The sequence below is a fragment of the Mangrovimonas futianensis genome (assembly GCF_021245805.1).
Classification (GTDB): Bacteria; Bacteroidota; Bacteroidia; order Flavobacteriales; family Flavobacteriaceae; genus Mangrovimonas; species Mangrovimonas futianensis.
Map to the genome: position 1 here is coordinate 576714 of NZ_JAJJNF010000001.1, position 57105 is coordinate 633818.

Sequence of the window (57105 nt, forward strand, 5' to 3'; positions counted from 1 at the left end):
CTTTTAGCAAACCTTTTTTCATTTACCTTGGAGCTTTCATAAGCCACATTACCATTCAATAAGGTATGAGTAATCCGCGACTTAAAAGTGACCCCTTCAAAAGGTGACCAACCACATTTGTATAAAATATTAGATTTATTGACGGTCCATGGATTGGCAGGATTTACCACCACCAAATCAGCATAGTATCCTTCTCTAATAAAACCTCTTTTTTCAACTTCAAACAGAATCGCTGGATTGTGGCACATTTTTTCTACCAATTTCTCCAGAGATATTTTACCGCGATGATGCATCTCAAACATGGCTACCAAAGCATGTTGAACCAAAGGCCCGCCTGATGGTGCTTGCGTGTACACATTATTTTTTTCCTCCCAAGTATGTGGAGCATGATCTGTTGCAATAACATCTATTCGATCATCCAATAATGCCTTCCAAAGTTCATCCCTATCCTTTGCGGTTTTAACGGCCGGATTCCATTTAATTAATGTCCCCTTCTTCTCATAGTCTTCATCAGTAAACCAAAGATGGTGAATACAAACCTCGGCCGTAATTTTTTTCTCCTTTAATGGCAATTTGTTTGAGAATAATTTGGTTTCCCTTCCTGTTGACAAATGGAATACATGAAGTCGAGCACCTGTTTTCTTCGCCAATTCAATAGCCTTTGAAGAAGACAAATAACAAGCTTCCTCGCTCCTGATTTTGGGATGCATCTCCATTGGAATGTCATCGCCATACTCTTTAAGATAGGCTTCAAGATTATTCTTAATAGTTTGCTCATCTTCACAATGCACAGAAATAACCATATCGGTGCTTGAAAATATTTTCTCTAAAACCTCAGGATTATCGACCAACATATTCCCTGTAGAAGACCCTAAAAACAACTTTAATCCAGCTACATCTTTGGGATCTACCTTTAAAATTTCATCAAGATTATCATTGGTTCCTCCAAACATAAAAGAGTAATTGGCATAAGAACTTTTTGAGGCAATTCTGAATTTTTCTTCCATCGCCTCAAGATTTACAGTTTGTGGATTGGTATTAGGCATTTCCACAAATGAAGTAATACCACCCGCAATGGCGGCTTTAGACTCTGTTTCTATTGTAGCTTTATGGGTCAACCCAGGCTCCCTAAAATGGACTTGGTCATCAATAACTCCAGGCATAACATAATTACCTTCCACATCTATCACTTTAACCTGCGCAGATTTGGCACTGATACTGCTATCTATTTCCTTTATGAAGGCATCCTCAATTAAAATATCACCATCAAAAATTTTCCCTTCATTTATGATTCGAGCATTCTTTAAAAGAATAGTGTTCTTTGCCATGTTTTTTTATGATTGAAAATACTTTTTAATTTCATTTTTATTACTCCAAAAATAGCTTCAGAAATAATTCCTTTACTCATTTTTGATTTCCCTTTGGTTCTATCTGTAAAAATAACAGGAACCTCAACAATTTCATACCCTAATAAATGGGTTTTAAACTTCATCTCAATTTGAAAGGCATACCCAACAAATTCTATCTTATCCAAATTTATAGATTCCAAAACTTCCCTTCTATAACAAACAAACCCAGCAGTTGTGTCGTGTATTTCCATACCGGTAACAAAGCGCACATACTTGGAGGCAAAATAAGACAGTAGAATTCTACTCATAGGCCAATTCACCACATTTACGCCAACTACATATCGCGACCCGATTGATAAATCGGCTCCTTTTGAACTACATGCCTCATAGAGCCTCACCAAATCGTTTGGATTATGCGAAAAATCGGCATCCATTTCAAAAATATAATGATAGTCCTTCTGGAGTGCCCATTTAAATCCTTCAATATAAGCGGTACCTAACCCGGTTTTACCTTCCCGTTCCAATAAGAACAGCTGATTATGAAACTCTTCTTGAAGTTCCTTTACCTTGTAACCAGTCATATCAGGTGAGTTATCATCAACTACCAAAATATGAAACTCCTTAGGCTGCGAAAAAACAGCACGGATAATGGCTTCAATATTTTCAATTTCGTTAAAGGTAGGTATGATCACTAAGGCGTCCGCCATTGACAAGGAATTTTCAGCAAATGTAAGTTAATTATTATTGATGACTTTTTAAATATTACTTAAATTAAAAAGACCGGTATCAAAATTTTGTAATAATTTTAAACCATGCTAAGAGATTATGACACGCATGACTTATTTACCATCCTTATGGTAACAGGAATTATTTTGGTAGCTGCCTCCAAATTGTTTTTTGAAAGGCGGTTTAACCAATTTATAGGGATTTTTGTAAGCTCAACTTACCTCAAGGTCTATGAAAAAAATCAAAAGTTTTTTGATTACTTCGACAGCTTGTTATTTGTCAATCTCATTTTCTCCCTAGCTATTTTTATTTGGATCACACTTAATACAGTTTTTGAACCCATTGAAATATCTGCAAATAATCTTCTTAGACTTATATTGGCAATCAGTGTCTTTATACTGGTAAAGGTGCTTATAGAAAGGTTGGTGGCAAGTATATTCAACATCGACAAACTGATCGACGAATACCTTTTTCAAAAAATTTCCTACAAAAACTTTTTGGGTATTCTATTAGTCCCCATAAATGCCGTTTTATTATACAGTTTGACACCCAATAAAACCATCATTCTTATTGTTATTGCCCTCCTGTTTTTAGTCAATTTAGTAGGTCTAATCACCTCTTACAAATCACATCAAAGTTTAATTAAAAAGGAATTCTTTTATTTTATTTTGTATCTTTGCGCACTTGAAATCGGACCTTATCTGATTTTATACAAGTTGTTTATTGAAACTGCAAAAGCATAAAACTGACTTATCCTATGAAAGTGAAAACAATTTTAGTGTCTCAACCCGAACCTAAAATAGAAAATTCGCCCTATTTTGATCTACAAGAGAAACAAAAAGTTAAAATTGATTTTAGACCCTTTATTCATGTCGAAGGTGTAGAAGCCAAAGAAATTAGACATCAAAAGGTCGACCTTAACAATTACTCGGCTATTATTCTTACGAGTAGAAATGCTGTGGACCATTTCTTCAGAGTAGCAGAAGAAATGCGCTTTAAGGTTCCTGATACCATGAAATATTTTTGTCAGTCTGAGGCTGTTGCTTACTATTTGCAAAAATATGTGGTTTACAGAAAACGTAAAATTTATGTAGGTAAGAGAACGTTTGCTGAATTATCTCCTTTAATCAAAAAATATAAGGACGAAAAATTCTTACTTCCTACCACCGACAAATTGAAGCCTGAAGTTCCTGAAATTCTAAACAATTTGGGAATTGATTGGAAAGAAGCTATTTTTTATAGAACCGTGATCAGTGATTTATCTGATCTAGCTAATGTTTATTACGATATCCTAGTTTTCTTTAGTCCTTCAGGAATTGAATCCCTTTTTCACAATTTCCCTGATTTCAAACAAAATAACACGCGTTTAGCTGTTTTTGGGAACACCACTCTTAAAGCAGTTGAAGAGAAAGGATTAAGGGTTGATATTCAAGCACCCACTCCAGAGACGCCTTCTATGACAATGGCGCTTGAGAAATACATTAATGAAGTAAACAAAAAGAAGTAAGTTTTTGACTTATTCAAAATAAAAAGCGACTACTTAAAGTAGTCGCTTTTTTTATGACGTATGATTTTCCTTATTGAATGACCAGCTTCTTAATTTCTATATGGTCATCAACAAACAATTTGGCCATGTAGATCCCACCAGAAAGATGAGACATATTTATGGCATTACTCCCTTCTAACAATTCACTAGAATGCACCATTTTCCCTGTAACACTATAAATTTCAAGTTGAGCAGTTTGGTTTCCATTTAAACGAACATTTAGATTATTACTAACCGGATTGGGATACACTTGGAATCCTATTTCATTATCTACCTCTGATACAGATAGAGTGCATTCAGAGGATTCACTCATTAAAGTTGTTTGTGCATCTATGGTCCATCCAGACAAATATGCCGCACTAGGGTCATCAACAAACAAGCAGCTTAAGTTTCCATTAAAATCAGTATCAAATGAGGTGATATTAGCATTGTTTCCATTCCTTAAATCTATCAAAATTAAACTCGATCCGCCACCATTATTATAAGCATCCAGAGTAACTAAATTGATATTTAAGCTCAAGTCAAGGGTAATTAAATTATTAGCTCTAACATTTAAATTTTGCAACGCAAAATTAGAACTCAAATCCAGGCTATTTATAGCGGCATCTGGCATGTATAAATCTGTCAAATCAAACAAGCCAGCCACATCAATGCTTTCCAAAGAAGAACAGCTCTCACATGAAATAGATTCCAATTGGGGTAAGACCGAAAAATCAGCAAATTCCAAATTAGCATTATAACCTAAAATAATACCCGTAATGTTATCAAATGCCTCAATACCTGATAAATCTGTAATATCAAAGTTCTCAATATTCAAAACCTCAGTAAAGGCCGAAGCCGTTGCGGTTGGTATTTGGTTGTCATTGGGGATGTCGTCAAAAAAAGCCAAGGCTAATTCTAAATTAGAATCTGGTATTGCTGTATACTGGCAAACACCAGAAAAACCAAAGCTTAATAAAGCAATAAATAATAGTAGTTTTTGTTTCATAGGATAAATTGGTTAATAGTTTGTCTTCTTAAACTTACCAATTTTTTAACATAAACAAAAAAAAATCAGATGAACAACATCTGATTTTTAGGTATTTGTATTTTAAAAGCTATATCGCTGTGGTCCTCCCCGTCTGATTTCTTCACTGGCAAAAGATTCAAATTTTTTGAAATTTTCCCTAAAAGCATTTGAAAGTTTAAAAGCTGTTGTATAATACGCTTTGTCATTATTCCAAGTAGTTCTTGGACTTAAAACTTCAGATGGTACTCCTGGACAATGTCTAGGTTGTGCCACCCCAAATACAGAATGAATATGGTAATCGTCATAATTGTATAATCCCAAATCACCATTTAAAACGGCATTGATCATAGCTCTTGTATACTTTAATTTCATTCGGGTTCCTACACCATAAGGTCCACCAGTCCAACCAGTATTGACCAACCAAACGTTAACCCCAGCTTCCTTCATTTTTTTGCTCAACATTTCAGCGTACTTTGTTGGATGCAATGGCATAAAAGGCGCACCAAAACAAGCCGAGAAAGAGGGCTGCGGTTCTACAACACCCGCCTCTGTTCCCGCCACTTTAGCGGTATATCCCGAAATAAAATGGTAAGCAGCCTGAGCAGGAGTAAGCTTTGAAATTGGAGGTAAAACTCCAAAAGCATCAGCAGTAAGGAAAAAGATATTTTTTGGATTTTCACCAATTGACGGCTTTTTAATATTGTCTATGTGGTAAATAGGATAACTCACCCTTGTATTTTGAGTTATCGAGGTATCTTCATAATCAACTTCACCATTTGAATCCAAAATGACATTTTCTAGGATGGCTCCTTTTTTAATCGCTTGAAAGATTTCAGGTTCATTTTCCTGTGACAGATTGATGACTTTAGCATAGCAACCGCCTTCAAAATTAAATACTGTATTCTCGTTAGTCCAACCATGCTCATCATCACCAATCAAACTTCTGTTTGGGTCAGTTGACAAGGTAGTTTTCCCTGTACCAGATAGACCAAAGAAAATAGCAGTATCGCCATCTTTCCCAACATTGGCACTACAGTGCATAGGAAGGGTATTTTTGAAAACAGGTAAAATAAAATTAAGTGCAGAGAAAATACCTTTTTTTATTTCCCCGGTATAACCAGTTCCTCCAATCAATGCTATCTTTCTTGTAAAATCCAAAATAGCAAAATTATGTTGGCGTGTCCCGTCCACTTCAGGGTTAGCCATAAAACCGGGAGCATTGACCACAGTCCATTCTGGTGAGAAGTCTTCTAATTCTGTTTCATCAGGTCTTATGAACATATTATAAGCAAACATATTGCTCCATGGATATTCATTGATGACGCGAATGTTCAATTTATAGTTAGGGTCTGCACAAGCATAGGCATCTCTTACGAAAATTTCCTTTCCTGAAAGGTAATCTACAACTTTGTCATATAGTTTTTGAAATTGATCAGAATCAAAAGGAATATTGATATTTCCCCACCAAACCTTGTCTTCTGTGATAGCATCCTTTACAATAAAACGATCTTTGGGAGACCTTCCCGTAAATTCACCTGTGTTAACTGCCAAAGTTCCATTTGCAGTTTCTACACCTTGTCCATTTTCAATAGTTACTTCTTGAAGTTCTTCTGGAGATAGTTGGTAATTTACCTGAGCATTCTTAATGCCATAGGGCTCTAACGAAATCGTTTTCGTTGTTTGGGTGTAATTAGCCATGAGTTTTTGTTTTGAATTGTTGGTACAAAGCTAAAACTTTATTTTTATTTAGCTCTTTTTAATGATTTAAACCTGTGACTTTTTTATAAAACCAACCAACATAACCACCCAAGCGGCTATTAATGCTGAACCTCCAACTGGTGTGATAAGAGCAATGGTTTTGAAATTAAAGGCAGACATCTCATTAGTAGCCAAACCATAAATAGATCCAGAAAAAAAGATAATACCGACAAGTATTAAAATAAAAATGGTTTTCTTAGTCTTAGCTTCTAAAATATTGGTCCCACCAACAAATAAAAGCAATATCGCGTGATACATTTGGTAGCGCACACCTGTTTCAAATGTAGTTAGTTGCTCGGGACTTAATACAGCTTTCAATCCATGGGCACCAAAAGCACCTAAAGCCACACTTAAGATTCCAAAAAGGGCTCCAGTTATTAAAATTTTCTGATTCATCTAAAAAAGTATTTTAGGTTTTTATTGCTCATTCAATTCACTAAATTCGTGAACACAAAATTACTCAACTTAACTAATTATGCGAAAAATATTGGTCATTGGTTCAGGCAAATCATCGTCTTACTTGATAAAATATCTGCTTGACAAATCCGAGGAAGAAAATCTACTCATCATTGTTGGCGACAAAAATTTCAGTCATGCCCAAAAATTAGTACACAACCACAAAAACGGACAAGCCATTGTCTTTGATGTTTTTGATAAACAAGTTCGTGAAAATGCCATTGAAAATGCAGATATCGTGGTCTCCATGTTACCAGCTAGATTTCACATTGAAGCCGCAAAAGATTGTATCAAATTCAACAAGAACATGGTTACCGCATCCTATGTAAGCGATGACATGCAAAATCTGGATAAAGCAGCAAAGGATAAGGGTCTTGTTTTCATGAATGAAATTGGTGTGGATCCAGGAATTGATCACATGAGCGCCATGAAAGTGATTGACACCATTCGTGCTAAAGGCGGAAAAATGATTTTATTCGAATCCTTCACTGGGGGGCTGGTTGCGCCAGAAAGCGACAATAACCTATGGAATTATAAATTCACTTGGAACCCGAGAAACGTGGTCGTTGCAGGTCAAGGTGGCGCTGCTAAATTTCTGCAAGAAGGAACCTACAAGTACATACCTTATAACCGTTTATTTAGAAGAACCGAATTTTTAGATGTTGAAGGCTACGGAAGATTTGAGGCCTATGCCAATAGAGACTCCCTAAAATACCAATCGGCCTATGGTCTTGATCAAGTTAAAACCTTATACCGCGGTACCATGAGACGGGTTGGTTTTTCTAGAGCCTGGAATATGTTTGTGCAACTAGGCATGACAGATGATAGTTACACCATAGAGGATAGTGAGAACATGACTTACAGAGATTTCGTAAATGCCTTTCTGCCATACAGTCCAACAGATTCTGTAGAACTCAAATTCAGACATCAATTGAAAATTGACCAAGACGATATTGTTTGGGATAAATTGGAAGAACTAGATATTTTTAGCCATTCCAAAAAAGTGGAACTCAGAGAAGCCACTCCGGCGCAAATACTTCAAAAGATTTTAATGGACAGCTGGGACTTAGCTCCAGATGACAAAGATATGATTGTCATGTACCACAAATTTGGCTATGAACTTAACGGGAAAAAGCATCAAATAGACGCCACCATGGTTACCACAGGTGAAGATCAAACGTACACCGCTATGTCTAAAACGGTAGGCTTGCCAGTAGCCATTGCTACCCTCGCCATTTTGAACAAAAAGATAACCACTCCAGGTGTTCAAATCCCCATAACCAAAGAAGTATACGACCCTATTTTAAAGGAATTGGAAACCTTTGATATTCGGTTCCATGAGTATGAAGTTCCTTATTTTGGCTATAATCCTTTAAACCTTTAGTGATAGATAGATGCCAATCTCATTCATTTTTTAAACAATTATTGTAAAACATTGATTTTAAGCTTTCATTTTAAAACTCAATGCTTACATTTACATTCCTAAAATTATACTATAGTGAAAGTTACAAATCAAAACCATATTGAAATCGATGGAATAGATAAACAAATCCTGCGCGCCCTTATGGAAGACGCAAGAACCCCTATCCTGGAAATAGCTCGACAAGTGGGCATTTCTGGAGCTGCTATTCATCAAAGATTGAGAAAATTAGAGAAGTCTGGTTTGCTTTCAGGATCTAAATTTATTATCAACCCCAAAGTATTAGGTTACACCACCATGGCTTTTATTGGTGTTTATTTAGATAAGGCCATGAACAACCCTGAGGCGGTGAAACAATTAAAAAAAGTACCTGAAGTTATTGAATGTCATTACACCACTGGTAACTGGAGTATTTTTATCAAAATATTATGTAAGGACAATGAACATTTAATGCATTTGTTGAATAAAGAAATTCAATCCATCCCGGGAGTTTCTCGAACGGAAACCTTTATTTCACTGCAGCAGCAAATTGACCGTCAAATCCAAGTATAAAAAAAAGCCCTTTTTGAAAGGGCTTTTTTAATTCTATAGATTTCTTTTTAGTCTCTACTCATAAAGATCTGAAGTATATACCAAAATAACAGCATTAAAGAAGCAAACAATCCCAAAGCAGCCGGAATATAATCATCCGTCGAGTATTTATTCACCAAGTTAGAGGTTTGATACAAGATACTCCCTCCTGCCAGTAAACACATCGCAACAGAGAACCATAAACCTAAGTCAAACCCAAAGATGGCTCCTGCGGCAATTAATCCTAAAGCAATAAAAAAACCAATGGTTAAACCGGTTCTTAAAAAGGAAAAGTCCTTTTTGGTCACAAAAACAACAGCAGACAGACCGGTGAACAATGATAAGGTTACAATAGCTGCTTGATTTAGTACTTTAGTCCCTTCAGGTAATAAATTGATTACAATATATAGGAGTGGAACAAAAATAAAAGCCTCAGCTAAAATATACAGACCATAAGCCAAGTACTGTTTATTTTTATCTTCACTTTTCATCGCCATATTTTCTGCATAATTGGTAATGAACATAAACCCTCCCAACATCAATAACCAACGCCAACCTTGGGTCATAGACAAAGCGAAATTAATAATTGCATCACTTTGCAACAGTAAGTACTCAAAAAGAATAAAAACCAATACCCCTCCAGCCACATGGGCGTAGGTCTTTTTGTAAAATGCTACCCTATCGACAGCTGACAAATCACTTAATAACAATTTGTTTTCCATTTGATTTTCCATAAATAAGATTTAGTTAATTGAGGAGGTAATTTAGCAAAAAAAAAGTCGGAAAGAAAAATCCGACTTTCAATTTTTATATGTGACTTTTTAATCCCGTCTTCCAAATACCTGAAATGCCCAATACAATAAAGAAGCTAAGGCACCTATTGCCGCCACCAAATAGGTTCTGGCAGCCCATTTTAAAGCATCTTCAGCTCCAGCATATTCCTCTTGTGACAACATATTCTTGTTCTTTAACCAAGCCAAAGCTCGGTTACTCGCATCATATTCTACAGGAAGAGTTATAAAACTAAATAAGGTTGCAAATCCCATAAATGCCAATCCGGCAACGGCTATCCAGTAACCCAAGCCCATTCCGGCTCCTGCACCTAACACCAATCCACCAATGACCAACCATTGAGACATTCCAGAAGTAACACTTACAATAGGCACCAATGCAGAACGCATTCCTAATGCACTATATGCTTGCGCATGCTGAACCGCATGTCCACATTCGTGGGCAGCAACGGCAGCTGCCGCAGCATTCCTTTGCGAGTAAACCGATTCACTCAAATTAACCGTCTTATTTTTTGGGTTATAATGATCTGTCAATTGACCTGGTGTAGAAATAACTTGCACATCACGAATGCCATTATCCGCTAACATTTTTTCAGCAATCTCGCGTCCGCTCATTCCATTCCGAAGATGTACTTGCGAATATTTATGGAATTTTTGCTTCAGTTGATTACTCACCAACCAACTGACGAGCGCAATCGCTCCTAATAATATATAATAGCCTAACATACTCTCAATTTTTAAATATTAAAATTAGAGCAATTACAGCAAATAATGCGCCAAATTCTTGTTAAGAAATTTTGTCAGATTAAGCTGTCTTGGACTCCCATCCAAAGGCTTCAGCAATTTCATTGTAAACAACCTTTCCATGCACCACGTTCAAACCTTTTTGCAAAGACTCATCGGCTTCACACGCCTTTTCCCATCCCATATTTGCCAATTTTAAAATGTAAGGCAGAGTGACGTGGGTGAGGGCCAAGGTAGAAGTATAGGGAACCGCTCCGGGCATGTTAGCCACACAATAATGTACAATATCATCAATAATATAGGTCGGGTTTTCGTGGGTTGTGGGCTTAGTTGTTTCCATACAACCTCCTTGATCTACTGCCACATCCACCAAGACGGTCCCAGGACGCATCAGTTTCAGCATCTCCCTAGTGATTAATTTAGGAGCTTTAGCGCCTTTTATCAAAACCCCACCAATAATCAAATCATGGGTTTGAATGTGCTTTTTAATATTGAATTTACTGGAATATTCAGTAACCACATGGGGAGGCATGATATCATTGATATATCTGAGACGTTTCATATTCACATCCATAATGGTCACATGAGCCCCTAGACCAGCCGCCATTTTTGCTGCTTGAACACCCACAACACCAGCACCTAAAATGAGAACCTTCCCAGGTGTCACCCCAGGTACACCTCCTAACAAAACGCCTCGTCCTTTAATGGGCTTTTCCAAATATTTGGCCCCTTGCTGAATAGCCATTCTACCTGCCACTTCAGACATGGGTGTCAATAAGGGCAACGTACCCTCCTCATCCTCTACCGTTTCATAGGCAATACAAACGGCATTACTTTTTAACATGGCTAAGGTTAGGGCTTCACTGGAAGCAAAATGAAAATAAGTAAACACAATTTGTTTTGGTTTCACCAAAGAATATTCGGAAGCAATGGGTTCTTTAACCTTCACAATCATATCAGCAATATCATAGACCTCCTCGATACTTTGCAGAATTTCTGCTCCTACTTCCTGATAATCTTCATCAAAAAATCCACTACCTTCTCCTGCAGTGGACTGAATATAAACCGAATGACCGCTATTGATTAATTCGAAAACCCCAGCGGGAGTCATCCCTACCCGATTTTCATTGTTTTTGATCTCCTTTGGAACACCTATTTTCATGATTTCAAGATTTTTATATTCCAAAATTGGGTTTTTTATTTCACACCCCCAAACAAAAAAGGAGTCAGATTTCCTTTTTAACAATTTCTTGAAAATGACCCCTATAAATTATAGGGTATTTTGTTTTTAAAGCTAAATTTATTGATTTTTTTGTTCCTCATACGAGCTAGGGATGACACGGATTGAACTTCAAAGATTCCTGCTTTCACAGGGATGACAACTGTGCTCTGAATGATAAAAATAGGTTTATTTGTGCGAAGTTAAAATCTGATACACCAGAGCCTTGGTTGGTTTTTGATCCCCAATGGCTTTCCTTACGACATCAAAATCCACCTTAAAATCACAGCCCGATTTATAGGCGCTACAACCATAGGCTGTTTTACCTTTTATGACAGTTCCTTTTTGGCACTTTGGGCACGCCAAAACATCTGCATCTGTTGAAGTCTCCTTTTTGACCGCGCCTTTCTTAGGCTCCAATTTCAATTTAAAGTTTTCATCAAACCGAAGTAGGCCTTCCACGGTCCCTCCGCCTGCATTAAAACCTTTTAAATTGACCGTAGACCCTTTTTGAAGCAATCGAATCCACTGTTTTTCGGATATCTTCTTGCCCATAAAACTAAAGGGCAATACAAAATCGCAACCAGACTTATAACCACTACAGCCATAAGCGGTTTTCCCTTTCAGTAATTTGGCCTTTTGACATTTAGGGCAGTCCTCATTTAGAATCCCTGCTGCCTTTACTTTTTCAGCTTTGACCGCTCTATTTTTAACCACCATGGCTTGCGAAATATTAGCACGGGTGGTTTCACTACGCACCTCATACACCAAAGCATCTACCATGCGCTTCATGTTTTTTATAAAAGCAGCGGCACTATACTCCCCTTTTTCAATGTCCTTTAATTGCTTTTCCCAAGAACCTGTCAACTCGGCCGATTTCAACAAATCATTCTGAATAGTATCAATCAACTGAATACCGGTCACCGTGGGCAATACCTGTTTTTTATTTCGCTTGATATATTTTCTCTTGAATAGGGTCTCAATAATATTGGCGCGGGTAGATGGCCTTCCAATACCATTTTCTTTCATGAGATCCCGTAGCTCTTCATCATCTACTTGTTTGCCTGCAGTTTCCATGGCACGCAATAGGGAAGCTTCGGTGAATTGTCTTGGGGGTTTGGTTTCCTTTTCTAAAAACGAAGGCTCATGAGGCCCTTTTTCACCCTTTTCAAAAGCTGGTAAAATATCTGGTTCCTTTTCCTTGGTGTCCTGATTTTCAAACACCACGCGCCAGCCTTTTTTTAAGATTTCCTTGCCCGTAGCCTTAAACAAAATTTTAGCAGCATTTCCTGTAACCGTGGTACTAGAGACCGTACAATCCTCATAAAACACAGCAATAAAACGTCGGGTAATGATGTTGTAAACTTGCTGTTGGTTATATGGCAAACTGGCCTCCATACCCGTGGGAATTATAGCATGGTGATCGGTTACCTTTTTATCGTTGAATACCTTTGTGGACTTTTTGATTTTCTTTCCCAGCAAGGGTTGCGTCAATGCTGAGTACTGCGTTAGTTTCCTTAGAATGCCTTCCACTTTGGGATAGATATCGCTTGGTAAAAAAGTGGTATCTACCCTAGGATAGGTCACCACTTTTCGTTCATATAAGGTTTGAACAATTTTCAAGGTTTCATCGGCTGAAAAACCAAATTTAGTATTGCAGTACACTTGCAAGCCAGTCAAATCAAAGAGCTTGGGTGCATATTCTTTCCCCTTTTTCTTTGAAACATCCTCAATTTCAAACTCACTTTCTTTGACTTGGTTTGCCAAAGCCTCTCCATCTTCCTTTTTTAAGAACCGGCCTTCCTCATAACTAAAAAGGGTATCGCGATACAGGGTCTGCAACTCCCAATATGGCTGTGGCTTAAAATTTTCAATCTCCTTAAAACGATTGACCACCATGGCCAGGGTTGGGGTTTGCACCCGACCTATAGACAGCACTTGTTTATATCCCCCATGTTTAAGGGTGTATAATCTGGTGGCATTCATTCCCAACAACCAATCTCCAATAGCTCTAGAAAAACCAGCATAATAGAGGTTATCGTAATCGGTAGCAGGTTTGAGATTATCAAAACCTTCTTTGATAGCCTCGGTGGTTAAAGACGAAATCCACAAGCGCTTTACCTCACCTTGATAATTAGCTTCATTCATCACCCAACGCTGAATCAATTCTCCCTCTTGGCCGGCATCCCCGCAGTTGATAATCACCTCAGCTTTCTGAAATAATGACTTGACAATTTTAAACTGTTTTTGAATGCCCGAATTGGCTACCACCTTGGTTTCAAACTTTTCGGGGAGCATGGGTAAATTGTTCAAGTCCCAACTTTTCCAATGGGGTTTGTAATCATTGGGTTCTTTGAGGGTACAAAGGTGACCAAACGTATAGGTCACTGCATACCCATTGCCTTCAAAATAGCCATCACGCTTGGTATTAGCTCCCAATACAGAGGCTATTTCACGTGCGACACTTGGTTTCTCGGCAATACAAACTTTCATGAAAATGATTTACAAAGTGGGATGCAAAATAGGACTTTTAAAGAGTTTTCAAAAGATAGAACTCAAAAAATAAGGGCTATGTTAACAGCCCTTATTCTTAAAATATGTTTAAGGATTTTATCCTACAATATTGACAATTTTACCAGGAACTACAATCACTTTTTTAGGGGTACGACCTTGTAACTGCTCTTGGGTTTTATCATATTCCAATACCGCCTTTTCTATGTCTTCCTTGCTCATATCCATAGGAAGTTCCATGGTGAAACGCATTTTACCATTAAAGGAAATGGGATAGTTCTTGCTGCTCTCCACCAAATGGGATTCGTCAAATTGAGGAAATGCTACCGTAGAGATACTGCCTTCATGACCCAATTGGCTCCACAATTCTTCGGTGATATGGGGTGCATATGGCGAAATCAATACCAACAAAGACTCTAAAATCGCTCTACTAGTACATTTTTGAGCTGTCAACTCATTCACAGCAATCATAAAGGTCGAAACCGAGGTATTAAAAGAGAAGTTCTCGATGTCCTCTTCTACCTTTTTAATGGTTTTATGCAAGGTCTTTAAACTGTCTTTAGATGGTTCAGCATCGGTGACTTTGATGCCGTTATCATCTACATACAACTTCCAAAGTTTCTTCAAGAATCCATGAACCCCTGTGATACCAGCCGTATTCCAAGGCTTGTATTGCTCTAAAGGCCCCAAGAACATTTCGTACAATCTTAAACTGTCTGCCCCATATTCTTGACAGATGTTGTCTGGATTAACAACGTTGTATTTAGACTTGGACATTTTTTCAACTTCGCGACCGACTTTAAAAGTTCCGTCTTCCTCGGTTATAAATTGAGCATCTTTAAATTCTGGACGCCAATTTTTAAAAGCCTCCACATCTAACTCATCTGAAGCGTTTACAAAGGAAACATCAGCATGTATTTTAGATGTATTAAAATCTACATTCGCGTAAGACTCTGGAAATTCCGCTAATAATTTAGATTCAATTGATTTTTTAACATCAGAAAGCAATTCGGAAGCATCCTTTTGTTCAAATAAAGGCTCACTGATAAAAACAATATTTTCTAAAATCAAATTAGAGCAAAAATCTTTAATTTCCTTTGAATCATATATTTCGTCTCCCATTAAAATCTCAGGAATTGCTCTATTAACAAAAGCACTTGTTCCCAAAATCATTCCTTGGTTAATAAGTTTTTTGGCAAACTCATCTACTTGCACATAACCACGATCTTTTAAAAACTTGGTCCAGAAACGGGCATACAATAAGTGGCCGGTAGCATGCTCGCTACCACCAATATATAAATCCACATTTTGCCAATAGTCCAAAGCTTCTTTGCTAGCAAAAGCCTCATCATTATGCGCATCCATATATCTAAAGAAATACCACGAACTTCCAGCCCAACCCGGCATGGTGTTCAATTCCAATGGAAATATGGTTTTGTTATCGATCAACTCATTGCTAACCACCTCAGCAGTTTCGGTATTCCAAGCCCATACATCGGCACGACCTAATGGCGGCTCTCCTTCTTCGGTTGGCAAATACTTTTCAACCTCTGGTAAAGTAATGGGCAAATGTTTGGCCTCAATCATTTGAGGCATTCCGTTCACATAATACACTGGGAAAGGTTCTCCCCAATAACGCTGACGGCTAAATACCGCATCACGCAAACGGTAATTGGTTTTTCCTTGCCCCTGACCTAGTTTTTCAAGTTCCTCAATGGCTTTTTTGGTAGCTTGCTTGTAGTTTAATCCGTTAAGGAAATCACTATTCCCAATGACGGTGTTTTCTTTATCAGCAAACGCTTCTTCAGAAATATCAACCCCTTCAAAAATATTAGGAATGGCGATATTAAAATGCTTCGCAAAATCGTAATCACGTTGATCGCCACATGGAACTGCCATGACAGCCCCTGTTCCATAACTCGCCAACACGTAGTCACCAATCCAAATCGGAACCGGCTCTTTTGTAAATGGATGTTCGGCATAGGCACCTGTAAACACCCCTGAAATGGTTTTAACATCAGCCATACGCTCACGTTCGCTGCGTTTGGCTGTTTTTTCTATATAGGCTTCTACCTCCGCCTGTTGTTCTGGCGTGGTAATTTTTGATACTAAATCGTGCTCTGGGGCCAAGGTCATAAAACTCACCCCGAAAATGGTATCAGGGCGCGTGGTGAATACTTCAATCGTATCTTCATGATCCTTGACATTGAAAACCACTGAAGCCCCTACCGATTTCCCGATCCAATTACGCTGACTTTCTTTAAGAGAATCGGTCCAATCGATGGTTTCCAATCCTTGCAACAAACGTTCTGCATAAGCCGAAATACGCATGCTCCATTGTGTCATTTTCTTTCTGACCACAGGATGACCACCTCTTTCAGAAACTCCGTTGACTATTTCGTCATTAGCTAACACGGTTCCCAAAGCCGGACACCAGTTAACTTCGGTTTCCGCTAAGTAAGTCAATCTATATTTTAATAAGATTTCTTGTTGCTTTTCTGAAGACCAGCTGTTCCAATCTTCAGCAGAGAAACTAGGCGTATCCTCATCACAAACAGCATCTACTTTAGCATTTCCAGCACGCTCAAACTCTTTGATCAATTCTGAAATGTCTTCGGCCTTGTTATCGATGTTGCAGTAATAGGAATTAAACAACTGAATGAAAATCCACTGCGTCCATTTGTAATAATCCGGATTGCTGGTACGCACTTCGCGTGACCAATCAAATGAAAATCCAATTTGATCCAACTGACGTCGATAGGTCGCAATGTTTTCCTCGGTAGTCACCGCAGGGTGTTGCCCAGTCTGTATAGCATATTGCTCTGCCGGCAAACCAAAGCTATCATACCCTTGAGGATGTAAGACATTAAAGCCTTTATGGCGTTTGTAACGCGCATAAATATCAGAAGCGATATACCCTAGGGGATGCCCCACATGCAATCCCGCTCCAGAAGGATAAGGAAACATGTCCAAGACATAATACTTAGGTTTATCACTATGGTTTTCGGCTTTAAAGGTTTGGTTCTCGGCCCAGTATGCTTGCCATTTGGCTTCGATGTCGTTGAAATTGTATTTCATCGTTGAGTTTCTGCTTTTTAAAAGCGCAAATTTACGGTTAATATAACAATGTTGAAAGTTTAAACGTTGTAAAGGTTAGGTTAAGAGATTTCTTTATATTTTTACAGAGTTAACCCTACATATTCTATGAGTTCATCGTTTGAAAGGTATCAAAAACGCCGATTGATTTCTTCTTATTTTTCTGTAGTACTAAGCATCGCCCTTGTGTTGTTTCTATTGGGTCTTTTGGGGCTTTTGGTTTTGAATGCTAAAAAAGTTTCAGACCATTTTAAAGAACAAGTGGTTTTGACCATCTACTTGAAAGACACAGCCAAAGAGGTTGAAGTGAAGCAAATGGAGAAAAGTCTTGCCATGGCAGATTATGTAAAATCCACAGAATATGTTTCCAAAGAGCAGGCTGCCGAATCTATGAAAGCCGAAAACGGGGAAGATTTTATGGAATTCCTTGGTTTTAATCCGCTTTTAAACTCGATTGATGTACACATCAAAGCCGATTATGTGACCGAAGAACAACTGAAACTCATAGCCGATGAAACCACTTCAAAAAGCTTTGTAGATGAAGTGCGTTATGACAATGATCTGGTTACCCTTATGAACAACAACGTCAAGAAAATAAGCTTTTGGATTTTAGTGATCAGCGGTCTGTTTACCGTGATTGCCGTGTTATTGATTAACAGCTCCATCAGACTTTCGGTATATTCCAAACGGTTTACTATCAAAACTATGCAAATGGTGGGAGCCACCAAAAAATTCATTAGACGTCCGTTTGTTTGGAAGAGTGTACGTTTAGGTATTATTGGGGCCGTTGTTGCACTTATTGGAATGGCTGTTGTGTTGTACTACATTGACAAAACGTTCCCCGAATTGGAATTTTTGAAAAACCAAATACTGATTGCTTCGTTATTTTTAGGTGTTTTTGCCATGGGGATTGTCATCACCTGGATCAGTACCTTTATTGCCACACAACGATTCTTGAATTTAAAAACAGATCAGTTGTATTACTAATTTGAGTCATGAAAAAAATATTCTACATCTTTCTTTTATTGTTTGCGGTGTTTATTTTTTTCATTGCCAAATCAAACATCATCTCAGATCCAAAACCTGAGGAATGTGCTAGTCAAACGGTACAGATTGTTGAGATTTATGAAGGTTCCTCTCATGATATTGTCTTTAAGGATGGCAGCGGGGATTTATACTACATTAACCGGGGTCTGGAAAGAGGCCTAAATTTAGATAGCCTTAACAAGCAAATTTTAAATAAATCCGTTACTTTGCAACTGCCAAAGCTGTTTTGGGGCACTTCTGAACATATTGCCCAAATACAGCTAGGAAACCAGATTATTTTTACCGAATTCAATTGATTATGGGAGAGAAAAAACGTAGAGAAGAAGCCAAAGGGCAATTCCTTTTTGGGAAAAAGAACTACAAATTCATGCTTATTGGTTTAGCCTTTATTGCCGTTGGTTTTATTTTGATGTCTGGTGGCGGAAGCGACGATCCCAATGTCTTCAATCCTGATATTTTTAGTTTTAGACGTATTCGATTGGCCCCTACTCTTGTTTTGATTGGGTTTGCCATTGAAGTTTATGCCATCTTGGTCAACCCAGACAAAGACTAACTGGCTTCTCATTACTTAAACTGCAACCATACCAATTTTCATGGACATCATTGATTCAATCATTTTAGGTATTATACAAGGACTTACCGAGTTTTTACCTGTATCTTCCAGCGGCCATTTGGAACTGGGAAAAGCCATTCTAGGGGATAATTCCGTACCTAAGGAAAGTCTGTTGTTTACCGTTGTATTACACTTTGCAACAGCATTGAGCACCTTGGTTATTTTCAGAAAAGACATTTACAACATTATCAAAGGAATTTTAAAATTCCAATGGAATGACGATTTACAATTTGCGGTTAAAATCGGTATTTCCATGATTCCAGCAGTCATTATAGGCTTATTGTTCCAAGAAGAATTGGAAAGTCTGTTCAGTGGAAACATTCTGTTGGTAGGCTTGATGCTATTGGTTACAGCAGCCCTTTTATTCTTGGCAGATCGTGCCAAAGACACACAAAAACCAGTAAGTTTTGCCAATGCCTTTGTGATTGGAATATCACAAGCTATTGCTATGTTGCCCGGTATTTCCAGATCTGGAGCGACCATTTCTACATCTGTATTGCTAGGAAACGACAAAACCAAAGCCGCTAGATTTTCTTTCTTAATGGTGGTCCCTTTAATATTAGGGAAAATTGCAAAAGATATTTTAGGGGGCGAATTAACTTATGAAGCTACCAACTTTATGCCTTTGACCATAGGTTTTATTGCTGCCTTTGTATCAGGGTTATTTGCTTGCACCTGGATGATTTCTTTGGTAAGAAAAAGCAAACTCACCTATTTTGCAGTCTATTGTGCCATCGTTGGTTTAATTGCCATCATTTATTCATTCACAAGCTAATGATAACGGGAGAAGATTTTAAAAACGGACAGGTGCTGCTCATTGACAAGCCTTTGGATTGGACTTCCTTTCAAGTGGTGAACAAGCTTCGTTGGGCAATTAGAAAAAAACACAACCTTAAAAAAATAAAAGTGGGTCACGCAGGAACCCTAGATCCTTTGGCTACTGGGTTATTGGTCATCTGTACAGGAAAAAAAACCAAGGAAATACAAACCTTCCAAGGTCAGGAAAAAGAATACACCGGAACCATCGTATTGGGAAGCACGACACCCTCTTATGATTTGGAAACTGAAATTGATCAAACCTTTCCTACCGAGCATATTTCCGAAACCTTGATTCACGAAACCACCAAACAGTTTATTGGTGACATCCAGCAATTTCCACCTGTATTTTCTGCCATTAAAAAGGAAGGAAAGCGCCTTTACGAATTTGCCAGAGAAGGCAAAGAAGTAGAAATTCAATCCAGAATCATTAACATATCAGAATTCGAAATCACCCAAATAAATGGGTTGCATGTAGATTTTAGAGTGGTTTGCAGCAAAGGAACTTACATCCGCTCTTTGGCCCATGATTTTGGAAAAGCATTGAATTCTGGAGGACATCTTTCAGCTCTCAGACGTACTAGAATTGGCGATTTCTCCATTGAGAATAGCCAGTCCATTGATAGCTTTTTGGACAACTTATGAACTAAAAACGTGAATTTTACGTATATTTCGTGAAAACTAACGGCATCCAACCCAAATTGTGACGTTTGAATTTATCTGATAAACATAAGGCCATTCTCATAACAGCACTCATTTCTGGTACTGTTTTGCTCACCGTTTTCAATATGCATTTAAAAAGGCAAAAAGAGGTGCTTGCAGAAAGCTACTACGAAATGGAGCCTCAAGAAATGCTTGAAGAGCTTAAAAAACTGGAAGAATTGGAAGCCGAGGCAGAAGACAATGCCGCCAATAGCACCAATAAGGCCATAAACGAAACCAGCACTTACAAACGTTTCGCTCAAGCATACCAACCCATTGAGCCACCTCAAGACTACGAATTAAAAAACACCGAAACCACAGATGTATCAGAAGAGCCTATGGAAGATTCCAGTGCTGACAGCGATGCAGGTATCGATGAGGAGACCATGAGTTCTTTCAATGAGGTTAATGCCCTATTAAAAAAACAACGCAGTAGTGCAGCTCCAGGAGAACAATCGGTTAACAAAAATACAACCATCAGATACTCCCTTAAGGACCGAACTCATGAATACCTTCCCATTCCTATTTACCTCTGTGAAGATGGCGGAAAAGTGGTCATTAATATAACAGTTAACGAACAGGGCATGGTCACCAAGGCTAACGTGAACGGATCTACAAATACCTCAAACGAGTGTTTGGAAGAAAGTGCTTTGGAATATGCCAAAAAGGCCAGATTTAATCCCGATCGGGCTAAAAAAAACCAATTAGGAACCATTACATTTTTGTTTAAATCCAAACATTAGGTTCCGTTTCTTTCTTATCTTAGTGTCTTAATTTGGCACAAAATGGCGAAACATAAATGTGGCTGGTGTGTAGGCGACGACCTCTATGAAGCTTACCATGATCAAGAATGGGGCGTTCCTGTTTATGACGACGAAACCCTTTTTGAATTCCTTGTTTTAGAAACCTTTCAAGCAGGTTTAAGTTGGATTACCATCCTAAGAAAACGCGACAACTTTAGAAAAGCCTTTGATGATTTTGACTATCATAAAATAGCACACTATTCAGAAGAAAAAATATTGGATCTCCTTCAAGATGCGGGCATCATTAGAAACAAACTGAAAGTACGCGCCACTGTGACCAATGCCCAGGCATTCATGAAAGTCCAGGAAGAATTCGGGTCGTTTTCCAAATACATTTGGGGATTTGTAGATGGCAAACCCATTAAAAACAAATTGGATCATTACAAGTCAGCACCTGCTACCACACCACTCAGCGATGCCATAAGTAAAGATTTAAAGAAACGCGGGTTTAAGTTTGTTGGCTCTACCGTTATTTACGCTCATATGCAGGCTACAGGTATGGTCAATGACCATGAAGTGAATTGCTTTAGGTATCAAGAAGTTTAGTATGCAACAGGCTAGCAACAATAACGAGCATTTAAACGATCTAGGAGACCTCCTTCTCGAGGTGGGGACCTTATTGATGAGTGCTGGGGCCAACACAAACAGGATTCGGGTGACCATGAAACGGATTGCCCAAAGCTATCACAACCAAGCCGAATTTCTCATAACCCATAGGGCCATCATGTTGACTATCTATGACGAAAAAGGCAAAACCTTTTTCAATCAAGTAAAGCAAACGTATGCCCAGGTCCCCGATTTCACTATGGTAAGCGGCATCAGTCGTTTAAGCTGGCACATAGTTGAAGAACAATTACCCATGGCCGAAGTTAGGAAAGAAATCGAGCGTTTAAAATCCAAACCCAAATATCCAAGATGGGTGGTTTTGGCAGCTGTGGCATTCGCCTGTAGTTCCTTTTGCAGGTTAGCGGGAGGCGATCCCCTTGAAATGGGAGCCGTCTTTATTGCAGCCATTACAGGTCTCTTTCTTAGACAGGAATTAACCAAGAAGAGCTTCAACCCTTATTTCACCGTATTTTTAGCGGCGTTCCTATCCACAATAATCTCTGGAAGTCTTGGCTATTTTGGGCTTTATGAGCACGATAACATCACCTTAGTAACTTCCATTTTATATTTGATTCCTGGGATTCCATTAATTAATTCCATTTCTGATTTCTTGGATGGCTATTCCCTAAACGGATTGGTAAGAGCTGTAAACGGGTTTGTTATTTCCTTTGCCATTGCATCGGGATTATTGATAGCCTTATTAATCTATAATTTCGTATAACGGATGGACTGGATGCACTTTATAGAAAGTTGGTTTTGGTTTGGTTTTGCTGCCTTGGGGTTTGCCATCTTGTTTAACGTTCCCAAAAGAACCCTAACTGCCATTTTTATGATGGGGGGATTTGGTGGTCTTGTCAAACTGTTATTCTTAGAATGGAATAACGGTGTTATTTTAGGCACTTTAATTGCCTCTATCTTTATTGGCTTTGTAAGTATCGCTGCTGCCCATTCCAAGCATTCCCCGCCTTTTGTTTTTGCCATTCCGGCTGTCATTCCTATGGTTCCCGGGTCTTTTGCCTACCATACCATGAAAGGGATTATCAAACTGGCTTACAACCAAACTCCTGAAGATTTTTTACCGTTGCTCAACGAGACTGTGACCAATGGCTTCAAGACCATGTTCATTCTTTTGGCCATTGCTGTAGGGGTGTTTGCCCCTATGTTATTGACCGCAAGGGAATCAGCCAAACAAATAAAAATACCTTTGTTTAACCATGACAAAAATCAAGACTAAGGAAGCTTTTTTAACATTCATTTTTTTCGTATCTTAGAGATACTTCACAAACTAATTTATTTAAAAATGAGAACATTAATCTCCAGTCTGCTATTGGGTTTATTAGTCATTTTTTCGTGTAACAACGATGACGATAGCAGCTCAAACAACACCCAAAATGAAATTGAAAATAATGTCACCGCTAGCACTTGGAGGATTACTAAGTTTATTGACTCGGGGGATAACGAAACTGCCAATTTCTCTGGTTACAATTTCAACTTTATGAGCAATGGTACCGTGAGTGCCTCCAATGGTAGCAACACCTACGAAGGCACTTGGAGCATCACAGATAGTAATAGCAATGATGATAGCCAAGATGACTTGCATTTCAATCTGCACTTTAACCTCACCAATAATTTTGAAGATTTAAATGACGACTGGGATTTTATTTCGCAAACGGCTACAAAAATTGAATTGATTGATGTAAGTGGCGGCAATGGTGGTACGGATTATTTGACATTTGAGAAGAATTAAGACTTAACCCACTTAATGACCTGTCGATATCTGCTTTCCAATATTGCGGATTTGCAATCCGTGATTCTGACTTAAATAACAAGAATATCTTATCCCCTTGCACTGATTAAACATTATCGAATTTGTTTTTGTCTATCTGGATGTTGTATTTTAAGGGAGCTAAAAAAATCATTTTTCCTATCCTCATCAAATTTTTTAACCATTGCATAAATCCCGTAATACTGTACACCATTAAGCTGCAATATTAAACACTCAGCTGTTTTAATTTCGCTTTCCCTATCAATAAAAATCATCTTATATGCTTCAAAATCATCAATAAAAATCTGAATAGAATTGGAATAATCAAACTTTTTACCCTTTAGCATTTCTATCACCTGATTAGATATAAGTTTATAATTGGATCTCAGCTTAAATAAGCTACTGCTACAATCTTTTATTTCAATACCTCCCAAATCTACAGGTACTGACCTTACAAAAACAAAGGAATCGTTTTCATTTTGGAAATGATAGCCAACTGCCTTGGCTCCGCTTTCAAGTTGTTCATATTTTTTTACCGAACCAGGAAATTCTACTGAAATAACTTCATCAATTTTAGTTTGGCTATTAACTGTTAAAGCAAACAACAGTAAAAACAATGTAATTCTCATTTATTTTTAGTAATCTTTTTATTTTATCTCATCAATCTAACCTTAAGTTTAAAGTAATTTGCCTTCTCAAGATAGTCCATTTTGCTGTGAATCAAGTTATAATCTTATAAATCACCAGAAAAATACTTCCAATAATTACACCTAAACTTCTCACAAAAACACTAAAGCGTATTATACTTCCCGACTCTTTGTATTTTTTATAATCACTTTTGATATGGATTGCACAATAAAATCCAAACATTATAAACAAAAATATAATTGAGTCTATATCCTTCATCTCTTTAATAAACCGGTTCCCCCCGCTACCGCACGATTGTATCGTGTGGTCCATCTAACTGATTCCAACAAAACTTTAGCCAAGATATTGAAAAACTACAATACCATCAAGCAATCCTTTCTCCCCTGCATAATCCCTCGCACTACTATAAACATAGTCTTTTGCCTTATACACCAAACCCGCCTCTACAGGATTATTATGCACATAAGTTATTTTTTCCTGTATCACCCTACTACTCCAAAGTTCTATGGGCTTATTGTCATGACGCCAAAATTGGTAGCCATTAACATTTGACGAATTGTCTGCGGCTTTCCTGAACCGTTCCAACAGAAACACCTTCCTACTTTCGATTGGGTTTTCAATTATAGCCTTCACTACCGCTTTGCTCGTAAACCGTTTAAAATCCCCCAATAGAAGAGCAGGATCCCGACCTTGAACACTTCTGAAAACCAAATGAACATGATTGGTCATAATGCACCATGCCGCTATCTCCATCCCTTTCTCATTTTGACAATAGGACAAACTTTCTAAAACAATATCTTTGTATTGATTCCGGGTAAAAACGTCTAACCATTCCACCACGGCAAAACTCACAAAGTATAGCCCCTCTGGATTATAGAACTTGTAATTGCGACTCATAAGCCTAAAAGTACAAAAATCACAAATGAAAAATTCAATTCTGATAGGACTTCAATCAGTCTTTAAAAGGATTAGGAACGCGATACAATCGCGCACCAGCTGGGAAAAGAATTAAGATTTCACCCACTTAATAACCTGTTTAGTATCGGTTTGTAAAAAGTAAAGCCCCGATTTCAACGGATTTACATAAAGGCTATTGGTTCCTTCTTTAAGTTGGAACTGAAGCACTTTGTTTCCATAGATATCATAAACCGTGACACCTTGCACATGCGTGGATTTTAGTAAAAGATGCTCATTCACGGGATTCTGTTCAAGTCGTAAGCTTTCACGGCTAGCAGACACCTCAACAATTGATAATGTTGCACAAGCATCTTCTATCTCCTCCAGAGTATTACAACCCTCCACATTGGTGTCTATAGTAATAACCGCACCTTCAGGTGGGCTTGCCAAATAGTTACAAATAGAGGGCACCGCACAAAGAGATAAACTGCCATTAAGCAGTAAATCCAGATTGCCCCCAATGCTGGTATCACCAGTACCTAGTCCTTCCAACGAAGCCAAACTAGCATTGTCTTCTATAAAAACACCGCCTTCAGGGCCCCCAACAATGGTTTCCACATTGGCCAACGCACTAATATCAGTCAGCAATGGGTTTTCAACAAGCTCCAAAGTCTCGCCAATATAGATCAGGCTATCAAAGCCCAACAAACTAACTAGCATCCCATTATCCCGAACAATCACCGATCCCTCTACCGAAGTTAATCCTTCAAAGCCTTCCAAATCTTCAAGACTCCCACAGGTTCTGATGGTAAATTCTCCCACAATAGCTTCCAAATTGCTCAAGGCAGAAACAGAGCTTAGGGCGTCTAAATCCCTTAAAATAAAACCATCCAAGGCATCATTCCCTATGGTTGTAAAATTCTCCATCCCTGCCAAAGTTGTCAGGTTGGGACAATCTCTAATCTCAAATGCTCCAAAGCTTCCCGTCAATTGTGAAAGCACACTTAAATCCACAATATCGTCACCAGAAATTTCAACATCTACCCCATCTGGTAAAAACGTACAGCTCGGGTAATCTACTGCAAAGGCATCCAACTCGGCTTGGGAATTAAAAGCGATGGGAGCAACAGGACATTGAGCTCTCAAAAAAGGGCTGAAAAACACAAAAAGCAAGACAAAGAAAAACCGATAGTTGGCCATATTTCGAAAGAATAAAAAGAGTTAATAGCCTAATAAATATACGTGTTTTTCTATTAAGAATTGAAACAGATAACACGTATAAACCTCCCTTTATAATGATGATCTCCTCCTATTCTTCCTTTTTCGATTGCAATGCTTTTCTTGTAAAACGTCTGGCCAACCAATTCCTAACAGGCTCATCATATTTCTTTAATACAATGTAAGACAACAACAAGGTGCCCACTAACAATGCTAATCCAGCCAAAATTCCTTGACCTAACGGAATTTCATTATTGACAACCCAAGCATAGAAAACATAGGTAAACGGGAAGTGAATAATATAAATAGGGTATGATATATCACCTAAAAAGGTGCAAAGCCTCTCTGTAAAACCGCTTTTTACTTTACCTATAGCCCCCAAATAAATAATTACAGGAAATATCAAAATCACAGATAAGGAATCATAAATGCCGTTTGCCCATAAATGGTCATATCCCCCTACTCTAGGGAATGATAACACCACCACTAGCAACAGACTGGTCAATAAAAAAGTTCTTTTCCCGTCTACCACTTTTACCACACGCCTTAGCAGCATCCCCGCCATATATGGAAACAACAGACGGGTAAACCCAATCCTTAATTGGTTAGGCTCCACAGACCAACCTCCAATGATATCACCGTTTGGACTCGTTACGGCTAGGTGTATTAAAGCAATGGCAGCAATAAAAACCAGTACCGATAGTATGGTTTTTGATAATTTTCGCAGTACTAGGGCATGCAATATATTGGCTATGTATTCCAAAAACAAGGACCAAGCCGGACCATTAAGCGGATGCATTTCATGCCATCCCCTGATATCCATAGACGGTGGAACCGGAATTAAAGTATAGCCAATTAGTGTTATCAAAATTAATTGCCAAAAAGAAGTGTCCGCTATGTTTGGAAAATAAGGAGACTCTCCAAAATAAAAGCAAATAGCACCCATGGTCATCCCAAAAATAATCATGGGGTGTAGTCGAATAAGTCGGCGCTTAAAAAAATCTTTTAGGGTCATTTGATCCCAACGATCGTCATAAGCATGAGCCATCACATAACCCGATAGCATAAAAAAGAAATCTACAGCCAAATAACCATGATTGATAAGCTGTTTTACATGGTCACCTCCCGAGTACACTTCAAGAACATGAAACAAAACCACTACTATGGCTGCAACACCCCTCAACGCATCGAGAATTAGAAAGTGCTTTTTAGAATCCGAAAATGTTGAACTTGCCTTTATCATAAATGTATATCTCAATTATTATTTGCACACCTTATAACAAGGTATGGACTCCTGTCAAAAATAGAATGATGTCAAACTAAGTTATTGTCCTATTTTAGATTTTTGTTGTCTTATATTTGCAATTATCATAGTATTTAAACATGGAAGCCATAGAAAACATAAAATATAGTCATGTAGATATTGATACAGATAAGTCTTTCTTTTTTGACCATGTTCATATTGTTTGGGATGAACAAATTTCGTTTCACCAAAGTGACGAATGGGAATTGTCATATATCATAACTGGCAGCGGAACACGCGTGATTGGTGATGTGATGGAAACATTCTCAAAAGGTGAAATCATATTACTTCCTCCCAAGCTCCCGCATGTCTGGTATTTTGATGAACACGTTCATGACAAATATGGCAAGATTGAAAACATAACCATCATTTTTCCGGACTCTTTTTTAAAAAGATGCGCCGAGGTATTCCCAGAAGCAAAAAAGACTATTGAGTACATTAAAAACCTGAATAAAGGAATGAGTCTTGAAGGTGAAATTTTACCTTATGTACAAACTTTAATGACATCTATGACTTCCCAAAATAACCTGGAGCAGTTAGGATCCCTCCTCCATATACTTTCACATATAGCATCCAGCAAAGAAATGAGGGTGGTAGGCTATAGTGAGAAGAAAAGAAACAATGCCCAAAAAATGCAAAAGATATACCGCTATATATTGGTTAATTATAGTACTAAAATAACGCTTGATGACATTGCAAAACATGTAGGGATGAACCGTTCATCTTTTTGCACCTTTTTTAAAAGAGAAAGTGGTAAATCCTTTTTTTCGGCCATTAGAGATTACAGAATAAATTGCGCCTGCTTAATGCTCAAGGAAACCGAGATATCTATTGCCGATATTTGCTTTGCAGTGGGCTTCAATGACATCCCATATTTCAATCGTTCTTTCAAAAAACAAATGGGTTGCTCTCCCAACGATTATAGAGTTCAAAGGCATATAAATCCCACACCTTAAGCAAACCATTATAGCTCGAAACTTTTTAAAGCATTTTTTAGGTAGGTTTCCTTCGGGTCTTCTCCGGGTTTCCTTCGGGTCTCCTTCGGGTTTGGTTCGGGTGAGTTCGGGTGGGTTCGGGTCATCTGGACCAGCCCTGTCAATTCAAAAGTAAAAAGAAGCTTCCCCAATAGTAGCCCTATGGCAAAGGTATGGATACAGTATGGATAATGTATGGAAGATGCATTTCGGCAAAAAGTACAATTTTCGGCAAAATCGGCAAAAAACGGTAGAAACGGCAAAAAGAAGAAAACTAATAAGAAGAGGAGCCTCCCTTACAAATAACTCAAAAACACCTCCCGATCCATATCCTCGGCGCCCAAACTGGCCAAATGATGGGTGTACACTTGGCAATCAATAAGCCGATAATTGGTCTCCTGAACAAACTGGATAAAACCCACCTTACTGGCATTACTTACTTTAGAAAACATGCTCTCCCCACAAAACATCCCCTGCCCCAAATCCACACCGTACAAACCACCCACCAATTCATCTTCCAGCCAAACCTCAACCGATTTGGCATACCCCAGGCGGTGCAGTTCCTCATAGGCAGCAATCATATCCCTGGTTATCCAAGTCCCATCCTGCCCTTTCCGCTCCATGTGGGAGCAAGCGTCTATCACCTTCTTAAAATCTTGATTGTAAGTAACCTTAAATTTCCCGCTTTTTAAAACCTGCTTCATACTTTTGGAAACCTTCAACTTCTCTGGAAACAAAACAAACCGTGGGTCGGGGCACCACCATAAAATGGGCTGATCATCTTCAAACCAAGGAAAAATGCCTTTGCCATAAGCATCCAGCAAGCGACTTACAGACAAATCGCCCCCAATGGCCAATAAGCCTTCTAGGGAGGCTTGGTCTAAAGGTGGAAACGGATCATCGGCTCGTAAAAATATCATATAAAAAAACCTGCTAACATGGGGTCAGCAGGTCTAATGTAATTGTTTCTTATGATTTATTAAAACGGTAAATCATCGTGATCTTCATCATTTAAATCATTGGCTGGTTCAAAAGCCTCAGCTGGCGGCATAGGTGGCATATTTCCATTTGAAGCATCCGCTTGTAGCGCTTCAATTCTCCATCCTTGAATCGAGTTAAAATATTTAGTCTCTCCTTGTGGATTCACCCATTCTCTTCCTCTTAAATTGATGCTAACTTTCACCTGTTGTCCTACTTGAAATGTATTTAACAAATCCGTTTTATCTTGAACAAACTCAATCATGATGTGCTGCGGATATTGCTCTTCTGTAGTTACAACTACCTCACGCTTTCTAAAACCATTACTTCCAAACGATTGCGTGTCTCCAATCAATTTAATTCTTCCTTGTACTTCCATTTTCTAATTCAATTTACTAATTACGATAATAATATTTTCCAGGCGCTTTCTACATCGCCATAACTTAAATAATTTTGTGCCAACTTATGTTTCTCCCTGTTGGTAGCGGTCTTCAAATAAGGGTGTTTCTCAGATAGTTGAGACACAAAGGTCTTCACCTCATCTTGAGACGGCAAGGTTTCTACATTGCCTAACATTCCCAAATCATTACCCGTTAGCACCATGCTATTCCTAATGGCTTCAGGCATGCTATCCACTCCTATGCCCAAGGTAGTCAAAGGTTTTGGAATTTCAAAAAACCCACTCTTGGCTCTACTGTAATAACTGCCACCTGCACGAGAAACCAAATCTAATTTTTCCTGAACAATCATGCCATGATCATCTAGCACATCGCCGTCCAAATGCAGCTTGATCACCTCACAGATAATTAAATTTCCAGCACCACCTTCAGTCCCCAATTTGATAATATCATTGACCTTGCACTCAAATTGCACAGGCGATTCTGCTACTCTATAAGGTTTCACCAAATCAGATGGAACCATGGTCAATCCGGCCTTGTCAAATTCATTGACCCCATCAGGGTATTCTGTACTGCTCAATGACATTTGGTGTACCAAATCATAGTTCACCACATTGATAACCACCTCTCTCGTTGCTTCAGCATTCTCCAAAGTGTGCTTAGTGGTATTATCCCTAACTCTTCGAGCCGGCGAAAATACCAAAATTGGCGGATTCGAGCTAAACACATTAAAGAAACTAAACGGAGACAAGTTTGGATTTCCGCTTTCATCCACGGTACTTGCAAAAGCTATAGGCCTAGGCGCAACAGCACTCTGTAAATAAGCCTGCAATTTGGCTGTAGGCAATTCCTGAGGTTCGTATGAGGTCATTAAGTTTCCAATTTGTACAAATGTAACCAATTAGCATTTCAACAAAAAATGATTTGAAGTAGGACTTGTACAATATTATTAACAGAATTACATTATATTTCAAGAACAAAATAAGTCGCATGCTTTTTTCAAAATACCCCAATGTCATGAGATGGGTCATGGTGTTCCTCTCTTTTGTCATTATATCCCTCATTTTGTGGAATACCTATGTATTTTTTCAAAACTTCAAGGAAGAAGAGCGCACCAAAATGGAAAACTGGTCCTTTGCCCAAAAGGAGTATTTGAGGATTTTAGACAACCTTTCCATAGATAACGACTTCAATCCAAAGGATCTAGACCTTATCTTGAAAATACTAGGAAGCAATACCACCACACCCATGATTGTGGCCGACCAAGATTTGAATGTGGTAACTTTTAGTAACATTGGAGAAAGCAAAGTGACCGACTCCACCTTTGTAAGCAAGAAAGACTCGTTGTTTGTGATGAACAATGCCAAACAACTCATTGAGCAATTCAGCAATGAAAACAAACCCATTGCCATTATCAATGAAAACCAAACACTCTACTACGGAAATTCACCATTACTCAATAAACTCAAATATTATCCGCTTGCGCTTATTTTGATTATCGTCCTGTTTAGCGCTGTGGTTTATTTCTTTTATAGAAGCTCCAAGATAGCGACCCAGAACAAACTCTGGTCTGGTATGGCCAAGGAAACAGCACATCAAATAGGAACGCCTTTGTCCTCATTGATTGGTTGGACCGAAATATTAAAATCTGAAAACACCAACCCCGAGTACATCGTAGAAATTGAGAAAGACATTAGCAGGCTGCAAACCATTACCGAACGCTTCAGCAAAATAGGCTCTGTGCCCACCTTGCAAAAAGCCGATATTGTGAAGGAAACTATTGAGTCTTATGACTATCTGAAGGCACGTTCCTCAAGTCTAGTGGAATTTGAACTTGAGACCCCTCAAGAAGAAATTTTTGTGCTTTTAAACCAGCAACTTTATAGTTGGACCATAGAAAACTTAGTAAAAAATGCCATTGACGCCATGAAGGGAAAAGGAAAACTATCGGTACGCATTACGCATTTGGAAGACGAAGTGAAAATTCAAGTAAAAGATACCGGAAAAGGTCTCCATAAAAACCAATTTAAAAGTATATTTGAACCTGGTTTCACCACCAAAAAAAGAGGCTGGGGACTGGGTCTTTCTTTGGCAAAGCGCATTATTGAAGACTTTCACAGTGGCAAGATTAAAGTTTTACATTCTGAAATAGGAAAAGGAACCACCATGCAAATCATCTTAAAAACCATCTAAATATGGACGTTAAGTACATTACGGTTAAGGAAGCTGCCCTGAACAACAATTGTCCGGAATGCTTCAACAATCAAGGACTCAACTTGACTTTCAAACAGAAGTTTGTAGAGAATAAGTTTTATAAGTCTTTAACCGAAGAGACCATTCAAGAAATTGAATGCCGGGTGTGCAACACCATGATTTACCCCGTAAGATGGACAGAAGATATTGAGCGTGTTTTTAAGTACCATCAAAAAGCTTTTATCCCAAAAACCAAATCAATGAAGTTAAAGAAACTGTCTTGGGTTCTAATAATTTCCTCGATCATTCTACTGGCGCTCCTTATTACAGCTGCGCTCTTATTGCTTTAGCAACAGCTTCAAAGTCCTCAGGCGTGTGAGCCGACTTTGTAATAAAACGGGCATCATCCATAGAAGTCAACGGAATGAGATGCACATGAACATGCGGCACTTCCAACCCAATTACAGTCATACCCACCCGTTTACAAGGCACAGCCTTTTCTATGGCCAAAGCCACAGTTCTTGAAAAAGCCATCAAACCCATATAGGTTACCTCATCCAAGTCAAAGAGTTTATCCACTTCCTTTTTAGGAATACAAAGGGTATGTCCCTTGGCATTGGGATTAATATCCAGAAACGCCAAAAAGTCATCGGTTTCTGCAATTTTGTAACATGGGATTTCTCCGTTGATAATTTTAGTAAAAATGGATGCCATGGGTATGTGTTTTGAGTACTAAAGATAAAAAGAAAATTCCTGCCTAAAGTCATCTAAGCAGGAATCTTTATAGGTTGTAAAATCTTATCGGCTGATTTCTAAGATGTCAAATTTCATGATCCCATTAGGCACCTGTATCTCGGCTACATCACCAACAGATTTACCAAGCAAGCCTTTTCCAATAGGCGAATTCACAGAAATTTTTCCAGTTTTTAAATCGGCTTCACTTTCTGCCACCAACGTATAGGTCATTTCCATTCCATTGGTCTGGTTTTTTAATTTCACCTTAGACAACACCAATACTTTAGAAGTATCCAATTGTGATTCGTCAATCAGTCTCGCATTGGCCAACGTCTCTTCCATTTTGGATATTTTCATTTCCAAAAGCCCTTGCGCTTCCTTGGCGGCATCATATTCGGCATTCTCACTTAAGTCTCCCTTATCTCTTGCGTCTGCAATAGCTTGGGAGGCCTTTGGACGTTCTATATCTTTTAATTGGTTTAACTCGTCTCGTAACTTTTTTAATCCTTCTGCCGTGTAATAAGATACTTTACTCATAACTTCATCGTTTTTAAATTATAATTAGCGCTTGTTTGTGTACAAAAAGCCCGTCCAAAAAATTCCTGAAGACGGGACATAAACGCAAAAAATCCCGTTCTCACGAGATTGTCCTACAAATATACAAAATATTTATGTCTCTGTGCTTTTTGTTGTAAATTGTGCCTAAAAATTGAAGAAAAAATGAAATCCTTTAAACTCCTCATAATCTTGGCGGTTACCGTGCTGTTTTCATGTAATAAGGATGATGATGACAACAACAGAAACCCTTATTTACCCAACGTGTCTTTTGACACTGGAAATATGATCAACACCAATTTACCCCAGTATAGTGATTTGAATTTTACTGGCAACCACAAGGTGGTTCCTGGAGAAGGTGTGGGTATAAGAGGTATCGTTGTATATAATACGGGTAGTGGCTATACCGCTTTTGAAATTGCAGATCCCAATCATACCCTTCAAACTTGCTCTACACTTACTGTAGATGGCATTATTGCCACTTGCAACTGTGATGATGGCAACTCCTATGACATTGTTACGGGCAGCCCTCAAGAAGGTACCAACGGTCCCTATGCGCTTTTAAATTACCGGGTACAAGTTTCTGGCAGCATCATTAGGGTTTATAACTAATTGCACTTATCATAAACCTTAATTCTTAGATGGTTTTTAGGAAACCGAACGGGCTTCATTTTTACTTCATCTTCTTGTGAAATTGACATAGCACGCTCATCAAAACGAAACTTGGGGCGCTCCCTCAGGAATAATAAGTAGTTAGACGTAGCAGTTTCAAAATTGGCTTGTGATGACAACACAAAACCGTTAAGTATGATTTGCTTTTTGGATTTAACAGGACTGAACATTCCCAATGAGCTATCTTTTGCCTCTAGGCCTAATAGGGAATAGCCTGAGATATCGGTTTGGGCATTTAAACTGAAAAGAGATAGAATAAAAAGAATACTTAAATGATTTCCCATAATTCACAACTATAAAAACCTAAGATAGCATTATTCTATTGAAGCTTCCTCTTCTGGCCAAGAATCCAACATGTCTATGTTCAAATAGTAGATTTGAATGTTTTTATTTGAATCTTTTAATTGTTGATTTGAGGTCTTTAAAATTTTCCTATTTTTTTTACTCCCCATGAATTTAGCCCAAAGAACTATTGCTATATTTTGATTCTCAGGAAAACGAACTGAATCTCCATGCTGATCAATTATAAAACCCTCTAATTGCGATATGCTTTTTTCATTAAATTGAAGCTCCTGATCTTCTAAAATCATATCGTAATAGTTCGCTTCTAAATCATCCTCTTTTTTCTTAACCAAACACATTTGGGTTTCTTCTACGAAACCGCCTTTTTTATTAAACAGATAGGTGTCTGGCAGTCGGAATAATGAATCCCTAAATACGGCTAAATCTTGATAGGTAGTGTAAGCAGACAAATAAAAGTTATGGGCTAGATCAACGGGTAAGGATTCCTCTTAGATGTATTTTTTAAGAGAATGGATACTTTCCACTTGTGGTTTCTTTATACCTGCAACGGTTCTCAAAACCGGTTGGCAACTCAAAAAAACTAAAACCATTACCAGAATACTAAATTTTCTTATCATAACATTTCAATATATTCCTAACTAATCCAGCCTTCGAAATAAATGCAAGACTCGAAACTTTCTAAATTAGGCCAACCTATGGAAATTAAAACCCAACAAAAAATGTAATAATTTTTAAATCTATTTTATTGAATTAAAAAAGCCAAGGAAATCCTTGGCTTTTTTTAAGACTAATAGATTCTGAAACAAGTTCACAATGACAATTCCCTTTAAAAGTTCAGTGTCACTCCCACTAAAAAGTTAGCCGTAGCTTGTGGGTAATATCCCGCACCTTCAATGGTTGTAATTTGATTGGGATTACTCCAAGTATCATCATAGGTATAGTAATACCCATTTGAGATGTATTTCTTATTGAAAATATTATTTGCTAGCCCTGAAATAACAATACTATCAAATACCGAATTGGTTTTAATCTCATAAGTAACACTAAAATCGTTTACAAAATAGCTATCCAACTTCGATCTTTCAGCACCTGTATTTCCCATATATTGCTCACCAACATATTTACTCAACAAGGTCATTTGTAGATTCTTCAAAGGTGTCACGATGATAGCATTTCCAACAATCAGCTCAGGCGAAAACGAAATGTTTGTTTTTCCTAAGTTCACCAATTCACCATCCAAAGATGTGACGAACTCCTTATTTTTATTGGTGCTTAACGTCATATTTGGCTGCACTGTCAATACATCATTGATTCTTACCGCAGCTTCCACCTCAAGTCCCAAACGGTAGCTCTCACCACTGTTGTCACGTAAAGGGCTACCCACATCATCCAACTCACCCGTAAGCACCAGTTGTTCATTGTACATCATGTAATAGCCATTAACATTTAACCTGAAATTTTTATTGTTATGTCTCCAACCCAATTCAAAGTCGTTTAAGCGCTCTGGTTGCACGTCTGGGTTTCCTTTAAAATCATCTCTATTAGGTTCTCTATTGGCTCTAGCATAGGAGAAATAGAGGTTATTCATTTGGTTTAGCTCATAGGTCAATCCCAGCTTTGGGTTGAAAAACGTATAGTTTTTATCGACTACAAAAGGCACCAAATCAGATGAAATTCCAGAAGTCTCATAGGCAACATTTCTAACTTGGAAATCGGCAAAAAAACTCCAATGGCTATCAAAGCGCAGGTTAGCCTTGGCAAATCCACTCAAATCCTGTTTCTTTCCAACGCCATCATAGTAGCGGTCTCTTATTTCACTTTGGCTCGCGTAACGTGCCCAAATGATTTCTCCAAAATGATCCCCTTCATAATAGCTATAAGATCCTCCAAAGATCACATCCATAAAATCGTCTTTATAGTTGGCATTCGCATTGACCACATAAAAGTCGTTATCCAACCATCTGCGACGAATTAAATCAGTGGTATTGATAATTTCGCTACCTAATTCAATCTCTTCCAAACCGTAATCTGAAAAATCTTCATCTTCTTTATATTGCTCAAAAAACCCCCTTCCGTAGGTATAATTTAGCCCCACATTGGTTGACCAACGGTTGTTATACTTTTGATTCCAATGCAGTTGGTAATGGTCTTGGCTGTAGTTATCTACTTCATTGTCATAAAACTGCATGTTGCCATCCTCATCAAAATACATCCCTGCCGTGTTAAAAGTTCTATCGTTTTCCAGCTTGTCTAAATCTTCTAGACCATTCCAGCTTTGATAGGTTACTTCCTTACCACCAAACATAACCGCCTTGATTAAGGTTTGGTCACTTACATAGGAGCCTTGAACAAAATAGGATTTTAAGTCGGACGTTGCTCGGTCGATATATCCATCTGACTTGATCTGAGAAAGACGTCCTGCAATTTCGAAGTGGTCATTCATAAGTCCGGTACTGTACTTTACAGTATGCTTTCTGGTATTGTAACTTCCAAAGGAATTGGAAATTTGCCCGCTAGACTCTTTTGAAACGGCATCAGTAAGCACGTTGATACTCGCCCCAAAAGCCCCTGAACCATTTGTGGAGGTACCAACCCCTCGTTGTAGTTGTAAACTTTCTACTGAAGAAGCAAAATCTCCTAAATTCACCCAGAAGGTTCCTAATGATTCGGCATCATTGTAAGGAATCCCGTTAATGGTCACATTAGTGGATTGGGAACTCACCCCACGAACACGAATACCCGTATACCCCACACCTGCACCAGCATCTGAAGTGGTCACTACCGAAGGTAAAAAGTTTAACAGGACTGGAATGTCTTGACCTAAATTTCGCTTTTCCAATTCTTCACCTGTGACATTGGAATGGGTAATAGGAGATGTAGCATTGACCCGTACGGCCTTTACCAACACCTCATCCAGGCTTTCCAGTTTGGTTGAATCTTGGGTTGTTTCTGATGGATTCTCCTGCGACCACCCTGTCGCGGCAGTTATTAATAGCCCTAGGAGAACACTTGATTTGAATAAAATTTTCATTCGATAAAATAAATTTTAGCGAATAAAAAGAGGCAATTATTCTTTGTTGTTAAATGATTTATTTTGAGCGTTAAAAGCAGTAAAAAAGCAAAGCTTTTTTTGATACTCACTAAAAACATCTACTAGATGTTTTCTTAACGTTCGTAGTCCCTAAACAGCATTACCTGTTCTAGGTTCATTGGGTATGATCTCAGCCGATATTAGGCACCCCTTTATGAGAACGGCGCAAAATTAATGAAGAATTAACAATTAACAAGGAAAAAACAGAAAAGATAATCCGAGTTTGAAATAAGACTCGCTTTTATATTTCAGGCGGCTTTCTATTGGCCTTTTTATCAGATTGTTTGCGTTTATTATCCAAACGTTTTCTTTTAACAGAGGCTGGAATTTTAGTAGGTTTTCTTTTTTTAGGCTTCTTGAATGCCTGTTGAATCATTGCCAAAAAGCGTTCAATCACCAACTGTTTATTTTTATGTTGGCTTCTACTTTCATCACATTGAAGAATCAAAACTCCTTCATTACTGATTTTATTCTGAAGTTTCTCAAACAAGCTTTGTTTTTGCTCTTCATTCAAAGCCAAAGAAGCTTCCACATCAAAACGCAATTCTACCTTACTGGATACCTTGTTGACATTCTGTCCACCAGCACCCGAACTCCTCATGGCTGAAAATTGCAATTCTGATATGAGAGCTTCCTCTTGTACCATTACCCCTTAATTTGATGGGTGGTTTTTAATAAATCATTGACCGTTTTCACGGGATTAAAAGTTATTAAAGGAACCTCAACAAAAATGGTATTCCAAAAAGCCATACTACCGTTCCAAAGTCCGGGCAGTTCCAAGGCCTTTAAATCTTTACCTTGTTTGGTTTTTTTAGTGATAAAAGCCGCTTGATGATCTACATATTGCGTCAAATCAAATTTGTTGCCATTGTAATCTTTAACGCCACAAACAATATCTACTGGATTAAAATGAGTAGCATTTTTCAGTATGCTTTTTTGCTTCTTGTTTTTTATGTTGATTTGTGCCGATTCCACAATTTGAAGAGAAACGTTCGCAAATTCATCCTTCACCCAAAATGGACCACCTCCCGGTTCCCCTTCATTTTTGACCATGCCACAGACTCTCAAAGGTCTATTTAATTTGTCTCTCAAATAGGCTATTTGATATTTGGTTTTATATTTTTCAAATTCTGGAGAGATTCTCACATTTAAGTGCTGTGAAAGAAAAGCCGCCACCTCTTCTATTTCTGATTCAGATAACTGATGGTCATCCATTTGCTTTAAATACTCAAAAGCTTGTTGCTGGACCTCAATAAGAATCCCCGCCAACATCTTTTTATATTTGGCTACATCTTCTTTGTACTTATAAACCACCACATTATCTATGTTTTTCATAAAGATAATATCAGCTTCCAAATCATTGAGGTTCTCAATCAATGCGCCATGACCTGATGGCCTGAACAGCAAAGAACCGTCTTCATTTCTAAACGGTTTGTCCTTTGGCGTAACGGCAATAGTATCAGTAGATTGCTTTTGATAGGAAAAGGAAATATCAAATTTAGATCCTGTCTTTCCTTCAACTTTTTCTTCAATACGGTCAAATTCCTTTTTAAACTTATCCTGATGGTTTTCAGATATCGTAAAATGGATTTGAGTGGCACTATTGGAAGGTGCATAAAGCGCCGTTTCAAATAGATGCTCTTCAAAGGCCGTAGAAATCACCTGATTTTTATATTCATGAAATGGCAACAACCCTTTTGGACAATCACCATAATTTAACATCTTGGGATCCAACATCGCCTTAACAAACAGATAGGATCGCTCATTGATGTTTTTGCTTTCCAAGTCTGGATATGCCGTTTGGAGCTCCTCCATAACTTCATAATAGAATGGAAACTTTTCTAAACCGATAAAGAATAAATTTAAGTCCTTAGTGTCATGATTGTTGACATAAGAATTAAGACTTTCTTTCTCGGGATTGTATTCATCCAAGAACTGGAAAAGGAATTTAAACATTCTGGTCGCGGCTCCAGATGCCGGAACAAACTTTACAATGTCCAAACTATTTTTATCCGCCTCAAATTTTTCAATGGCTTTAGCCTCTTCTACTTCTGAAAGTCGCAAAATACCGTTATCTATAGTAGCTGCTTCTACCAAGTTTGAAAACGGAAGTCCGCTTTTAAATAGCTCAATTTGTTCATTGATTTTTTCTTCGGTTAAGCCTTTACTTTTAATTTGTTTAAGGTCTTTATTTTTAAATGCCATACGTTTTTGATAAAAGTTTATCGATTTGTTTTACTGCTTCATTAAATCGGGTAGCTTGATCCCCTTTGAGTAAAACAAAAGGTCTTTTGTGATTGATTAATGCTTGTTGAAATGTTTGAAACATTTCTTCTCTTTCATTGGGTTTATCTCTAATATTATCAGCAACCCAAGGAAGGTCAATATAGGTTAAAAAATACAAATCATAGGTGTTTTCTAGAGCGAATTTCTGCACGGGGTCTGGACAAAACCCAGAATAATACCACTCGCTATACACCTTCGTCTCTAACAAATCGGTATCACAAATAAGGAGTCTTTCTACTTGTTTAGATAATTTATTTTCCTCCTTCATTTGCCCAAATGCTATAGGAAGGACATCTTTTTCAGATAGTGTTTCTCCCAATTGCCACTTTTCCTCAGCATAAATACGCGAATATTCTTGAACCCATTTGGTTTGATAATGGTTTGCCAATTGTTCAGCCAACGTACTTTTTCCTGTTGATTCGGGACCAAACAGGACTACTTTTATGATATTTCGGGATTGCTGTTTAAGCTTTTCTTCCATGCCTTATAACCGTAAATGGCGATGATGGTAAACAATAGATACTGAAATGATGTAAAGATAAGGCCTTTATAAAAATATAAGGGAACCGATATCACATCACCTATAATCCAATAGGTCCAGTTCTCCAGCTTCTTCTTAGCCATAAGCCACATGCCCACAAAAAATATTGCCGTAGTGAGTGTGTCCACATAGGCCGTCCAGTGGTTAAATTTATCATGGACGGCGTAAACCACAATTATAAAAATGATGGTAAGAATAAATATAATGACACTCCAGAGCTGCTCCTTTTTGGTGGTTTTGGTGACAGGCACTTCTTGATTGTTCCCATCCTTTCGAGTCCAGTAATACCATCCATAAATACTCATGGAAAAGTAATAGGCATTGATAAGCATATCTCCCAATAATCCAAAAACCCATAAGATGTAAACAAAGAGCGCTGTACTTATGATACCGGTAGGATAAACCAAAATATTCTCCTTTTTGGAATACCACACACTTAAAAAACCAAAGACAACCCCAATAAGTTCTAAAACAACTAAATGAGTATCTACGCCTTCATATTGCGCAAAAAACCAATCAAAAATGTGGTTCATAGTCGTAGCGGTCTGACTTAACAATTTTCATATATAACAAGCCACGTTCTATAAGTTCAAAAGCTTCTTTGATTTCAACAGTCAAAACTCGCATTACTGCATCATAATCGCCGTAAACTTGTGTGCTCAATGGATTTTCCAAAACCTTAAGCTCTGATTCCCTTAATTTCTTGATAAAATGAATGATAGATGGCTCATAGTTATCCTGAATAGGCGTCAAGGTTAATTCTACTGATATTTTCATGATATATGTTTTAATTTGGGTTCTAATTTTAGTTCTTCAAAAAAGGATTCATCTTCCTCAAACGCGGTACCGATAACAATCATATCAGCTCCAGCACCATAGGCAAGTTCCATTTGTCGCATGTTTCTTATTCCGCCACCAACAATTAATGGAATTTTAAGCTCCATTCGTACTGCTTCAATTACATCATTGGCAACCGGATGCTGTGCACCACTTCCGGCTTCCAAATAAATCAATTGCTTGCCCATCAACTCTCCCGCTTTGGCTGTATGTGCAATCAACTCCACTTCAGTCTTACTGATTGGTTTGGTGCCTGTGACTCTTTCTACAGCCGTTTCCTTCCCATTTTCAATTAAAATATAGCCAGTAGGTATAACTTCCAATTGGGTCTCTTTCAAAATGGGAATAGCTTGCACATGTTTTTCTATCAAATAATCTGGGTTTCTTCCCGAGATTAAACTCAAGAATAATAAAGCATCTGCTTCACAAGTAATTTGGTTCACATCCCCTGGAAAAATCACTATGGGTAAATTGGTATGCTTTTTTATTTCGACTACCAACTTTTCAGTTTGGTCCGCTTCTACGGTACTTCCACCTACAAAAACATATTGAATTATGGAAGCATTCACCTTTTTCAGAAACTCAGGAACGGTTTCCAACTTTACCTTATCGGGATCCATTAAAACTGCAAGCAGTTTTTCTCCCTTATCAATGGATTGCTTTATGTGAAAATAGACCGATTTCATTATGGAATGGCATAAGCAAAGGTAAATCCCTCAAATTCTAAAAATCCTGACTGATATGATGATTTTGAACCTTGATAATCTATCCAAGCTTTAGTACCCGCTTCTTCCATTGTAAATGGAATCACCAGAGTATGCTGCAAAAAGCTTAGACCCGGTGTTGCGAATAATTTATAAAGCGATTCCTTGATGCACCAAATAACCGTAAGCTTATTGATGTATTCTGGGTCTTCTTCTTTTAAATAAAGAAATTCATAGTCCAAAAACTTTTGGGCAATCACTCCTATTTTTTCCCGTTGCTTTTCAATATCGATTCCAATCACCTCATCACTTACTGCAACAGCTGAGAAGGTAAAAGAATGGGTAATGGAAATATGCTTGCCATCCGTTAAATGAGGCTTGCCATTATCATCATAATACAAGTCTTCATCGGTATAGCCAAATTCGGCCAGCAAATGTCTTACGCTTAAAAAACCACGTTGATGCAGTTCACTTTTCATTCCCAAAACCCGTGTTTCACAAACAGGTCTCAATATCACATCCTGCTTCAAATAGTCGTATGACTCAGTGATTTTCCAAATTTTAATGGTGGTATTAGGGTTGGGATTAAGTGTTTTATACAGTGGCATTTAAAATTCTAAAACTTATTATTTATCTTTGCGGTCTAAAATTTTGAATGTAAATATACAACTATGAGCACAAAAACAATTCCTTACGTACCATATAAAGTGAAAGATATTTCATTGGCAGATTGGGGAAGAAAAGAAATAGAATTGGCTGAGGCTGAAATGCCTGGATTAATGAGTTTGAGAGAAGAGTATGGTGCACAACAACCTTTAAAAGGCGCTAGAATTGCTGGATGTTTGCATATGACCATTCAAACAGCTGTACTTATTGAAACATTGGTAGCCCTTGGTGCCGAAGTAACTTGGAGTTCTTGTAACATATTCTCTACACAAGATCATGCTGCTGCTGCTATTGCTGCTGCTGGAATCCCTGTTTATGCCTGGAAAGGTATGAACGAAGAAGAATTTGACTGGTGTATTGAACAAACTTTATTCTTTGGAGAAGACAGACAACCTCTAAATATGATTTTGGATGACGGTGGAGATTTAACCAATATGGTTTTAGACCAATATCCTGAATTGGCAGCTGGAATCAAGGGACTTTCAGAAGAAACTACTACTGGAGTTCACCGTTTGTATGAGCGTATGGAAAAGGGCACATTACCTATGCCAGCCATTAACGTAAACGACTCTGTAACCAAATCGAAGTTTGATAACAAATATGGATGTAGAGAAAGTGCTGTGGATGCTATTCGTCGTGCTACTGATGTCATGTTAGCTGGAAAACGTGTTGTGGTTTGTGGATATGGTGATGTAGGTAAAGGAACTGCAGCTTCTTTTAGAGGAGCTGGAAGTATTGTTACCGTGACTGAAATCGATCCAATTTGCGCCTTACAAGCAGCTATGGATGGTTATGAAGTAAAACGTTTGGAGTCTGTAGTTGGGAAAGCGGATGTTGTAATCACGACCACAGGAAACAAAGACATCGTTCGTGGTGAGCATTTTGAAGCAATGAAAGATAAAACCATCGTTTGTAATATTGGGCATTTTGATAATGAAATTGATGTAGCTTGGTTAAAAACCAATCATGGTAGCAGCAAAGTAGAGATCAAACCTCAAGTAGATAAATACACGGTTAATGGAAACGATATTATCCTATTGGCAGAAGGTCGTTTGGTAAACCTTGGTTGTGCTACAGGTCACCCAAGTTTTGTAATGAGTAACTCATTCACTAACCAAACCTTGGCACAGATAGAACTTTGGAACTACAGTGACAAATATGCTAATGAAGTTTATATGCTTCCTAAGCATTTGGATGAAAAAGTAGCCAAACTGCACTTGGAAAAAATTGGCGTTGAGTTGACTGAATTGAAACCAGACCAAGCCAAATATATTGGTGTTAAGGTTGAAGGACCATACAAGCCAGAATATTACAGATATTAATAAGACTGCGAGCGCTTCTAGACTCTAGATCGCTTCACTTTTTATATATTAAGATGAACCCTTGCAGTGATGTGAGGGTTTTCTTTTGGCTCAAAAATTGCTTAAATTACCAACACATGGCATATCAAGAAGTCAAAATAAAAGTCCCTCGATTTAATGAGGAATCTGGGTTTTATACCACTAAAAAACGCTCCAAGATGATGGGCAAAATTCGTGGGAAGAACACCAAACCAGAAATGCTATTCCGAAAAGCATTGTGGAAAAAAGGCATTCGATATCGCTTAAACAACAAACTTCCTGGTAACCCAGATATCTCTATTAAAAAATACAAACTTGCCATTTTTATTGATGGCGAATTTTGGCATGGGTATGATTGGGACGAAAGAAAACAAACTATCAAATCAAATCGGGAGTTTTGGATTCCAAAAATAGAGCGAAACATGCAACGGGACCGTGAAGTGAATCGGGCGCTTGCTGAAAAAGGATTTACGGTCTTCCGGTTTTGGAGTCACGAAATAAAACATGAATTAAAAACGTGCCTAAATGACATCTTGATTTACATTGAAACCGGCCGAATCTGGTAAAAAAATCCCCTTCAATTTATGAAGGGGAGTGCAAATGGAAACTTTTTCCAATTATATTGTTGCCATATCAAAACCATCTGTCTCTTTGGCTCCTAGATTATGAGTTTTTAAGTATAATATTACAGAAATTATAGTTCAATTTCTGTTTTATACATAATCTCTCCTTTCCAATTAACAGCTTGAACCAACATTTTTGAAGGCAATAAACTAACTATTAAAAATCCTTGTTCAGATTTAGAAAACTTCGTGAAATCTGACTCTCCCGTAGGTCGAACATCAGAACCTGCACCCGAAATAAAATGATGGGTGTACACACCCTTTGGTTTTAAATGCTGTATATCATGCTCATGACCTGCAAAATAAACAGGCACTTTATTAGTTTCGAAAAGATCCTCTAAATGATATCTTACATAAGGTTTGTCATCTACTCGTTTACCGGAAGTGTATAATGGATGATGTCCAATAACTATATTCCAGTCGGCGGTAGAATTTTTCAATGTTTCTTCTAACCATTTCTTTTGTTTTAAGGAATCTTGAGTTTTTACTTGTTGATATTTTTCCTCGTGATAATAATCGTCTTCAAAAGGGTTGGTATCTAAAAATAAAAATTTTGCTCGGGTTTTATCATCCTCTAAAGTCTTCTCAAATTCATAATAATGATCGGGCATATTCCATCTTTGACTTACCTGAGAATAATCTAACTGAGCTTGGTAATTTCCTCTGTAACCATGATTTCCCAAAATAACATACCACGGACAAAATAAATTAGACCCGTAATAAATGTCTTCAAAACTACTCTTAATAAAAGGGTCGTTTACAGAAGCGATTCCATCGGGGTAAAAATTATCCCCCACAGAAATGATGAATTCAGGTTCCAATATAAATCCAGCTTGTTGCATTATATCAGCCACCTCTACCTGTTTAAAATGACCATTTCTACCCCAATCACCAATAACATAAAAATGAAATGCCTCTTTTTCTACTTGAAGTTGATTTAAATTGGCATTTTCATTTTGATTATAGTACTTCCTCTGAGCCTGAATCTGACAAACAGTTAAGGCCAAAATAAAAAATAAAATTCTGTGCATGTTTTTAGAATTATTAAAGGCACAAAGAAATATGAACTCTGTACCTTTAATGTTTACTTTAAGTTGTTACTCAACGATTTTAGATAGGTCGTAGAAATAGAAATTTTTATTGTCATTCATAGCAACAAACAGTCCATTTTTAAACGTTTCGTTTAAATAGCCCGTGTAGGCCTCACATCCGTCAGTCTCTAGAGTTCCCAGATTCTTTGAATATAAAAACTCATTGGTTTTTCTATCAAAAACATTAAAGGTATGTTCCTGCTGATCTGACACAATAATATAACCTTCACCGTCTTTATAAGAAGCAATGGCTATCCCTTCTATATCTCTATTAAATGTGTCTCCACCAAAACAGGAAACCTCTTCATTACTTGCATCTGGCTCAGCCATATACTTTCTAACACAGCTCATTTCATCAGAATAATAGATATAGCCTAACTCGCTATCTACTGCAATCGCTTCAATTTCCTTTTTCCCACTAAAGTTACCAAACTCACGTGCCAACTTGAACTCTAAATGATCTCCTCCCGGAATTAATTCAAATTGATGCAAGTAATTTGTTGAAGGTCCATTTTTTCTTCCCACAACTGCATACACCTTCTCACTTTTTGGTGATTTGTAAATAGAAATTCCCATAGGTAAATTCCATTCATTCTCTAATGTATCTTGAAACACTTTAAACCCTCCCTGATCTAAGGCTTGCATATCAGGAATAGAAAATACACGTATTTGCTCACGTTCTCTTTCTGTGAAAACAAGTATATCTGTTATAGTCGAATCATTAATTTTCACATCGTAAGCTACATCGACATTATTTGGACGCTTCATTCCACGCAAGGTCTTCTCCTCAATAATCTTCCCTTGCAAATTGAAAGCATAAATGGCTCCATTGGTATCTTTATCGGTTCCAAAAACAATACTTTCTTCTGTATTTTCTTTATTCACCCAAATAGCTGGATCATCTGTATCATGCAAGGTGCTTTCTGTGATAACATCAGGAGCTATTTCTACTAAATTAGGTTTACATGAGTAGAACAAGCTTATTAACCCTAGGGTTAATAAGCCTTTTCTCATTTGTTTACTTTTTAAATAAATCATATTTCAATCCAAAGGTTAATCTTTTTTCATAGTATTCCATCTGCATGGTTCTTCCTTTTACCCCTTGGTAGTAACGTAAAGGTTGATTGGTGATGTTATTTAAGCTCGCATAGACACTTAGATTTTTAGATAATGCTACATTAGCATTAAAATCTAAGAAGAATTGCTCATCATAGTAACGATCTTCAAAAGCGCGTCCACCGATTTCATCGATATAAGCATCAGAATAGTTGGCAGATAATCTCAAACTAAATCTCTTTCCAGCGTATCCTAAAGATCCGTTGAACATATTAGGAGCTGTGTTAGGAAGATCTAAATCAGTTCTTTCTTCCCCATCTTCATTGTAAATTCCATCGGCATCAGACTTTAAATAGGTATAGTTTAAATACACACTGAAATTTTTGGCAAACCCAGGCAAGAAATCCAATCTTCTTTGGATAGAAACTTCAGCTCCAAAGACTGTTGCTCCCTCACCGTTTAATGGCTGATACACCTCATAACCATCAGCATTTTCGGTCTGTCTGGTATAAACAAATTTGTCGATATTCTTATAAAACAACCCTCCAGAAATAATACCTACAGACTTGAAATAGTGTTCTGCCATAAGGTCAAAGTTCATAGATGTAGTTGGGTCCAATTCAGAATTTCCTAAGAATATTTCTTCATCTTCATTATTCACCTCTTGGTAAGGCACTAAGTCTACGTAATTTGGTCTAGCCAAAGTATTGGTCCATGATAAACGAAGAATGGTATTCTCTGTCACATCATATTTTAAGTGCACACCAGGAAGTATGTTTGTATAATCATTTTTGTCTTTCAATACATTGGTTCCTGCATAATCACCGTCTGTATCAAAAATCAATTCATTCCCCTCACTCTCAATTGAGGTATGCTCTAATCTTACCCCAGCTAGGACACTAAATTTATTTGTTATGTTTTGATTTAACATCAGGTATCCTGCATATACATCTTCGTTTACATCAAAATTGGCGGTCAGGTATTCTTCAGGTAAATCTTCACCTTCAAATAAATTAGAATCATATAAGTTCAATCCTCCTAAAAATTCTGAAGATGCAAATGACCCCAATTGGTATTGGCTTCCCGCCAAATAATCCTCATCTGTGTAATTATGGGTTGGAACCATTCCTAACATTTCCAATGCACCAGTCTCATCAGAATACTCAATAAAACCATTGGTTCTATTCTTATTTTTCATTCTGGTTTTAGCTCCAACTTTTAAGAATCCTTCTTGATTTGAAACAATCGAAACAGGAAATTGAGCATTGACAAAGATGTTGATATCTTCCTCCTCTGTATATTGATTTTCCTCTGTGATTTCATTCAACTCAAACAAGTTATAATCGGCATCAGCTTGACTTAAAGGGGAAAACAAAGGTTTATCTTCATTGTTGTTAAAAGCAATTCCATATTCACTTTCATATTCAATATAACGCTCGTTTAAACGCTCTTCAGAAGCTTTGGCAAAAGATGCCATCCAGTCTAATTTCACTTTACCAATCAAGTGGTCTCCTCCTAGGCTATAGTTTTGCATACGTTGGTCTTCCAGTCTGGCATTTTGATTTCTATTGTTATCAATACCTCCCTTGGTCTGACGTTTTGCTTCAACTGGGAAACTGGTTAAATTTCCATTACTATCCACGGTGAAATCATCAAAAGAAATATCTTCCCCATCTAAAATTTCATGTTCCAAACGATACCTGTTTTCTCTATCGTCTCTCCAGTTATAAATGGACTTGAAATAAATGGTGTTGTTTTTATCAAACTTATAATCAAAATTAGCCGAGAAACTTCTTCTGATACGTTGCACCAAATACTCTCTCATTTCAAACACACTGGCATATGGATTCACATTTACAGCTTCTAAATTGTCTTCATCACCTGCATTATATTCAAATTCATCTTCCCATTCTGCTTCTACGTTATCACTTCCGAAGGCGTTGTCATTGAAAGATGCCGAAACCATCCACCCAAACTTGTCATTTTTAGAGCGATCCCCTAATAGGAAAGATCCATTTAAAATTCGCTTGTTGGTGATAAAATTTAAACCTGAACCAGCGGTAGCCGATAAACGGAACCCTTGTGGTGATGTTCTTGTTATTAAGTTAACAGATCCTCCTAATGCATCCGCATCCATGTCTGGCGTCACAGCCTTATTTACCTCAATGGTTTGAATCATATCTGAAGGGATCAAATCCATTTGAACATTTCTGTTATCTCCCTCTGCAGATGGTATTCTAGAACCATTTAACGTTACAGAGTTCAATTGAGGTGCTAAACCACGAACGATGATATTTCTGGCTTCACCTTGATCTACTTGCATGGTTATACCCGGAATACGCTTTACAGCGTCCCCGATATTAGCATCAGGAAATTTCCCTATTTGATCTGTAGAAACAATGTTTGTTATATTCTGTTTGTTTTTTTGTGTGTTCAGAGCCCTTGATTGTCCGCTTAATCCATACCCTGTAATCAATACCTCATCTAATTCGGTATCTTGACCAGAAAGCGTAAAGTTTAAAGTAACCGTCCCAGAAGCAGGAACAATAGCCTCTTGGCTTATATTTTCGTATCCTAGATATTTTACAGTAATGGTATAAGTACCCTCCTGCACATTTAAAATGGTATAGGTTCCATCAAAATCAGAAATAGCTCCTTTGTTAGTCGTTTCTACAATAACGGATGCCCCAGGAACGACCAATCCATTATTGTCTGTAATCATCCCCCTAATAATCCCATTCTGGGCCATCATGGAATTAGCACCAAAAATAATTAGGCACCAAATAAAAAGATTTTTAAAAAGTAGTTTCATTATCATTTTTTGTATCAATTAGTTGGACACAAAACTATATTGCCATCTTGGCTTCAAGCTAAAATTAGCGTTAACAAAAAGTGAGTAAACCACCTATTCTGGCTATAAAACAAGGCAACATTAACAAAGGGGTAACATTGAATTAAGTTTGAGGAAACTTTCTATAAATTCACTAAAAAAGACTGGATATCCTCTTTGGAATCAAGTGGCAGTTTTTTTCGCATGCGATATCTAGCAATTCGAACACTATCTGGAGTAATTCTTAAAATGGAAGCTATTTCCTTTGAAGACAAATTGAGTCGAAGTAACATGCCGAGGCGTAATTCTGTAGGAGAAAGTTCTGGATTTGCAAGAGCATTCAAACGCTGAAAAAAATGAGGATGGATCTGCTCAAAATATCCCGTGAATTCATCCCACTCCTTATCTTTGGATAAATCGAAATCTATTTCCTTTATTAATTCCTCCAATTTCGGTTTTATCATAGCCTGATTTCTATCCTTCAAATTGGTTAGTGTCTTGGAAACGTCATTCAACATTTTGTTTTTATGAGCCAAATGCAAACTATAATTGGTTAATGCCGAAAGTTTGAAATCTACTTCGCGCTGCAAGGAAGCCTCTTCTGCAGTCTTCCTTTCTAATTCGGCCTGCAATAATTTTTGTTTGTAATTAATAATATTGGATTCCTGCTGCTGCTTCTTTTTATAATACAGAAACCATCCTAGCAGTAATGCAAGAACAAACAGACTAATCAATAATAAAACCGTTTGTCTAATGTTATTCAATTCATTCTCTTTGCTCAGTAAGGCCAGTTTTGCTTCATTATCCTTGACGTTATATAAAACTTGGAGCGTATTCACTTGTTGGGCATTTTTTCTTTCAATTTCATTTTCAAAGACCTCTGCATGTTTATTCATATAGTTCAAGACCAAATCAAAATGTTCCATTTCGGAGTATGTCCGAGCCATATCCTTTAAAGCACTCTCTTCTTGATGAATATTTTTTGTTTTTCGAGACAGATCTAAAGCCTTCTTGGTATAGAATAGAGCTTCTTCCAATGCCCCCTTTTTTCTTTTAGAATCTCCTAAATTATTAATGATATTAATCAAAACATTGTTTGGACTATGCCGAGCCAATTGTTCCGCACGCTGAAAATATTGGAAAGCCAAATCATAAGACTCTAAATCTTCATAAACACTACCAATGTTTTCCAAACATATAGCCATTCCAGTACTATCCATAAGGGTTTCGAAAAGCAAAAAACCCTGATTTTGATAACCCAATGCCTGATCATAGCTCTTTTGCTTTTCGGCCACAGTTCCCAAACGAGCCAACGCCACTGCCTCTCCTTTGTTAAAAGATAATTTTTCTGATAGCATTAATCCTCGAGTCAAATAATCCTGAGCTGTCCCATACTTTTTTAAAGATATATAAACAGAAGCCAATTGATTATTAAGATAAATGGTAGTAGTATCTTCCATTTTTTGACTCACTAACGCTTCATGGTAGTGTTTAATAGCCTCATTCGCAATGCCCAACCTATCATAAAAATCTCCTAAATTACTTTGAACTTGAATGAGTCCGTCCAAGTCATGATTCTGTTTTGAAGTTTGAAGTAATTCCTTAAACTCGGAGACTTTGGAAGTCAAGTGCTCCATTTGATAATTTCCTTGTGCCAGAATAGTAGTATGGATAAATAAGCTAAGCAGCAAGGATAGGGTTCCTTTTAAAGGAAGAGATAATTTCATGGATATGTTAAAGTAAAATATCCAAAGAAACAGTTTCAATGTTACTTAAAAATGATAAGAACATTAAATAATAGAAAACAAAAAACCCTTTCAAAATTGAAAGGGTTTCCAGTTATATTGAAAAAGAGCTGTAATTATGCTTCAAATGGAACAATTGAAACATAAGACTTGTTGTCTTTTTTCTTTTCAAATTTCACGATACCATCAACTTTAGCGTGTAAAGTATGGTCTTTACCAGCGTATACGTTTTCACCTGGATGGTGAGCAGTACCTCTTTGTCTTACGATAATGTTACCAGCGATAGCCGCTTGACCACCAAAAATCTTAACTCCTAATCGTTTCGATTCTGATTCTCTACCGTTTTTCGAACTTCCGACTCCTTTTTTATGTGCCATTTTATTTCGATTTTATTTTGGTTATTAACTTAAAGCTTCGATTAATTCAGCTTTCTTCATTGAAGAATATCCTGAAATATCTTTAGCTTTCGCCATTTCTCTTAATTCAGCAACAGTCAAAGCACTTAAATCTTGAGAAACTTCAGCTTTAGGAGCCTCAACTTTTTTCTCAGCTTTAGCAGCTGGTTTTGCTCCTGAAGCAACGATACTTTCAATAACAATCTCAGTTAATGCTTGTCTGTGACCGTTTTTAACACGGTAACCTTTTCTACGTTTCTTTTTGAAAACGATAACTTTATCACCTTTAAGGTGCTTTAAAACTTTTGCTCCTACTTGAGCTCCGTTTATAGCTGGGGCGCCTAAAGTTACTTTGTCTCCGTCTCCTACCAACAAAACATTATCAAAAGATACTGTTTTACCTTCTTCGGTAGCTAAACGATGAACAAACACTTTTTGGTCTTTTTCAACTTTAAATTGTTGCCCTGCTATCTCTACAATTGCGTACATAGCGTAACGTTTATGTTAATTAATTTAAATTAAAATGTGCCTGCCAGCTGGCTAAGGCGGGTGCAAATATACTGCTAAATAATTAATCTACAAACGTTTTATTCAAATTGACCTATTTTCTTGCTGTTTTTGAAAATTTGCATAAACGATAGGGTAAGCACCACAGTTGAAGCAAAACCTTCAATGAGAATGATAAACAATAACATACCGCCACCGTAATTACCATTTAAAAACTTTTGAAGAATGCTATTCATAAACTCTGGATCCAAATGAAAAAGATAAATGGCCATAAAAATCATAAATAGAAAAGTTCCGATAAAACCAGTAAACAAGCCAGTCTTGAACCCTTCCGTATAATTAAATTCCATACCAGACGCCAACTTATAACTTTTGATGGCGGCATATAAGCCATAGGCCATAATCGCTCCATTTAATATACGTAACCATATATTTTGATGCAACCCGAACAAACGAAGAATCAAAAAATAGCCGATTAAGCCCAATGAAATAAAGAATCCATATTTTACCGAAACTGACAAGGAAGAATCCATTTTTGTTTGATTTTTAATTAGTTGTCCTTTCAATTTCCGAAAAAAATGTCATTTATTAAAAACTTTATGAACTTATTTACATTTAGCTACATAGTTGTAACATAAATCATAACTTGCATACCAATAGCCAAATAATAAAATAAACAACACATGAAAAAAATAGTTTTTACAGCCCTTATAGCCTTTTTAGGATTCAATTTACAAGCTCAGGAAGCAACACCAACAACTGCTCCAAAAATTAAAGCCGCTCCAAATGGCGTCACAGCCCAAACCGTTTACAAGGAATACATTAAGGCCATTGGAGGCGAAAAGAAATTAAAATCGATTGAAACGGCTGCAATCCAAGGAACCGTTACTATCCCAGGTGCTCCTATGATTATTTCCACCGAAATGAAAATAAAAGTACCTAATAAAGAATACATGGCAATGACCGCCGAAGGTATGGGCCTTTTAAATAAACAAGTGTTTGATGGTGAAAAAGGATATGTTGAGCAACAAGGAATGAAAGTAGATTTAACCGAAGAGCAAATCGCTCCAAAGAAAGGAAAGCCCACCTTGTTTCAAGAATTATATGCTAAAAGTGATGAGATCGCATTAGAAGGCATCGTTACTGAAGGTGACAAAGAGCTTTACAAAATAAAAGTATTGGATGAAGCCACTAAAAGTTACAGATTCTACAATACCAAAACCCACCTACTGGAAAAGGTGGAAGTAGAAGGCGGCACTGCAAACTCCATAATAGCTTACTCAGACTACAAAGAAATAGACGGAATTCTATTTCCATTCAAACAAGATATGGTCTCTGGAATGCAATCCATCAATATTACATTTACAAGCGTAGTATTTAACGAAGGGGTTACCGACGAAGACTTCAACTAGAAAATACTTTAGTTTAGAGAAGGCCTTTTTAAGGCCTTTTTTACTTATTCTTCCTCTGCGCTAAGTAAACCCCCAATAATATTAGAGCAGAACCAATGATTTGAACCCCACCAAACTTCTCTCCATCTATCACGCCCCAAACCAAAGCAATAACAGGCATCAAATAAGTAACGGATGAAGCGAATACTGGGGATGACATATGTACCAACTTGTTAAATAATACTTTGGCTACAGCTGTACCAAAAAAAGAAAGGATAACCACATAAATAAGTGATTGTTTTAGCTCAGGATGGTTCAATCTTTCATTTTCAAAAAAGCCTGAAAACAAAAGCACTAAAACGGCAGGCAATACAATGGTTGCATAATTACCTACTGCGATGGTTAGAGGTTTTACATGTTGCAAATTCCTTTTAATAATATTCACATTTGCTGCATACATGATAGTCGCCACAATGATAAATGCCGCATACAAATAGTTTTGGTCGGGATTCAATTCGGCTCCTTGAAAAATTAAAACAGCTGTTCCCACAAATCCTATCATCACCCCAATCAATTGCCTTTTGGTAGACTTAATATGAAATATAGAAGCGCCCATAATCAGAGTAAAAATGGGCACTAAAGAGTTTAGCATGGAAGCTATAGCGCTATCAATTTCAGTTTCAGCAATAGCAAAAAGAAATGCAGGCATTAAGGATCCTAAGAAACCAGACAAAGCCAGCCATTTCCAATCTGAGGATGAAATGGTTTTAATACGCTTATATCCCACCAAGAAAAGAAAAAAACCTGTAATGATAGTGCGTAAGGCACCCATTTGAAAAGCCGACAAGCCTAATAGAGATTTCTTTATCAGGATAAATGAAGTCCCCCATATTAAAGAAAGGAGCACTAAATAAAACCACTTATTTTGAGAATTTTTCATCAATTTTTACAAAATGTAAAATTCATATATTTAAGGCAATTAACCGAGAAGAATTCTTAATTTTGTGACATTAAATACTTTAAACAAATGAAAAACTTAAAACATATTTTCGCCATACTTGTTGTGGTAACATTTTTAATCTCCTGTAAAGACAATGTTTCTCCAGAGGTAAAAACGGTTGAAATGGAAACTTCAAGCGAGGTAAAGGAACTTGACCCTAATGCAACATATGCCAAGGCTGAATTCACCATTGAAGGTATGACCTGCGCCATGGGATGTGCTAAAACCATTGAAAACAAAATGGCTCACATGGAAGGTGTTAAGTCGGCCAAAGTAGATTTTGACAAAAAATTGGCTATGGTTGAATATGATGAAGCCAAAGTAACACCTGCATCTCTTGAAGAAACCGTAAAAAAAGCAGGAGAAGTATATGAGGTTAAAGACCTAAAAAAGGTTGAATCCTTTTCATCTGAGACCATGGCTTGTAAACCTGGATGCACTAAAGACTGTTGTGCTGGTAAAAAAGCTGAAGAAAAAGAAACTGCTTCAAATGACAAACCCATGACTTGCAAAGAAGATTGTAAAATGGCTTGTTGTGCACAAAAAGCGAAAGCTTAAAAGTTCAGCATATTAAAGACACACCGAAGCATCCTTTTATGGATGCTTTTTTATTTCCACTTAACAGTTTCCATAATATATCTAATATCCTTTTCCAAATAATGAGCTGCAGGAAGAATGGAGTCGTAATTTGGTTTAGCATAAAAGTATAAGGATCCCGTCAGAAAATGGTTGATGCTATCTGTAATATAAAATTGCGACTGTGATGCCGCATTACCCCCAACTTCATAAAACATCCCATAGACCCTACGGTCTTTACTTTCATACACCTGTTCGGAAATCTCATCAGCTTTTCTAGTATGCTCTTGTGTAAATTTTTGGGCATCCCTGAGGTAGGCGATCAACTTGTCCTTGTTTTGGTCTACCCCTTTATAGGTCAAAAATATGGTTCCTTTTAGTTTAGGATAACTCAAATCAATACCAAAACTATTTGTTACGCTATCCAATTGCCTAATTTTCACATCCTCTGCCATAGTATTCTTTTCAAAAGTGAACGGGAGTTTAAGATCTACCTCTTTATAAGTAGCTTCAGGATATTCCAATCGCAAAAATGCATTTGGTTTTGGAACAGGATCATCCTTACAAGAACAGGTGACAATAAATAATATAGCGAGGGACAATAAATTTTTCAACATTATGGCAAGGTAACTTTTAATCGTTTAATACGTTTTTTATCTAATGATTCTATGGTAAAAATATAACCATGATAATTTATTTTTGCTCCCAATTTGGGAAACCCTCCCGAAATTTCCAAAACAAATCCAGCAACAGTTTCAGCTTCCCCCTTTGAACTTTCAAAAATAGTATCGTCTTCTAACTTGATAATTTTATAAAAATCCTTCAACGGTGTTTTACCTTCAAACACATAGTTGTTATTATCCAATTTGGAATAAACGAGGTCTTCATCATCAAATTCATCACTGATATCACCCACAATCTCCTCAATAATATCTTCCAAAGAAATCAATCCTGAGGTTCCCCCATATTCATCCACTACAACAGCTAGATGCACTTTCTTTTCTTGAAACTCTACCATCAAATCATCCAGCTTCTTGTTCTCTGGAACAAAAAATGGCTCCCGTAGTAAAGTCGTCCAATCCAATTGTTTTTTGTCTAAATGAGGAAGTAAATCCTTAACATACAAAACCCCTTTAATGTTATCAATATTGTCTTCATAAACTGGAATTCTGGAATACCCTTGTTTCACTATCCCCGATATAATATCAGTATATTTTTGATTAATATTGATAGCAAAAATATCTATTCTTGGCCTCATAACCTGTTTGGTATCTGTATTCCCGAAGGAAACTATGCCTTGAAGGATTTTTTGCTCTTCCTTAGTAGTATCTTCCTCACTAGTTAGCTCCAAAGCTTGGGACAATTGGTCTACACTAAAATTTAATTTTTGCTTTCCTAATTTATTATGAATAGCCAATGTAATACTTCTCATGGGAAGACTTAAGGGAGAGAAAAACACATCCAGTACCCGAAGTGGATAAGACATAAAGGAAGCAAATTTGACTCGATTTCGACTTGCATAAATTTTAGGCAATATTTCGCCAAAAAGCAGGATTAAAAAAGTAACAAGAACAACCTCCAATAAAAATTTCAAAACTGGAGAAATCAACCCAGCAAACAAGAACTCCCCTAAGTAGGAGAATAAAATGACAATGCCAATGTTTATAAAATTATTGGCCACTAAAATGGTGGCTAATAATTTTTTAGGTCTTTCAAGGAGTTTGGTTAAAATAGGGACAGCATTGGACTTTTCTCCAAAGCCTTCCTCCAAATCGGTTCTGCTCAAGGAAAACAAAGCTACTTCAGCACCAGATATAAGCGCTGAACAAATCAGCAAAATAAAAAGCAGCACAAAACCTAGGACAATTGAAATATCCGCGGTCAATAAATTGATGATTAAACTCGGGGGTTCAGGGTCCAATTATCAATGGTTTAGTTAGACATATGGTTAGAAAGGAAGATCATCATTATCATCATCTATCATGGGTTCACTTACCTGTGAATC

At 37.4% G+C, this 57105-nt stretch carries 62 protein-coding genes (2 of these 62 running past the window's edge); 22 read left to right on the forward strand and 40 right to left on the reverse strand.

Going from position 1 to position 57105, the window contains the following annotated elements:
- Positions 1–1328, reverse strand: the 5' portion of a protein-coding gene (locus LOK78_RS02505) for a dihydroorotase (RefSeq protein WP_232394191.1). Its footprint begins 19 nt before the window's first position; the window shows 1328 of its 1347 coding nt (coding positions 1–1328); the start codon lies at positions 1326–1328; its stop codon lies beyond the left edge, outside the window.
- Positions 1304–2056: a polyprenol monophosphomannose synthase gene (locus LOK78_RS02510; protein ID WP_232394192.1), complete on the reverse strand. Its 753-nt coding sequence runs from the start codon at positions 2054–2056 to the stop codon at positions 1304–1306. The genes LOK78_RS02505 and LOK78_RS02510 overlap by 25 nt, the downstream gene beginning before the upstream one ends.
- Positions 2057–2161: 105 nt before the next feature.
- Here LOK78_RS02510 and LOK78_RS02515 point away from each other — a divergent pair, with 105 nt between their 5' ends.
- Both LOK78_RS02515 and LOK78_RS02520 read left to right on the forward strand, forming a co-directional pair.
- Positions 2162–2818, forward strand: a complete 657-nt coding sequence (locus LOK78_RS02515) for a DUF4271 domain-containing protein (RefSeq protein WP_166958032.1) — start codon at positions 2162–2164, stop codon at positions 2816–2818.
- Between the two features lie 14 nt (positions 2819–2832).
- A complete protein-coding gene (locus tag LOK78_RS02520) occupies positions 2833–3582 on the forward strand; it encodes a uroporphyrinogen-III synthase (RefSeq protein WP_053971101.1) in 750 nt (249 codons plus the stop codon).
- A gap of 70 nt (positions 3583–3652) precedes the next feature.
- Here LOK78_RS02520 and LOK78_RS02525 read toward each other — a convergent pair whose 3' ends face one another.
- From LOK78_RS02525 to LOK78_RS02535, 3 genes are all read right to left on the reverse strand, one after another.
- Positions 3653–4609, reverse strand: coding sequence for a T9SS type A sorting domain-containing protein (locus LOK78_RS02525; RefSeq protein WP_232633409.1), 957 nt, complete (start codon positions 4607–4609; stop codon positions 3653–3655).
- A 102-nt stretch (positions 4610–4711) separates the two neighbouring features.
- Positions 4712–6328: a phosphoenolpyruvate carboxykinase (ATP) gene (gene pckA, locus LOK78_RS02530; RefSeq protein ID WP_232633410.1), complete on the reverse strand. Its 1617-nt coding sequence runs from the start codon at positions 6326–6328 to the stop codon at positions 4712–4714.
- A gap of 66 nt (positions 6329–6394) precedes the next feature.
- Positions 6395–6784, reverse strand: coding sequence for a DUF423 domain-containing protein (locus LOK78_RS02535; protein ID WP_232394195.1), 390 nt, complete (start codon positions 6782–6784; stop codon positions 6395–6397).
- A 79-nt stretch (positions 6785–6863) separates the two neighbouring features.
- Between LOK78_RS02535 and LOK78_RS02540 the strand changes: the two genes are divergently transcribed.
- Positions 6864–8228 carry a saccharopine dehydrogenase family protein gene (locus LOK78_RS02540; RefSeq protein WP_232633412.1) on the forward strand — a complete coding sequence of 455 codons (1365 nt, stop codon included), beginning with the start codon at positions 6864–6866 and terminating at the stop codon, positions 8226–8228.
- Between the two features lie 114 nt (positions 8229–8342).
- Positions 8343–8816: an Lrp/AsnC ligand binding domain-containing protein gene (locus LOK78_RS02545; protein WP_053971096.1), complete on the forward strand. Its 474-nt coding sequence runs from the start codon at positions 8343–8345 to the stop codon at positions 8814–8816.
- A gap of 47 nt (positions 8817–8863) precedes the next feature.
- Here the strand turns inward: LOK78_RS02545 and LOK78_RS02550 are convergent, their stop codons facing one another.
- The 5 genes from LOK78_RS02550 to LOK78_RS02570 all read right to left on the reverse strand — a co-directional run bounded on the left by LOK78_RS02550 (position 8864) and on the right by LOK78_RS02570 (position 17177).
- The gene (locus LOK78_RS02550) at positions 8864–9568 is read right to left on the reverse strand and encodes a Bax inhibitor-1/YccA family protein (protein ID WP_232633414.1); all 705 of its coding nucleotides are present in this window, start codon (positions 9566–9568) and stop codon (positions 8864–8866) included.
- A gap of 87 nt (positions 9569–9655) precedes the next feature.
- The gene (locus LOK78_RS02555) at positions 9656–10351 is read right to left on the reverse strand and encodes a zinc metallopeptidase (RefSeq protein ID WP_053971094.1); all 696 of its coding nucleotides are present in this window, start codon (positions 10349–10351) and stop codon (positions 9656–9658) included.
- A 79-nt stretch (positions 10352–10430) separates the two neighbouring features.
- On the reverse strand, positions 10431–11531 hold the full coding sequence (ald, locus tag LOK78_RS02560; protein WP_053972085.1) for an alanine dehydrogenase: 1101 nt from the start codon (positions 11529–11531) through the stop codon (positions 10431–10433).
- Positions 11532–11777: 246 nt separating this feature from the next.
- On the reverse strand, positions 11778–14081 hold the full coding sequence (locus LOK78_RS02565; protein ID WP_232633416.1) for a type IA DNA topoisomerase: 2304 nt from the start codon (positions 14079–14081) through the stop codon (positions 11778–11780).
- Positions 14082–14198: 117 nt separating this feature from the next.
- Positions 14199–17177: a leucine--tRNA ligase gene (locus tag LOK78_RS02570; protein ID WP_232633417.1), complete on the reverse strand. Its 2979-nt coding sequence runs from the start codon at positions 17175–17177 to the stop codon at positions 14199–14201.
- A gap of 126 nt (positions 17178–17303) precedes the next feature.
- On the opposite strand from LOK78_RS02570, the gene LOK78_RS02575 reads away from it, so the two are divergent.
- The 10 genes from LOK78_RS02575 to LOK78_RS02620 all read left to right on the forward strand — a co-directional run bounded on the left by LOK78_RS02575 (position 17304) and on the right by LOK78_RS02620 (position 23529).
- A complete protein-coding gene (locus tag LOK78_RS02575; RefSeq protein ID WP_053971091.1) occupies positions 17304–18182 on the forward strand; it encodes a cell division protein FtsX in 879 nt (292 codons plus the stop codon).
- 8 nt (positions 18183–18190) lie between these two features.
- Positions 18191–18538, forward strand: coding sequence for a hypothetical protein (locus LOK78_RS02580; protein ID WP_232633420.1), 348 nt, complete (start codon positions 18191–18193; stop codon positions 18536–18538).
- Between the two features lie 2 nt (positions 18539–18540).
- On the forward strand, positions 18541–18795 hold the full coding sequence (locus LOK78_RS02585; RefSeq protein ID WP_166958051.1) for a DUF3098 domain-containing protein: 255 nt from the start codon (positions 18541–18543) through the stop codon (positions 18793–18795).
- A gap of 40 nt (positions 18796–18835) precedes the next feature.
- Positions 18836–19630: an undecaprenyl-diphosphate phosphatase gene (locus LOK78_RS02590; RefSeq protein WP_232633422.1), complete on the forward strand. Its 795-nt coding sequence runs from the start codon at positions 18836–18838 to the stop codon at positions 19628–19630.
- Positions 19630–20316 carry a tRNA pseudouridine(55) synthase TruB gene (truB, locus tag LOK78_RS02595; RefSeq protein WP_232633423.1) on the forward strand — a complete coding sequence of 229 codons (687 nt, stop codon included), beginning with the start codon at positions 19630–19632 and terminating at the stop codon, positions 20314–20316. Before LOK78_RS02590 ends, truB begins: the two co-directional genes overlap by 1 nt.
- Positions 20317–20381: 65 nt before the next feature.
- Entirely contained in the window at positions 20382–21116 is a 735-nt protein-coding gene (locus LOK78_RS02600; protein ID WP_232633425.1) for an energy transducer TonB family protein, read from the forward strand.
- A 42-nt stretch (positions 21117–21158) separates the two neighbouring features.
- Positions 21159–21722: a DNA-3-methyladenine glycosylase I gene (locus LOK78_RS02605; protein ID WP_232633433.1), complete on the forward strand. Its 564-nt coding sequence runs from the start codon at positions 21159–21161 to the stop codon at positions 21720–21722.
- Between the two features lies 1 nt (position 21723).
- The gene (locus LOK78_RS02610; RefSeq protein WP_232633434.1) at positions 21724–22503 is read left to right on the forward strand and encodes a threonine/serine exporter family protein; all 780 of its coding nucleotides are present in this window, start codon (positions 21724–21726) and stop codon (positions 22501–22503) included.
- A gap of 3 nt (positions 22504–22506) precedes the next feature.
- The gene (locus LOK78_RS02615; RefSeq protein WP_232633436.1) at positions 22507–23016 is read left to right on the forward strand and encodes a threonine/serine exporter family protein; all 510 of its coding nucleotides are present in this window, start codon (positions 22507–22509) and stop codon (positions 23014–23016) included.
- Between the two features lie 66 nt (positions 23017–23082).
- The gene (locus tag LOK78_RS02620; protein ID WP_232633438.1) at positions 23083–23529 is read left to right on the forward strand and encodes a hypothetical protein; all 447 of its coding nucleotides are present in this window, start codon (positions 23083–23085) and stop codon (positions 23527–23529) included.
- A 113-nt stretch (positions 23530–23642) separates the two neighbouring features.
- Here the strand turns inward: LOK78_RS02620 and LOK78_RS02625 are convergent, their stop codons facing one another.
- The 4 genes from LOK78_RS02625 to LOK78_RS02640 all read right to left on the reverse strand — a co-directional run bounded on the left by LOK78_RS02625 (position 23643) and on the right by LOK78_RS02640 (position 27553).
- Positions 23643–24176 (reverse strand): hypothetical protein, encoded by a 534-nt coding sequence (locus LOK78_RS02625; protein WP_232633440.1) that lies wholly within the window; start codon positions 24174–24176, stop codon positions 23643–23645.
- Positions 24177–24528: 352 nt separating this feature from the next.
- A complete protein-coding gene (locus LOK78_RS02630; protein WP_232633442.1) occupies positions 24529–25092 on the reverse strand; it encodes an REP-associated tyrosine transposase in 564 nt (187 codons plus the stop codon).
- Between the two features lie 111 nt (positions 25093–25203).
- The gene (locus LOK78_RS02635) at positions 25204–26292 is read right to left on the reverse strand and encodes a T9SS type A sorting domain-containing protein (RefSeq protein WP_232633444.1); all 1089 of its coding nucleotides are present in this window, start codon (positions 26290–26292) and stop codon (positions 25204–25206) included.
- 109 nt (positions 26293–26401) lie between these two features.
- A complete protein-coding gene (locus tag LOK78_RS02640; protein ID WP_232633446.1) occupies positions 26402–27553 on the reverse strand; it encodes an acyltransferase family protein in 1152 nt (383 codons plus the stop codon).
- A 140-nt stretch (positions 27554–27693) separates the two neighbouring features.
- Between LOK78_RS02640 and LOK78_RS02645 the strand changes: the two genes are divergently transcribed.
- Positions 27694–28569, forward strand: a complete 876-nt coding sequence (locus LOK78_RS02645; RefSeq protein WP_232633448.1) for an AraC family transcriptional regulator — start codon at positions 27694–27696, stop codon at positions 28567–28569.
- Positions 28570–28883: 314 nt separating this feature from the next.
- On the opposite strand, the gene aat is transcribed toward LOK78_RS02645, so the two are convergent.
- Genes aat through LOK78_RS02660 form a run of 3 tightly spaced genes read right to left on the reverse strand, consistent with a single transcriptional unit; the run spans position 28884 to position 30834 of the window.
- Entirely contained in the window at positions 28884–29507 is a 624-nt protein-coding gene (gene aat / locus LOK78_RS02650) for a leucyl/phenylalanyl-tRNA--protein transferase (RefSeq protein ID WP_232633450.1), read from the reverse strand.
- A 59-nt stretch (positions 29508–29566) separates the two neighbouring features.
- Positions 29567–29944, reverse strand: coding sequence for a DUF3127 domain-containing protein (locus LOK78_RS02655; RefSeq protein WP_053971079.1), 378 nt, complete (start codon positions 29942–29944; stop codon positions 29567–29569).
- Between the two features lie 20 nt (positions 29945–29964).
- Positions 29965–30834, reverse strand: coding sequence for a flavin reductase family protein (locus LOK78_RS02660; RefSeq protein WP_232633451.1), 870 nt, complete (start codon positions 30832–30834; stop codon positions 29965–29967).
- 119 nt (positions 30835–30953) lie between these two features.
- On the opposite strand from LOK78_RS02660, the gene LOK78_RS02665 reads away from it, so the two are divergent.
- Both LOK78_RS02665 and LOK78_RS02670 read left to right on the forward strand, forming a co-directional pair.
- The gene (locus tag LOK78_RS02665) at positions 30954–32156 is read left to right on the forward strand and encodes a sensor histidine kinase (protein ID WP_232633452.1); all 1203 of its coding nucleotides are present in this window, start codon (positions 30954–30956) and stop codon (positions 32154–32156) included.
- 2 nt (positions 32157–32158) lie between these two features.
- Complete coding sequence (locus LOK78_RS02670; protein ID WP_232633454.1) at positions 32159–32506, forward strand: hypothetical protein; 348 nt, start codon at positions 32159–32161, stop codon at positions 32504–32506.
- Here LOK78_RS02670 and LOK78_RS02675 read toward each other — a convergent pair.
- Positions 32481–32870 carry an HIT family protein gene (locus LOK78_RS02675; RefSeq protein WP_232633456.1) on the reverse strand — a complete coding sequence of 130 codons (390 nt, stop codon included), beginning with the start codon at positions 32868–32870 and terminating at the stop codon, positions 32481–32483. The genes LOK78_RS02670 and LOK78_RS02675 overlap by 26 nt on opposite strands.
- An 84-nt stretch (positions 32871–32954) precedes the next feature.
- The gene (gene greA / locus LOK78_RS02680) at positions 32955–33428 is read right to left on the reverse strand and encodes a transcription elongation factor GreA (protein ID WP_053971075.1); all 474 of its coding nucleotides are present in this window, start codon (positions 33426–33428) and stop codon (positions 32955–32957) included.
- A gap of 183 nt (positions 33429–33611) precedes the next feature.
- Between greA and LOK78_RS02685 the strand changes: the two genes are divergently transcribed.
- Positions 33612–34058 (forward strand): Rieske (2Fe-2S) protein, encoded by a 447-nt coding sequence (locus LOK78_RS02685; protein ID WP_053971074.1) that lies wholly within the window; start codon positions 33612–33614, stop codon positions 34056–34058.
- Here the strand turns inward: LOK78_RS02685 and LOK78_RS02690 are convergent.
- The 10 genes from LOK78_RS02690 to LOK78_RS02735 form a co-directional block, all read right to left on the reverse strand.
- A complete protein-coding gene (locus LOK78_RS02690; protein ID WP_232633457.1) occupies positions 34055–34402 on the reverse strand; it encodes a hypothetical protein in 348 nt (115 codons plus the stop codon). The two genes, LOK78_RS02685 and LOK78_RS02690, sit on opposite strands and share 4 nt — an antisense overlap.
- A 30-nt stretch (positions 34403–34432) precedes the next feature.
- Complete coding sequence (locus LOK78_RS02695) at positions 34433–34870, reverse strand: uracil-DNA glycosylase family protein (RefSeq protein ID WP_232633459.1); 438 nt, start codon at positions 34868–34870, stop codon at positions 34433–34435.
- A 377-nt stretch (positions 34871–35247) separates the two neighbouring features.
- Complete coding sequence (locus LOK78_RS02700; RefSeq protein ID WP_232633460.1) at positions 35248–37452, reverse strand: TonB-dependent receptor; 2205 nt, start codon at positions 37450–37452, stop codon at positions 35248–35250.
- Between the two features lie 301 nt (positions 37453–37753).
- Entirely contained in the window at positions 37754–38158 is a 405-nt protein-coding gene (gene arfB / locus LOK78_RS02705) for an alternative ribosome rescue aminoacyl-tRNA hydrolase ArfB (RefSeq protein ID WP_053971070.1), read from the reverse strand.
- Complete coding sequence (locus LOK78_RS02710; RefSeq protein WP_232633462.1) at positions 38158–39717, reverse strand: DUF4301 family protein; 1560 nt, start codon at positions 39715–39717, stop codon at positions 38158–38160. The genes arfB and LOK78_RS02710 overlap by 1 nt, the downstream gene beginning before the upstream one ends.
- Positions 39707–40279 (reverse strand): AAA family ATPase, encoded by a 573-nt coding sequence (locus LOK78_RS02715; RefSeq protein WP_232633463.1) that lies wholly within the window; start codon positions 40277–40279, stop codon positions 39707–39709. The genes LOK78_RS02710 and LOK78_RS02715 overlap by 11 nt, the downstream gene beginning before the upstream one ends.
- Positions 40240–40872 (reverse strand): nicotinamide riboside transporter PnuC, encoded by a 633-nt coding sequence (gene pnuC / locus LOK78_RS02720; protein ID WP_232633464.1) that lies wholly within the window; start codon positions 40870–40872, stop codon positions 40240–40242. Before pnuC ends, LOK78_RS02715 begins: the two co-directional genes overlap by 40 nt.
- Positions 40856–41116, reverse strand: coding sequence for a thiamine-binding protein (locus LOK78_RS02725; protein WP_166958097.1), 261 nt, complete (start codon positions 41114–41116; stop codon positions 40856–40858). Before LOK78_RS02725 ends, pnuC begins: the two co-directional genes overlap by 17 nt.
- Positions 41113–41862: a phosphoglycerol geranylgeranyltransferase gene (locus LOK78_RS02730; protein WP_232633465.1), complete on the reverse strand. Its 750-nt coding sequence runs from the start codon at positions 41860–41862 to the stop codon at positions 41113–41115. The genes LOK78_RS02725 and LOK78_RS02730 overlap by 4 nt, the downstream gene beginning before the upstream one ends.
- Positions 41862–42488, reverse strand: coding sequence for a 4'-phosphopantetheinyl transferase family protein (locus tag LOK78_RS02735; protein ID WP_232633467.1), 627 nt, complete (start codon positions 42486–42488; stop codon positions 41862–41864). Before LOK78_RS02735 ends, LOK78_RS02730 begins: the two co-directional genes overlap by 1 nt.
- 63 nt (positions 42489–42551) lie before the next feature.
- On the opposite strand from LOK78_RS02735, the gene ahcY reads away from it, so the two are divergent.
- Entirely contained in the window at positions 42552–43868 is a 1317-nt protein-coding gene (ahcY, locus tag LOK78_RS02740; protein ID WP_232633468.1) for an adenosylhomocysteinase, read from the forward strand.
- Positions 43869–43984: 116 nt separating this feature from the next.
- Positions 43985–44452, forward strand: coding sequence for a very short patch repair endonuclease (locus tag LOK78_RS02745; RefSeq protein ID WP_232633470.1), 468 nt, complete (start codon positions 43985–43987; stop codon positions 44450–44452).
- Between the two features lie 128 nt (positions 44453–44580).
- On the opposite strand, the gene LOK78_RS02750 is transcribed toward LOK78_RS02745, so the two are convergent.
- The 7 genes from LOK78_RS02750 to LOK78_RS02780 all read right to left on the reverse strand — a co-directional run bounded on the left by LOK78_RS02750 (position 44581) and on the right by LOK78_RS02780 (position 52666).
- A complete protein-coding gene (locus tag LOK78_RS02750) occupies positions 44581–45540 on the reverse strand; it encodes a metallophosphoesterase (RefSeq protein WP_232633472.1) in 960 nt (319 codons plus the stop codon).
- A gap of 66 nt (positions 45541–45606) precedes the next feature.
- A complete protein-coding gene (locus tag LOK78_RS02755; RefSeq protein ID WP_232633474.1) occupies positions 45607–46614 on the reverse strand; it encodes a phytase in 1008 nt (335 codons plus the stop codon).
- A 4-nt stretch (positions 46615–46618) separates the two neighbouring features.
- Positions 46619–49468, reverse strand: coding sequence for a TonB-dependent receptor (locus LOK78_RS02760; RefSeq protein ID WP_232633476.1), 2850 nt, complete (start codon positions 49466–49468; stop codon positions 46619–46621).
- A gap of 161 nt (positions 49469–49629) precedes the next feature.
- Positions 49630–51213, reverse strand: a complete 1584-nt coding sequence (locus LOK78_RS02765) for a tetratricopeptide repeat protein (protein WP_232633477.1) — start codon at positions 51211–51213, stop codon at positions 49630–49632.
- Positions 51214–51347: 134 nt separating this feature from the next.
- Positions 51348–51608 carry a 50S ribosomal protein L27 gene (gene rpmA, locus LOK78_RS02770; protein WP_053971058.1) on the reverse strand — a complete coding sequence of 87 codons (261 nt, stop codon included), beginning with the start codon at positions 51606–51608 and terminating at the stop codon, positions 51348–51350.
- Between the two features lie 24 nt (positions 51609–51632).
- The gene (gene rplU / locus LOK78_RS02775; RefSeq protein ID WP_232633479.1) at positions 51633–52115 is read right to left on the reverse strand and encodes a 50S ribosomal protein L21; all 483 of its coding nucleotides are present in this window, start codon (positions 52113–52115) and stop codon (positions 51633–51635) included.
- A 98-nt stretch (positions 52116–52213) separates the two neighbouring features.
- Positions 52214–52666, reverse strand: coding sequence for a DUF4199 domain-containing protein (locus LOK78_RS02780; protein WP_053972083.1), 453 nt, complete (start codon positions 52664–52666; stop codon positions 52214–52216).
- Between the two features lie 150 nt (positions 52667–52816).
- Between LOK78_RS02780 and LOK78_RS02785 the strand changes: the two genes are divergently transcribed.
- Complete coding sequence (locus tag LOK78_RS02785; RefSeq protein WP_232633481.1) at positions 52817–53545, forward strand: hypothetical protein; 729 nt, start codon at positions 52817–52819, stop codon at positions 53543–53545.
- Positions 53546–53585: 40 nt separating this feature from the next.
- On the opposite strand, the gene LOK78_RS02790 is transcribed toward LOK78_RS02785, so the two are convergent.
- Entirely contained in the window at positions 53586–54464 is an 879-nt protein-coding gene (locus LOK78_RS02790) for a DMT family transporter (protein ID WP_166958115.1), read from the reverse strand.
- Positions 54465–54551: 87 nt separating this feature from the next.
- Between LOK78_RS02790 and LOK78_RS02795 the strand changes: the two genes are divergently transcribed.
- Positions 54552–55082, forward strand: a complete 531-nt coding sequence (locus LOK78_RS02795; protein ID WP_232633483.1) for a heavy-metal-associated domain-containing protein — start codon at positions 54552–54554, stop codon at positions 55080–55082.
- 50 nt (positions 55083–55132) lie between these two features.
- Here LOK78_RS02795 and gldD read toward each other — a convergent pair whose 3' ends face one another.
- The 3 genes in view from gldD to LOK78_RS02810 are tightly spaced (at most 27 nt apart) and all read right to left on the reverse strand, a layout consistent with a single transcriptional unit that may run on beyond the window.
- Positions 55133–55717: a gliding motility lipoprotein GldD gene (gene gldD / locus LOK78_RS02800; protein ID WP_166958119.1), complete on the reverse strand. Its 585-nt coding sequence runs from the start codon at positions 55715–55717 to the stop codon at positions 55133–55135.
- On the reverse strand, positions 55717–57021 hold the full coding sequence (locus LOK78_RS02805; RefSeq protein WP_232633485.1) for a gliding motility-associated protein GldE: 1305 nt from the start codon (positions 57019–57021) through the stop codon (positions 55717–55719). The genes gldD and LOK78_RS02805 overlap by 1 nt, the downstream gene beginning before the upstream one ends.
- A 27-nt stretch (positions 57022–57048) precedes the next feature.
- Positions 57049–57105, reverse strand: the final stretch of a protein-coding gene (locus LOK78_RS02810) for a single-stranded DNA-binding protein (RefSeq protein ID WP_053971051.1). Its footprint extends 393 nt past the window's final position; 57 of the gene's 450 nt are visible here — the last part of the coding sequence; its start codon lies off the right edge, out of view — the gene reads right to left on this strand; it ends in the stop codon at positions 57049–57051.

Excerpts from the sequence above, each read along its gene's own strand:
- LOK78_RS02640 (WP_232633446.1), bottom strand. The coding sequence starts at position 27,553 with ATGATAAAGGCAAGTTCAACATTTTCGGATTCTAAAAAGCACTTTCTA.
- truB (WP_232633423.1), top strand. The coding sequence starts at position 19,630 with ATGATAACGGGAGAAGATTTTAAAAACGGACAGGTGCTGCTCATTGAC.
- LOK78_RS02795 (WP_232633483.1), top strand. The coding sequence starts at position 54,552 with ATGAAAAACTTAAAACATATTTTCGCCATACTTGTTGTGGTAACATTT.
- pnuC (WP_232633464.1), bottom strand. The coding sequence starts at position 40,872 with ATGAACCACATTTTTGATTGGTTTTTTGCGCAATATGAAGGCGTAGAT.
- LOK78_RS02765 (WP_232633477.1), bottom strand. The coding sequence starts at position 51,213 with ATGAAATTATCTCTTCCTTTAAAAGGAACCCTATCCTTGCTGCTTAGC.
- LOK78_RS02685 (WP_053971074.1), top strand. The coding sequence starts at position 33,612 with ATGAAATCCTTTAAACTCCTCATAATCTTGGCGGTTACCGTGCTGTTT.
- LOK78_RS02590 (WP_232633422.1), top strand. The coding sequence starts at position 18,836 with ATGGACATCATTGATTCAATCATTTTAGGTATTATACAAGGACTTACC.
- rplU (WP_232633479.1), bottom strand. The coding sequence starts at position 52,115 with ATGTACGCAATTGTAGAGATAGCAGGGCAACAATTTAAAGTTGAAAAA.
- LOK78_RS02525 (WP_232633409.1), bottom strand. The coding sequence starts at position 4,609 with ATGAAACAAAAACTACTATTATTTATTGCTTTATTAAGCTTTGGTTTT.
- ald (WP_053972085.1), bottom strand. The coding sequence starts at position 11,531 with ATGAAAATAGGTGTTCCAAAGGAGATCAAAAACAATGAAAATCGGGTA.
- LOK78_RS02710 (WP_232633462.1), bottom strand. The coding sequence starts at position 39,717 with ATGGCATTTAAAAATAAAGACCTTAAACAAATTAAAAGTAAAGGCTTA.
- LOK78_RS02690 (WP_232633457.1), bottom strand. The coding sequence starts at position 34,402 with ATGGGAAATCATTTAAGTATTCTTTTTATTCTATCTCTTTTCAGTTTA.
- LOK78_RS02610 (WP_232633434.1), top strand. The coding sequence starts at position 21,724 with ATGCAACAGGCTAGCAACAATAACGAGCATTTAAACGATCTAGGAGAC.
- ahcY (WP_232633468.1), top strand. The coding sequence starts at position 42,552 with ATGAGCACAAAAACAATTCCTTACGTACCATATAAAGTGAAAGATATT.
- LOK78_RS02655 (WP_053971079.1), bottom strand. The coding sequence starts at position 29,944 with ATGGAAGTACAAGGAAGAATTAAATTGATTGGAGACACGCAATCGTTT.
- arfB (WP_053971070.1), bottom strand. The coding sequence starts at position 38,158 with ATGGTACAAGAGGAAGCTCTCATATCAGAATTGCAATTTTCAGCCATG.
- LOK78_RS02615 (WP_232633436.1), top strand. The coding sequence starts at position 22,507 with ATGGACTGGATGCACTTTATAGAAAGTTGGTTTTGGTTTGGTTTTGCT.
- pckA (WP_232633410.1), bottom strand. The coding sequence starts at position 6,328 with ATGGCTAATTACACCCAAACAACGAAAACGATTTCGTTAGAGCCCTAT.
- aat (WP_232633450.1), bottom strand. The coding sequence starts at position 29,507 with ATGATATTTTTACGAGCCGATGATCCGTTTCCACCTTTAGACCAAGCC.
- LOK78_RS02735 (WP_232633467.1), bottom strand. The coding sequence starts at position 42,488 with ATGCCACTGTATAAAACACTTAATCCCAACCCTAATACCACCATTAAA.
- LOK78_RS02725 (WP_166958097.1), bottom strand. The coding sequence starts at position 41,116 with ATGAAAATATCAGTAGAATTAACCTTGACGCCTATTCAGGATAACTAT.
- LOK78_RS02580 (WP_232633420.1), top strand. The coding sequence starts at position 18,191 with ATGAAAAAAATATTCTACATCTTTCTTTTATTGTTTGCGGTGTTTATT.
- LOK78_RS02645 (WP_232633448.1), top strand. The coding sequence starts at position 27,694 with ATGGAAGCCATAGAAAACATAAAATATAGTCATGTAGATATTGATACA.
- LOK78_RS02780 (WP_053972083.1), bottom strand. The coding sequence starts at position 52,666 with ATGGATTCTTCCTTGTCAGTTTCGGTAAAATATGGATTCTTTATTTCA.
- LOK78_RS02540 (WP_232633412.1), top strand. The coding sequence starts at position 6,864 with ATGCGAAAAATATTGGTCATTGGTTCAGGCAAATCATCGTCTTACTTG.
- rpmA (WP_053971058.1), bottom strand. The coding sequence starts at position 51,608 with ATGGCACATAAAAAAGGAGTCGGAAGTTCGAAAAACGGTAGAGAATCA.
- LOK78_RS02535 (WP_232394195.1), bottom strand. The coding sequence starts at position 6,784 with ATGAATCAGAAAATTTTAATAACTGGAGCCCTTTTTGGAATCTTAAGT.
- LOK78_RS02515 (WP_166958032.1), top strand. The coding sequence starts at position 2,162 with ATGCTAAGAGATTATGACACGCATGACTTATTTACCATCCTTATGGTA.
- LOK78_RS02790 (WP_166958115.1), bottom strand. The coding sequence starts at position 54,464 with ATGAAAAATTCTCAAAATAAGTGGTTTTATTTAGTGCTCCTTTCTTTA.
- LOK78_RS02715 (WP_232633463.1), bottom strand. The coding sequence starts at position 40,279 with ATGGAAGAAAAGCTTAAACAGCAATCCCGAAATATCATAAAAGTAGTC.
- LOK78_RS02630 (WP_232633442.1), bottom strand. The coding sequence starts at position 25,092 with ATGAGTCGCAATTACAAGTTCTATAATCCAGAGGGGCTATACTTTGTG.
- LOK78_RS02730 (WP_232633465.1), bottom strand. The coding sequence starts at position 41,862 with ATGAAATCGGTCTATTTTCACATAAAGCAATCCATTGATAAGGGAGAA.
- LOK78_RS02555 (WP_053971094.1), bottom strand. The coding sequence starts at position 10,351 with ATGTTAGGCTATTATATATTATTAGGAGCGATTGCGCTCGTCAGTTGG.
- LOK78_RS02660 (WP_232633451.1), bottom strand. The coding sequence starts at position 30,834 with ATGACCTCATACGAACCTCAGGAATTGCCTACAGCCAAATTGCAGGCT.
- LOK78_RS02510 (WP_232394192.1), bottom strand. The coding sequence starts at position 2,056 with ATGGCGGACGCCTTAGTGATCATACCTACCTTTAACGAAATTGAAAAT.
- LOK78_RS02750 (WP_232633472.1), bottom strand. The coding sequence starts at position 45,540 with ATGCACAGAATTTTATTTTTTATTTTGGCCTTAACTGTTTGTCAGATT.
- greA (WP_053971075.1), bottom strand. The coding sequence starts at position 33,428 with ATGAGTAAAGTATCTTATTACACGGCAGAAGGATTAAAAAAGTTACGA.
- LOK78_RS02575 (WP_053971091.1), top strand. The coding sequence starts at position 17,304 with ATGAGTTCATCGTTTGAAAGGTATCAAAAACGCCGATTGATTTCTTCT.
- LOK78_RS02565 (WP_232633416.1), bottom strand. The coding sequence starts at position 14,081 with ATGAAAGTTTGTATTGCCGAGAAACCAAGTGTCGCACGTGAAATAGCC.
- LOK78_RS02670 (WP_232633454.1), top strand. The coding sequence starts at position 32,159 with ATGGACGTTAAGTACATTACGGTTAAGGAAGCTGCCCTGAACAACAAT.
- LOK78_RS02675 (WP_232633456.1), bottom strand. The coding sequence starts at position 32,870 with ATGGCATCCATTTTTACTAAAATTATCAACGGAGAAATCCCATGTTAC.
- LOK78_RS02520 (WP_053971101.1), top strand. The coding sequence starts at position 2,833 with ATGAAAGTGAAAACAATTTTAGTGTCTCAACCCGAACCTAAAATAGAA.
- LOK78_RS02550 (WP_232633414.1), bottom strand. The coding sequence starts at position 9,568 with ATGGAAAATCAAATGGAAAACAAATTGTTATTAAGTGATTTGTCAGCT.
- LOK78_RS02620 (WP_232633438.1), top strand. The coding sequence starts at position 23,083 with ATGAGAACATTAATCTCCAGTCTGCTATTGGGTTTATTAGTCATTTTT.
- LOK78_RS02760 (WP_232633476.1), bottom strand. The coding sequence starts at position 49,468 with ATGAAACTACTTTTTAAAAATCTTTTTATTTGGTGCCTAATTATTTTT.
- gldD (WP_166958119.1), bottom strand. The coding sequence starts at position 55,717 with ATGTTGAAAAATTTATTGTCCCTCGCTATATTATTTATTGTCACCTGT.
- LOK78_RS02755 (WP_232633474.1), bottom strand. The coding sequence starts at position 46,614 with ATGAGAAAAGGCTTATTAACCCTAGGGTTAATAAGCTTGTTCTACTCA.
- LOK78_RS02700 (WP_232633460.1), bottom strand. The coding sequence starts at position 37,452 with ATGAAAATTTTATTCAAATCAAGTGTTCTCCTAGGGCTATTAATAACT.
- LOK78_RS02605 (WP_232633433.1), top strand. The coding sequence starts at position 21,159 with ATGGCGAAACATAAATGTGGCTGGTGTGTAGGCGACGACCTCTATGAA.
- LOK78_RS02635 (WP_232633444.1), bottom strand. The coding sequence starts at position 26,292 with ATGGCCAACTATCGGTTTTTCTTTGTCTTGCTTTTTGTGTTTTTCAGC.
- LOK78_RS02625 (WP_232633440.1), bottom strand. The coding sequence starts at position 24,176 with ATGAGAATTACATTGTTTTTACTGTTGTTTGCTTTAACAGTTAATAGC.
- LOK78_RS02745 (WP_232633470.1), top strand. The coding sequence starts at position 43,985 with ATGGCATATCAAGAAGTCAAAATAAAAGTCCCTCGATTTAATGAGGAA.
- LOK78_RS02570 (WP_232633417.1), bottom strand. The coding sequence starts at position 17,177 with ATGAAATACAATTTCAACGACATCGAAGCCAAATGGCAAGCATACTGG.
- LOK78_RS02785 (WP_232633481.1), top strand. The coding sequence starts at position 52,817 with ATGAAAAAAATAGTTTTTACAGCCCTTATAGCCTTTTTAGGATTCAAT.
- LOK78_RS02585 (WP_166958051.1), top strand. The coding sequence starts at position 18,541 with ATGGGAGAGAAAAAACGTAGAGAAGAAGCCAAAGGGCAATTCCTTTTT.
- LOK78_RS02665 (WP_232633452.1), top strand. The coding sequence starts at position 30,954 with ATGCTTTTTTCAAAATACCCCAATGTCATGAGATGGGTCATGGTGTTC.